The sequence below is a fragment of the Virgibacillus xinjiangensis genome (assembly GCF_042643145.1).
Taxonomy (GTDB): Bacteria; Bacillota; Bacilli; order Bacillales; family Amphibacillaceae; genus Virgibacillus_O; species Virgibacillus_O xinjiangensis.
In genome coordinates this window covers 170,865-228,324 of record NZ_JBHRSA010000041.1, presented here as the reverse complement: position 1 = coordinate 228,324, position 57,460 = coordinate 170,865, and the positions used below count along the sequence as shown (strand labels likewise).

General features: G+C 46.7%; 56 protein-coding genes (2 of these 56 only partly in view). 37 read left to right on the top strand and 19 right to left on the bottom strand.

All coding sequences use genetic code 11. The features are described from left to right. Nucleotides 1-135, top strand: the end of a protein-coding gene (locus ACFOGI_RS10525) for an ABC transporter permease (protein ID WP_390272139.1). 720 nt of this gene lie to the left of the window's left edge; 135 of the gene's 855 nt are visible here — the last part of the coding sequence; its start codon lies beyond the left edge, outside the window; the stop codon is at nucleotides 133-135. Between the two features lie 76 nt (nucleotides 136-211). Then, a complete protein-coding gene (locus ACFOGI_RS10520) occupies nucleotides 212-1,114 on the top strand; it encodes a glycine betaine ABC transporter substrate-binding protein (protein WP_390272138.1) in 903 nt (300 codons plus the stop codon). Nucleotides 1,115-1,307: 193 nt separating this feature from the next. Here the strand turns inward: ACFOGI_RS10520 and ACFOGI_RS10515 are convergent, their stop codons facing one another. The 3 genes from ACFOGI_RS10515 to ACFOGI_RS10505 form a co-directional block, all read right to left on the bottom strand. Then, nucleotides 1,308-1,679: a YtxH domain-containing protein gene (locus tag ACFOGI_RS10515; RefSeq protein ID WP_390272136.1), complete on the bottom strand. Its 372-nt coding sequence runs from the start codon at nucleotides 1,677-1,679 to the stop codon at nucleotides 1,308-1,310. A 127-nt stretch (nucleotides 1,680-1,806) separates the two neighbouring features. Next, entirely contained in the window at nucleotides 1,807-2,337 is a 531-nt protein-coding gene (locus ACFOGI_RS10510) for a tryptophan transporter (protein ID WP_390272134.1), read from the bottom strand. A gap of 148 nt (nucleotides 2,338-2,485) precedes the next feature. Continuing rightward, nucleotides 2,486-2,917 (bottom strand): HIT family protein, encoded by a 432-nt coding sequence (locus ACFOGI_RS10505; protein WP_390272132.1) that lies wholly within the window; start codon nucleotides 2,915-2,917, stop codon nucleotides 2,486-2,488. Nucleotides 2,918-3,513: 596 nt separating this feature from the next. Between ACFOGI_RS10505 and ACFOGI_RS10500 the strand changes: the two genes are divergently transcribed. Together ACFOGI_RS10500 and ACFOGI_RS10495 are read left to right on the top strand one after the other, a co-directional pair. Next, complete coding sequence (locus tag ACFOGI_RS10500; RefSeq protein WP_390272131.1) at nucleotides 3,514-4,257, top strand: ABC transporter ATP-binding protein; 744 nt, start codon at nucleotides 3,514-3,516, stop codon at nucleotides 4,255-4,257. After that, a complete protein-coding gene (locus ACFOGI_RS10495; protein ID WP_390272129.1) occupies nucleotides 4,250-5,464 on the top strand; it encodes an ABC transporter permease in 1,215 nt (404 codons plus the stop codon). Before ACFOGI_RS10500 ends, ACFOGI_RS10495 begins: the two co-directional genes overlap by 8 nt. Nucleotides 5,465-6,078: 614 nt before the next feature. Here ACFOGI_RS10495 and ACFOGI_RS10490 read toward each other — a convergent pair. Then, the gene (locus ACFOGI_RS10490) at nucleotides 6,079-7,248 is read right to left on the bottom strand and encodes a M20 metallopeptidase family protein (RefSeq protein WP_390272127.1); all 1,170 of its coding nucleotides are present in this window, start codon (nucleotides 7,246-7,248) and stop codon (nucleotides 6,079-6,081) included. 163 nt (nucleotides 7,249-7,411) lie between these two features. Beyond that, nucleotides 7,412-7,846: a ferritin-like domain-containing protein gene (locus tag ACFOGI_RS10485; RefSeq protein WP_390272124.1), complete on the bottom strand. Its 435-nt coding sequence runs from the start codon at nucleotides 7,844-7,846 to the stop codon at nucleotides 7,412-7,414. Nucleotides 7,847-7,959: 113 nt separating this feature from the next. Between ACFOGI_RS10485 and ACFOGI_RS10480 the strand changes: the two genes are divergently transcribed. From ACFOGI_RS10480 to ACFOGI_RS10470, 3 genes are all read left to right on the top strand, one after another. Then, nucleotides 7,960-8,604: a phosphatase PAP2 family protein gene (locus tag ACFOGI_RS10480; RefSeq protein WP_390272122.1), complete on the top strand. Its 645-nt coding sequence runs from the start codon at nucleotides 7,960-7,962 to the stop codon at nucleotides 8,602-8,604. An 80-nt stretch (nucleotides 8,605-8,684) separates the two neighbouring features. Then, the gene (locus ACFOGI_RS10475; protein ID WP_390272120.1) at nucleotides 8,685-9,119 is read left to right on the top strand and encodes a disulfide oxidoreductase; all 435 of its coding nucleotides are present in this window, start codon (nucleotides 8,685-8,687) and stop codon (nucleotides 9,117-9,119) included. Between the two features lie 3 nt (nucleotides 9,120-9,122). Beyond that, nucleotides 9,123-9,605: a thioredoxin family protein gene (locus tag ACFOGI_RS10470; protein ID WP_390272118.1), complete on the top strand. Its 483-nt coding sequence runs from the start codon at nucleotides 9,123-9,125 to the stop codon at nucleotides 9,603-9,605. Between the two features lie 41 nt (nucleotides 9,606-9,646). On the opposite strand, the gene ACFOGI_RS10465 is transcribed toward ACFOGI_RS10470, so the two are convergent. Further along, the gene (locus ACFOGI_RS10465) at nucleotides 9,647-10,165 is read right to left on the bottom strand and encodes an antibiotic biosynthesis monooxygenase family protein (protein WP_390272116.1); all 519 of its coding nucleotides are present in this window, start codon (nucleotides 10,163-10,165) and stop codon (nucleotides 9,647-9,649) included. A gap of 167 nt (nucleotides 10,166-10,332) precedes the next feature. Between ACFOGI_RS10465 and ACFOGI_RS10460 the strand changes: the two genes are divergently transcribed. From ACFOGI_RS10460 to hemY, 4 genes are all read left to right on the top strand, one after another. Then, a complete protein-coding gene (locus tag ACFOGI_RS10460; protein ID WP_390272114.1) occupies nucleotides 10,333-12,507 on the top strand; it encodes a transglycosylase domain-containing protein in 2,175 nt (724 codons plus the stop codon). Nucleotides 12,508-12,607: 100 nt separating this feature from the next. Further along, nucleotides 12,608-13,642 (top strand): uroporphyrinogen decarboxylase, encoded by a 1,035-nt coding sequence (gene hemE, locus ACFOGI_RS10455; protein ID WP_390272112.1) that lies wholly within the window; start codon nucleotides 12,608-12,610, stop codon nucleotides 13,640-13,642. Between the two features lie 34 nt (nucleotides 13,643-13,676). Continuing rightward, the gene (gene hemH / locus ACFOGI_RS10450) at nucleotides 13,677-14,609 is read left to right on the top strand and encodes a ferrochelatase (RefSeq protein ID WP_390272110.1); all 933 of its coding nucleotides are present in this window, start codon (nucleotides 13,677-13,679) and stop codon (nucleotides 14,607-14,609) included. Then, entirely contained in the window at nucleotides 14,609-16,009 is a 1,401-nt protein-coding gene (gene hemY, locus ACFOGI_RS10445) for a protoporphyrinogen oxidase (RefSeq protein ID WP_390272108.1), read from the top strand. Before hemH ends, hemY begins: the two co-directional genes overlap by 1 nt. A 157-nt stretch (nucleotides 16,010-16,166) precedes the next feature. Here hemY and pepF read toward each other — a convergent pair whose 3' ends face one another. Together pepF and yhfH are read right to left on the bottom strand one after the other, a co-directional pair. Next, on the bottom strand, nucleotides 16,167-17,978 hold the full coding sequence (pepF, locus tag ACFOGI_RS10440; protein WP_390272106.1) for an oligoendopeptidase F: 1,812 nt from the start codon (nucleotides 17,976-17,978) through the stop codon (nucleotides 16,167-16,169). A 213-nt stretch (nucleotides 17,979-18,191) separates the two neighbouring features. Then, nucleotides 18,192-18,320 (bottom strand): protein YhfH, encoded by a 129-nt coding sequence (yhfH, locus tag ACFOGI_RS10435; RefSeq protein WP_390272103.1) that lies wholly within the window; start codon nucleotides 18,318-18,320, stop codon nucleotides 18,192-18,194. A 101-nt stretch (nucleotides 18,321-18,421) separates the two neighbouring features. Here yhfH and ACFOGI_RS10430 point away from each other — a divergent pair, with 101 nt between their 5' ends. From ACFOGI_RS10430 to ACFOGI_RS10415, 4 genes are all read left to right on the top strand, one after another. Further along, nucleotides 18,422-19,153 carry an MBL fold metallo-hydrolase gene (locus tag ACFOGI_RS10430; RefSeq protein ID WP_390272101.1) on the top strand — a complete coding sequence of 244 codons (732 nt, stop codon included), beginning with the start codon at nucleotides 18,422-18,424 and terminating at the stop codon, nucleotides 19,151-19,153. A 74-nt stretch (nucleotides 19,154-19,227) separates the two neighbouring features. After that, entirely contained in the window at nucleotides 19,228-20,223 is a 996-nt protein-coding gene (locus tag ACFOGI_RS10425; protein ID WP_390272100.1) for a lipoate--protein ligase, read from the top strand. Between the two features lie 288 nt (nucleotides 20,224-20,511). Beyond that, nucleotides 20,512-22,050, top strand: a complete 1,539-nt coding sequence (locus ACFOGI_RS10420; RefSeq protein WP_390272098.1) for a fatty acid--CoA ligase family protein — start codon at nucleotides 20,512-20,514, stop codon at nucleotides 22,048-22,050. Between the two features lie 176 nt (nucleotides 22,051-22,226). Further along, nucleotides 22,227-22,748 (top strand): competence protein ComK, encoded by a 522-nt coding sequence (locus tag ACFOGI_RS10415; RefSeq protein WP_390272096.1) that lies wholly within the window; start codon nucleotides 22,227-22,229, stop codon nucleotides 22,746-22,748. Here ACFOGI_RS10415 and ACFOGI_RS10410 read toward each other — a convergent pair. Further along, nucleotides 22,696-23,085, bottom strand: coding sequence for a hypothetical protein (locus tag ACFOGI_RS10410; protein ID WP_390272094.1), 390 nt, complete (start codon nucleotides 23,083-23,085; stop codon nucleotides 22,696-22,698). The genes ACFOGI_RS10415 and ACFOGI_RS10410 overlap by 53 nt on opposite strands. A 212-nt stretch (nucleotides 23,086-23,297) precedes the next feature. Here ACFOGI_RS10410 and ACFOGI_RS10405 point away from each other — a divergent pair, with 212 nt between their 5' ends. The 9 genes from ACFOGI_RS10405 (at nucleotide 23,298) to ACFOGI_RS10365 (ending at nucleotide 36,058) form a co-directional block, all read left to right on the top strand. Next, nucleotides 23,298-23,954, top strand: coding sequence for a TVP38/TMEM64 family protein (locus tag ACFOGI_RS10405; protein ID WP_390272092.1), 657 nt, complete (start codon nucleotides 23,298-23,300; stop codon nucleotides 23,952-23,954). Nucleotides 23,955-24,012: 58 nt separating this feature from the next. Continuing rightward, a complete protein-coding gene (gene lepB / locus ACFOGI_RS10400) occupies nucleotides 24,013-24,564 on the top strand; it encodes a signal peptidase I (RefSeq protein WP_390272090.1) in 552 nt (183 codons plus the stop codon). Nucleotides 24,565-24,681: 117 nt separating this feature from the next. Beyond that, on the top strand, nucleotides 24,682-28,182 hold the full coding sequence (addB, locus tag ACFOGI_RS10395; RefSeq protein ID WP_390272088.1) for a helicase-exonuclease AddAB subunit AddB: 3,501 nt from the start codon (nucleotides 24,682-24,684) through the stop codon (nucleotides 28,180-28,182). Further along, nucleotides 28,175-31,894, top strand: coding sequence for a helicase-exonuclease AddAB subunit AddA (addA, locus tag ACFOGI_RS10390; protein ID WP_390272086.1), 3,720 nt, complete (start codon nucleotides 28,175-28,177; stop codon nucleotides 31,892-31,894). Before addB ends, addA begins: the two co-directional genes overlap by 8 nt. Nucleotides 31,895-32,462: 568 nt before the next feature. After that, complete coding sequence (locus ACFOGI_RS10385) at nucleotides 32,463-32,618, top strand: hypothetical protein (RefSeq protein WP_390272084.1); 156 nt, start codon at nucleotides 32,463-32,465, stop codon at nucleotides 32,616-32,618. 13 nt (nucleotides 32,619-32,631) lie between these two features. Continuing rightward, nucleotides 32,632-33,099: a cytochrome c oxidase subunit II gene (locus ACFOGI_RS10380; protein WP_390272082.1), complete on the top strand. Its 468-nt coding sequence runs from the start codon at nucleotides 32,632-32,634 to the stop codon at nucleotides 33,097-33,099. A gap of 16 nt (nucleotides 33,100-33,115) precedes the next feature. Further along, the gene (locus ACFOGI_RS10375) at nucleotides 33,116-34,795 is read left to right on the top strand and encodes a cbb3-type cytochrome c oxidase subunit I (protein WP_390272080.1); all 1,680 of its coding nucleotides are present in this window, start codon (nucleotides 33,116-33,118) and stop codon (nucleotides 34,793-34,795) included. A gap of 76 nt (nucleotides 34,796-34,871) precedes the next feature. Further along, entirely contained in the window at nucleotides 34,872-35,504 is a 633-nt protein-coding gene (locus ACFOGI_RS10370; RefSeq protein ID WP_390272078.1) for an SCO family protein, read from the top strand. Next, entirely contained in the window at nucleotides 35,501-36,058 is a 558-nt protein-coding gene (locus tag ACFOGI_RS10365) for a hypothetical protein (protein ID WP_390272076.1), read from the top strand. The genes ACFOGI_RS10370 and ACFOGI_RS10365 overlap by 4 nt, the downstream gene beginning before the upstream one ends. A 140-nt stretch (nucleotides 36,059-36,198) precedes the next feature. Here the strand turns inward: ACFOGI_RS10365 and cyoE are convergent, their stop codons facing one another. Beyond that, nucleotides 36,199-37,134: a heme o synthase gene (gene cyoE, locus ACFOGI_RS10360; RefSeq protein ID WP_390272074.1), complete on the bottom strand. Its 936-nt coding sequence runs from the start codon at nucleotides 37,132-37,134 to the stop codon at nucleotides 36,199-36,201. A 136-nt stretch (nucleotides 37,135-37,270) separates the two neighbouring features. Between cyoE and ACFOGI_RS10355 the strand changes: the two genes are divergently transcribed. Beyond that, nucleotides 37,271-38,455 (top strand): DUF418 domain-containing protein, encoded by a 1,185-nt coding sequence (locus ACFOGI_RS10355; protein WP_390272072.1) that lies wholly within the window; start codon nucleotides 37,271-37,273, stop codon nucleotides 38,453-38,455. 45 nt (nucleotides 38,456-38,500) lie between these two features. Here ACFOGI_RS10355 and ACFOGI_RS10350 read toward each other — a convergent pair whose 3' ends face one another. Beyond that, nucleotides 38,501-39,697, bottom strand: coding sequence for an ornithine--oxo-acid transaminase (locus tag ACFOGI_RS10350; RefSeq protein ID WP_390272070.1), 1,197 nt, complete (start codon nucleotides 39,695-39,697; stop codon nucleotides 38,501-38,503). A 154-nt stretch (nucleotides 39,698-39,851) separates the two neighbouring features. Here ACFOGI_RS10350 and ACFOGI_RS10345 point away from each other — a divergent pair, with 154 nt between their 5' ends. The 4 genes from ACFOGI_RS10345 (at nucleotide 39,852) to ACFOGI_RS10330 (ending at nucleotide 43,932) form a co-directional block, all read left to right on the top strand. Continuing rightward, nucleotides 39,852-40,223 (top strand): YisL family protein, encoded by a 372-nt coding sequence (locus ACFOGI_RS10345; protein ID WP_390272068.1) that lies wholly within the window; start codon nucleotides 39,852-39,854, stop codon nucleotides 40,221-40,223. A 323-nt stretch (nucleotides 40,224-40,546) separates the two neighbouring features. After that, nucleotides 40,547-40,966 carry an IS110 family transposase gene (locus tag ACFOGI_RS10340; RefSeq protein WP_390272066.1) on the top strand — a complete coding sequence of 140 codons (420 nt, stop codon included), beginning with the start codon at nucleotides 40,547-40,549 and terminating at the stop codon, nucleotides 40,964-40,966. Then, nucleotides 40,881-41,411: a hypothetical protein gene (locus tag ACFOGI_RS10335; RefSeq protein WP_390272064.1), complete on the top strand. Its 531-nt coding sequence runs from the start codon at nucleotides 40,881-40,883 to the stop codon at nucleotides 41,409-41,411. Before ACFOGI_RS10340 ends, ACFOGI_RS10335 begins: the two co-directional genes overlap by 86 nt. Nucleotides 41,412-42,453: 1,042 nt before the next feature. Further along, nucleotides 42,454-43,932, top strand: a complete 1,479-nt coding sequence (locus tag ACFOGI_RS10330; protein ID WP_390272062.1) for an alpha-amylase family glycosyl hydrolase — start codon at nucleotides 42,454-42,456, stop codon at nucleotides 43,930-43,932. Between the two features lie 56 nt (nucleotides 43,933-43,988). Here the strand turns inward: ACFOGI_RS10330 and ACFOGI_RS10325 are convergent, their stop codons facing one another. From ACFOGI_RS10325 to ACFOGI_RS10315, 3 genes are all read right to left on the bottom strand, one after another. After that, nucleotides 43,989-44,855, bottom strand: coding sequence for an SDR family oxidoreductase (locus ACFOGI_RS10325; RefSeq protein ID WP_390272184.1), 867 nt, complete (start codon nucleotides 44,853-44,855; stop codon nucleotides 43,989-43,991). Nucleotides 44,856-44,993: 138 nt separating this feature from the next. Further along, nucleotides 44,994-45,191 carry a YppF family protein gene (gene yppF, locus ACFOGI_RS10320; protein WP_390272061.1) on the bottom strand — a complete coding sequence of 66 codons (198 nt, stop codon included), beginning with the start codon at nucleotides 45,189-45,191 and terminating at the stop codon, nucleotides 44,994-44,996. A gap of 355 nt (nucleotides 45,192-45,546) precedes the next feature. Next, nucleotides 45,547-46,407 (bottom strand): DegV family protein, encoded by an 861-nt coding sequence (locus ACFOGI_RS10315; protein ID WP_390272059.1) that lies wholly within the window; start codon nucleotides 46,405-46,407, stop codon nucleotides 45,547-45,549. Between the two features lie 108 nt (nucleotides 46,408-46,515). Here ACFOGI_RS10315 and ACFOGI_RS10310 point away from each other — a divergent pair, with 108 nt between their 5' ends. Both ACFOGI_RS10310 and ACFOGI_RS10305 read left to right on the top strand, forming a co-directional pair. Continuing rightward, a complete protein-coding gene (locus ACFOGI_RS10310; protein ID WP_390272057.1) occupies nucleotides 46,516-47,358 on the top strand; it encodes a YitT family protein in 843 nt (280 codons plus the stop codon). Nucleotides 47,359-47,404: 46 nt separating this feature from the next. Beyond that, on the top strand, nucleotides 47,405-47,830 hold the full coding sequence (locus tag ACFOGI_RS10305; RefSeq protein WP_390272055.1) for a hypothetical protein: 426 nt from the start codon (nucleotides 47,405-47,407) through the stop codon (nucleotides 47,828-47,830). Nucleotides 47,831-47,873: 43 nt separating this feature from the next. On the opposite strand, the gene ACFOGI_RS10300 is transcribed toward ACFOGI_RS10305, so the two are convergent. The 3 genes from ACFOGI_RS10300 to ACFOGI_RS10290 form a co-directional block, all read right to left on the bottom strand. After that, nucleotides 47,874-48,137: a NifU N-terminal domain-containing protein gene (locus ACFOGI_RS10300; RefSeq protein WP_390272053.1), complete on the bottom strand. Its 264-nt coding sequence runs from the start codon at nucleotides 48,135-48,137 to the stop codon at nucleotides 47,874-47,876. A gap of 179 nt (nucleotides 48,138-48,316) precedes the next feature. After that, complete coding sequence (locus ACFOGI_RS10295) at nucleotides 48,317-48,526, bottom strand: DUF3813 family protein (protein WP_390272051.1); 210 nt, start codon at nucleotides 48,524-48,526, stop codon at nucleotides 48,317-48,319. Between the two features lie 271 nt (nucleotides 48,527-48,797). Next, a complete protein-coding gene (locus ACFOGI_RS10290) occupies nucleotides 48,798-49,631 on the bottom strand; it encodes a Cof-type HAD-IIB family hydrolase (protein WP_390272049.1) in 834 nt (277 codons plus the stop codon). Nucleotides 49,632-49,770: 139 nt separating this feature from the next. Between ACFOGI_RS10290 and yjfP the strand changes: the two genes are divergently transcribed. Together yjfP and ACFOGI_RS10280 are read left to right on the top strand one after the other, a co-directional pair. Beyond that, complete coding sequence (yjfP, locus tag ACFOGI_RS10285; RefSeq protein WP_390272182.1) at nucleotides 49,771-50,532, top strand: esterase; 762 nt, start codon at nucleotides 49,771-49,773, stop codon at nucleotides 50,530-50,532. 87 nt (nucleotides 50,533-50,619) lie between these two features. After that, on the top strand, nucleotides 50,620-50,931 hold the full coding sequence (locus tag ACFOGI_RS10280; RefSeq protein WP_390272047.1) for a metal-sulfur cluster assembly factor: 312 nt from the start codon (nucleotides 50,620-50,622) through the stop codon (nucleotides 50,929-50,931). Nucleotides 50,932-50,977: 46 nt separating this feature from the next. On the opposite strand, the gene ACFOGI_RS10275 is transcribed toward ACFOGI_RS10280, so the two are convergent. Further along, nucleotides 50,978-52,273 carry a S8 family peptidase gene (locus tag ACFOGI_RS10275; RefSeq protein ID WP_390272045.1) on the bottom strand — a complete coding sequence of 432 codons (1,296 nt, stop codon included), beginning with the start codon at nucleotides 52,271-52,273 and terminating at the stop codon, nucleotides 50,978-50,980. A gap of 110 nt (nucleotides 52,274-52,383) precedes the next feature. Then, a complete protein-coding gene (locus ACFOGI_RS10270; RefSeq protein WP_390272043.1) occupies nucleotides 52,384-53,721 on the bottom strand; it encodes an N-acetylmuramoyl-L-alanine amidase in 1,338 nt (445 codons plus the stop codon). A gap of 434 nt (nucleotides 53,722-54,155) precedes the next feature. On the opposite strand from ACFOGI_RS10270, the gene ACFOGI_RS10265 reads away from it, so the two are divergent. The 4 genes in view from ACFOGI_RS10265 to ACFOGI_RS10250 are tightly spaced (at most 40 nt apart) and all read left to right on the top strand, a layout consistent with a single transcriptional unit that may run on beyond the window. Next, nucleotides 54,156-54,572, top strand: a complete 417-nt coding sequence (locus ACFOGI_RS10265) for a hemerythrin domain-containing protein (RefSeq protein ID WP_390272041.1) — start codon at nucleotides 54,156-54,158, stop codon at nucleotides 54,570-54,572. A gap of 40 nt (nucleotides 54,573-54,612) precedes the next feature. Then, nucleotides 54,613-54,927, top strand: a complete 315-nt coding sequence (locus tag ACFOGI_RS10260) for a hypothetical protein (RefSeq protein WP_390272039.1) — start codon at nucleotides 54,613-54,615, stop codon at nucleotides 54,925-54,927. Nucleotides 54,928-54,951: 24 nt separating this feature from the next. After that, nucleotides 54,952-55,242, top strand: a complete 291-nt coding sequence (locus tag ACFOGI_RS10255; protein ID WP_390272038.1) for a hypothetical protein — start codon at nucleotides 54,952-54,954, stop codon at nucleotides 55,240-55,242. Next, on the top strand, nucleotides 55,226-57,460 hold the 5' portion of the coding sequence (locus ACFOGI_RS10250) for a nitrate reductase subunit alpha (RefSeq protein ID WP_390272036.1). The gene runs 1,446 nt beyond the window's last position; the window shows 2,235 of its 3,681 coding nt (coding positions 1-2,235); the start codon lies at nucleotides 55,226-55,228; its stop codon lies beyond the right edge, outside the window. The genes ACFOGI_RS10255 and ACFOGI_RS10250 overlap by 17 nt, the downstream gene beginning before the upstream one ends.

Here is a 57,460-nt window from a genome sequence, read left to right as displayed (position 1 = left end):
GGCCTTGGAAGAGAAGTGCTATCTGCCCTGCAACGGGCGCAAGTCGGGACAGGTTTCGTCGCTGGTATCGGCATCGTGATCCTTGCGATCATCATCGATCGTATGACCCAGAACCTGAACCGCAATAAAGCATAGAATCAATCAGAAAGCTGGTATCTTTTCGAAAAGAAAAGTCTCCATATAATATTAAACGAAAAAGGGGAGTTTTAGGATGTTGGAATTTAACTGGAAACGTCTTGGATTAGCTGCAGGTTTGTCACTATCATTGGTAGCTGCCGGTTGTGGCGCTGACGATTCTTCGGATAATGGATCAGAAGAATCTACGGAAGGATCATCTGTGGAAGGTCAGGAAATTGAACTGGCATATGTGGAGTGGGACACAGAGGTAGCTTCCACTCATGTGGTTGCAAAAGTACTGGAAGATATTGGTTATGACGTTACGACTACACCGCTGGACAATACGGTCATGTGGGAATCAGTTGCAACTGGAGAATCTGATGGTATGGTTGCAGCATGGCTGCCTGCTACCCATGGAAGCCAGTATGAGCAGTACTCAGACCAAGTAGTAGAATTGGGACCTAACCTGGAAGGTGCAAAAATCGGCATGGTTGTTCCTGAATACATGGATGTTAACTCTATTGCAGATCTGGAAGACCAAGCAGGTCAAACCATTACAGGTATCGAGCCTGGTGCTGGTGTTGTGGCTGCTTCCGAACAGGCTTTGGAAGACTATAATCTTGAAGACTGGGAAGTACAACCTTCTTCCAGTGGTGCCATGGCAACTGCATTGGGTGAAGCTGTAGAAAACGAAGAAGAGATTGTAGTTACTGGCTGGTCTCCGCATTGGAAGTTCGCTGCCTATGATCTGAAGTACTTGGAAGATCCTGAAGAATCATTCGGTGGGGCGGAAACAATCGAAACAATGGTACGCCAAGGACTTGAGGAAGATGCTCCAGAAGCTTACCAAGTATTGGACAACTTCTCCTGGGAGTCTTCAGATATCGAAGAAGTAATGCTTGAAATCCATGAAGGTGCTGATCCTGAAGAAGCAGCAGCAACATGGGTAGAAGAGAACCAGGACAAAGTTTCTGAGTGGACAGAAGGAATTGAATAATTGATAGAAAAAGCTGCTGCCTTTGAAGTAGCAGCTTTTTTTATGATGTTGCAAAGTGATGACTAAAGAGGGGATGGCGTGGGTAAGAAAACCCTGTGAAAGAGGGGGAATCGCCATGGTGTCACTTCTTGTCGTTTTTTTCACAACCGGAGCATGAAAAAAGGGTGCCGACTGTGCGTGCACCCTTTACATCTTAAGCTTTCACTTGTTGATCCTTCACCTTATCCTCCAGATCTTTCAAGCTTGTTTCAATCTGTTCCAAATATTGCTGAATATTTTCTTGATGGGGTTCTACCGTGTTCCTCCATTCCGTAATGGAATGCTTCATTTCTTCGGTAAGCTCCCTGATCATCACTGCCCCTTCTTTGGAGGTCTGGGCTAGCTGATCTTTCAGGCGCCGTCCATCTTGACTGAGGCTGTACAGGAAGTCTCTCACTCCATACCCTTGTTCTTTCACCCGGCTGCGCATTTCCCTGCCGGATGAAGGAGTGCTCAACAGCGTTACAGCAGCACTGACGCCACCTCCGATCACGAGTCCCAGGAGTACTGATTTTCCACTTGTCATAAGCCTACGCTCCTTTCCATGCCTTGTTATGTATTTTCCTCTATCTACCATGCAGCAAAACATCATAATGACTCCATGGATGTTTCAAAAAAATCCTCTGACAGACGATATGCCAGAGGATTTTCTTTTAAATATTCTGTGTGGCTGTAATTGGCTGGGACCTCTTGAAAATTCCCTGTACAATCGGATAGAGAATGACCATGAGGATCGTGTTCACAGCGGCGGCCGGCAATACTACTGCCAAGAACAAGGCTAAAAATCCGCCTTCCATCATCCCAAGGATGAACAGAGCGACACTCAGGAAAATAGATCCGCTGATCATCGTCCCCACAGCCGTCAACACAGGTGCACTGACCGTGTTGGGAAAGTGCTTCTGGACAAGAAGGAACATTCCCAGAAAAACCATAGCAGTGATCGGCTTATCAATGATATTCGCAATCTGTCCCCCAGGGGCGGAAGTGGTCAAAGCGGAAATGATTCCTGTCGCAATAGATAATATCAGTACATATTTCGGCTTAGGGAACAGAATGATTCCCAAAAACATCATGGACAGCAACATATCCGGTTTTACACCGAATAACACCGGTGGAACAACTGCATGCAGAACTGTGCCAATACCAACCAACAGTGACAAAATAACTAAAATCCTTGTATTCATCTGTAACTCTCCTCTTCTCAGCTTTTCTCAGCTAAATATAGTAGAAATCCCTCAGCTGTACACTCCTGTCAACTGCAGAAACTTCTCCTTCATTATAGCAAATTAACTTATAAATAAAAAGTACTAAATTTTTAGACAAAAGGGGCAGTTATTGCTCCACCTGCTGACTGATTTCTTTAGCTATTTCTTGAAGATCCTCGGAAGTATATTCATCTGTATGTACAGTCCAGTTGGAGGAATACCCGTCACCATCTCCATACCGTGGAATCAAGTGAATATGCAGATGGAAGACAGACTGGTCAGCTGGCTTTTCATTGTTGTTCAAAAGGTTCATGCCAATCGGCTGATAGGTCTCTTTGATTGCATTGGCAATCTTGGGAACTCTGGCAAAAAGCTCACTGGCAATTTCAGGAGATGTCTCATAAATGTTTTTGGTATGTGTTTTCGGTATGATCAGTGTGTGGCCTTTTGTCACCTGGCTGATATCCAGGAAAGCATACACATGCTCATCTTCATATACTTTGGCTGAAGGAATTTCCCCATCTAAGATTTTACAGAAAATACAATCCTCATGACTCATTGGCTAGACCCACTCCTTAGGTTTATTTATTATGACTATTGTATATAGGAATCGGGTGGAATGTAAAGCACCACTGCCAACGCTAGTGAAGGAGAGGATTGTAAAAAAGTTACAGGCATGATCCGCTTTGCGGACCATGCCTGCTTTAAGAAGGACAAGGGAAGCCGTCTGACGATCCAACCAGTTACACAGTAAGCAAATCCGTTATAGGGACGGCGGCTTAAAACCTTTTTGTCAGCATCCCATTTCCCTGGGATGGATTCTGGCAAAAGGGTTTAGCTTCATTGGAAGATCGGTCGGAATTACCACATTGCCGAATTACCACATTGCGCTTTGCGTACAGCTAAATTAGTGTATCGATCGCTGACACCTCATTTGTGTGTGTACTTTCGTACCTCGTTCGATTACTAAATAGCTTTATTCAGCGGTTGCACGGTGGGTCATCCCCCGTCCTTCATTAGCTATTTTGTGCGGACATGGATGTTTTATGTACATGAATGTAAAATTTTTTGTCGTCATATGGAGCACAGTTTGCTTTGGTTTCCGAATCATTAAATGGTAAAATTCCAGTAAGTGATGATTTAGGAGGAAACAATGTGCAACCTTTACTGCATATAGATAATCTGCACGGGGGATATACCCATAAAAATGTACTGCACGGCATTTCATTCGATATATATCCTAAGGAAATTGTCGGTCTGATCGGTTTGAACGGCGCGGGTAAAAGTACGACCATTAAACATATCATCGGGTTGATGCATGCAAAAAAAGGTTCGGTCTCTGTTAATGGACAGACTTTCCAGGAGAACCCATCATCCTATCGGAACCAGATGGCCTATATTCCGGAGATGCCGATTCTTTATGATGAACTGACCCTCTATGAACACCTCCGATTGACGGCAATGGCTTATGATATACCGGAGAAGGTGTTTGAACAGCGACTGGACCCTCTTCTTAAGGAATTCCGTATGGAAAAGAGGCTCAATTGGTTCCCCGTCCATTTTTCCAAAGGGATGCGGCAGAAAGTGATGATCATGTGCGCCTTTCTCATTGAGCCGCCACTTTATATTGTTGATGAGCCCTTTGTAGGCCTCGACCCGCTCGGCATTCAGTCTTATTTGCAGCTCATGGATAATATGAAGGAAAATGGCTCAGGGGTGTTGATGTCGACCCATATTCTCGCAACAGCCGAGAAGTATTGTGACCGCTTTGTGATCCTTCATGAAGGAGAAATCAGGGCAATGGGCGCATTGGAGGAACTGCAGGAAGAATTCAACATGCCTGAGGCCACCCTGGATGATCTATACGTCCAGTTGACAAAGGAAGATAATCATGTTTAATGCGCGCGAGCTGTTCAGGGAACGGTTGAGCGAGTATGTGAAAGAGACGAGCCGTTATTTGCGCTACATATTCAATGGCCACCTCATGATCACCATGTTCTTTTTCATTTCCGTTCTGGCTTATTATTATCAAGGATGGCTCACCCAGCTTCCGAATGATTTCCCGGCGGCGCTGGTCATCGGTCTTGGGTTCGGGTTGATTGCGAGTTACAGTCCTGTCCGTACACTGCTTCAGGAGCCTGATCTGGTCTTTCTGATTCCTGCCGAACATAAAATGGGTCCGTATTTCAGGAATTCATTGATCTACAGTTTCATGATCCAGTTGTACCTGGTCTTTCTCGTAGCGGCTGCTCTTGGGCCGCTTTATTTTGCCGCCTATCCGGAGCGCACAGGGAAAATGTATCTGTTGACCGTGCTGGTCCTGCTGATATTCAAGCTTTGGAATCTGTTTGCCAATTGGTGGATGCAGAAGGTGAGAGAACCAGGGATGAGAAAGGCTGACGCAGCGGCACGTACATTCCTGGGAATAGCCGTTTTCTATTTTGCCGTAAATGGGGACATGCTGTGGGCAGGCATTACGACGGTCGTGTATATAATTGTCTTTTTATATGATTACATGGTAGCAAGGCAGCAGCCTGGCATTCATTGGGAATTATTAGTGGAAAAAGACAGAAATCGGATGCAGGCCTTTTACCGCATTGCCAATATGTTCGCCGATGTTCCCCATTTGAAAAATCGGGTGAAAAAGCGCCAATGGCTGGTAAATCTGGTAAGCAACGTGCCTTTTGCCAGAAGACATACCTTTGACTATCTGTATCGGATTACCTTTGTCAGAAGTGGAGACTACCTTGGAATGTATGTCCGACTGGTGATTATCGGCGGGTTGTTCATCTATTTGATCCCAAATCTCTGGCTGCAAGTACTGTTCGCGCTCCTGTTTTTGTATTTGAGCTGCTTCCAGATGATGGCACTGTATCAGCATCACCGGACCATGATGTGGCTGGATATCTATCCAGTGGAAGTGGAGCTGCGCCGTCAAGCAGTGGTCAAACTTCTTTATCAACTGACACTTGGACAAGTGATTTTATTTTCCCTGCTATTTCTAGCTCAGCAGGAATACACCGGGTTTGTCCTGACGTTAGTTGGGGGAGGGCTGTTTACGTATTTGTTCATGAATGGATACGTGAAAAAGAAGATAACTGCATGAGGCTGGAAAATGAATATGCAAACTGCTTTGTAATTCGTAAGAGTGCTTCACACACCACTGCGGAAATTCCACTACGCTTTCCGGGGGTGACCCGTGAGCCTCCTCGAACGGTCGTTCTCCGGGGTCTCACTCCGGTCACGGTTCCCGCAGGAGTCTCCGTGGATTTCCTCCGCTGGTTGGGTGCTTGCAACCTTTTTATTTAGCAATGTGTCTTTGTACTAGCAAGAGACTATATGGTGAATCGCCTCACAATAATGAGTAAATATAATCAAGCAGAGGCAGAATGCGTAGACTCCTGTGGGAACAGCACGAGTCTGAAGGCCCCACAGGAAGCGTTTTTTGCTTCCGAGGAGACTGAAGCCGTGCCCACGGAAAGCGAAGCGTTCTGCCGAAGCGGTGGCAGTTCATAATCATTATGGGAAATGTAGCAGGAGAGAGTATAAATCATACACTCCTCTGTGGAAACAATCCCATACCCGTGGAGGAATGCGTAGACTCCTTTGGGAACAGCGCGGGACTCATACACTAACTAAAAACCTGAAAATAACACCCAACTTAGGTAGATGGCGCAGGGGTAACAAAAAAGGAGCTCTTGTCGAGAGCTCCTTCTGTTATTATTTTTCCTGATAGGCAAAGTAGGCAGAAATCAACGTTTTAGCGGCAATCGGCAGGGACCGTTCGTCCAGGTCGAACATCGGATGATGGTGAGGGTAAACATTCCCTTCCTTGGCCGCACCTGTAAAGAAGAAAGCACCTGGTTTTTCCATCGTATAATAAGCGAAATCCTCGCCAGCCATCACAGGAGCTACTTCTTCCGTTTTTGTGACACCTTCCACTTTTTCTCCTGCTTCCAGCACTAGGCGTGCTTCCGATTCATTGTTGATCAGCGGAGGGTATCCTTTCACATAATCAAAGTCATAGGAAGCATCATTGCTGATGCAGACTCCTTTTATAATTTTTTCCATTTCCTCGATGACTGTTTCCTGTACCTCCTCGCTGAAGTGCCGCACCGTTCCAACCAATTTGGCTTGGTCGGCGATCACATTGAAGGCCGTTCCAGCTTCGAAGACACCGACTGTTACAACTGCTGTATCCAACGGGTCAAGTCGTCTGCTGGTAATCTGCTGCAGCTGGGAGATAACATCCGAACCGATGACAATAGCATCCTTCGTCTCATGCGGATATCCTCCATGGCCGCCTTTTCCCTGAATGGTGATTGTGAACCGATCGGTACCAGCCATGAAGGCATCCATGGTTGTCTGCAGGACACCGACTGGAGTGGTGGCCCATAGATGAGTGCCGAATACGGCTTCCACGTGGTCGATCGCTCCTGACTCAATAATCGGTTTCGCCCCACCAGGTGCATATTCTTCTGCATGCTGATGAAGGAACTCAATCGTACCGGGAAGCTCCTCCTGGTATTGTTTCATCACCTTGGCAAGGGAAAGGAGTACAGAAGTATGTCCATCATGCCCGCATGCATGCATCACACCAGGAACTTTGGATTTGTATGGAACATCTTTTTCGTCCTCGATGGGAAGACCATCAAAATCCGCTCGCAATGCAATAGTTTTGCCCGGCTTACCGCCTTTTAATGTAGCAATTACTCCATTTCCGCCAACCTTTGTTTTATAGGGAATACCCAATTCCTCATAAAAATCTGCAATATATTGTGCTGTTTTTGTTTCTTCGAAAGATAACTCTGGATACTGATGGAGATGGCGGCGGATTTCCACCATGTCCTCATATGCCAGATCCAATGCTTTATGTATATCATTCAACACCTAGAAGACCTCCTTACTCGTTATTCAACAATTATAACATTTACGTCAAATTCCTAGGGACGTCTAATGACCGGTAGATCGAGGTAGACAGTAATCTTTGTGCTCTGCTCCGATTAGAATAGTAAAATATAAAAAAGCACCCTGTCTGGGTGCTTTTGCATGCTTAGGATAATCTTGGATCAGATAACAGGCGCTCTACTTCTTCTTTATGATGTGTTTCATCAGCTATCAAGTCTTCCAACTTTACGACGAGTTCAGTGTAACCAAGCTTTTCTGCTTGCTGTTTACGTGTCTCGTAACGTTCAATGGTATCTTTCTCTGCTTCCAATGTAGCCTGCAGCAGTTCTTTTACTTCAGTAGGCTGCGGTACTTCCGCTGATCTGGTTGTCGGCGTTCCACCAAGTGATTTGATCTTCTCAGACAGATACAATGCATGTCCTAGTTCATCGTTGATTTCTGATTCAAAAAACGGTTTCAGTGAAGAACGGTACAATCCGGATACTACAGAAGCGCTATACGTATACTGGATAGCAGCTCCATATTCATGTGCGAGGTCTTCGTTAAGTCCGTCAATCAATTGTTTGAGTTCTTGTTCCATTATTGGATCCCTGCCTTTTATATTTTTTAGTAATTCTACTTATTCATTTCCCGGCTAGGTTTTTTTGAAACATCCTATAGGGTATGTATGTAAGGAAAAGGAGAGTTGTGATAATGTATAAAAGAAACTATATATTCCTGTTACTATTGTCCGTGCTTTTGATCTTTACAGGGATTTGGATTGTCAAGATAATGACGGGGACTTTACCCTATGTCGATCAATGGACCAGAGGTTTTGTTGGTGTGGTGGATGATACAGCAGCCTATACTTTTTTTCGCTGGATGACAGAGCTTGGTTCTGGGACCTTTCTGACACCGCTCACCATTATAATGGGGATTGTTATTTGGCGATGGTACAGGCATTGGGTGCCTGCAGTCATTTTTGCGGGGGGTACATTCACTTCGCATCTACTGAATCTGCTGATCAAGAACGTGGTGGATAGACAAAGGCCGAGTCTCCTCCCATCAGCAGAGGCGGTTGGGCATAGCTTCCCGTCCGGCCATGCGATGATCCCGATGGTATGCTACGGTCTGCTCGCCTATTATCTGGGCAAAAAAATTGATTCATCCAGGGTGGTTTTCGTCATGCAGTTAACTTTCGCCCTATTGGTATTCTTGATCGGTATCAGCCGCTACTTCCTCAATGTCCACTATTTGACAGATGTGGTGGCAGGATTTTTCGTCGGGTTTCTCTGGCTCATGGGGTGTGCTTCTCTTGACCGGTGGATGTTCCGTCGTTCGCAGGGGGCGGAGGAATAGATTCGCAAGCCAATGTTTTTATTTTCCTCGGGAAGGTCTGTATAATGTTAATGTAATGGAAAAAGAAAGGATTTTCTGCCATGGGTGAGTCTAAGGATAAGGTAACAGAAAACCTGTTGTTCTTTATATGGGGAATATCGGTTGTGGCAACAGCAGGAAGTTTGTTCTACTCAGAGGTGATGGGCTATACGCCATGCATGCTGTGCTGGGTACAACGGATCTTCATGTACCCACTGATTCTCATATATGGAACAGCCATTTGGAAGAGGGATACCATGATTGCCCTTCCCGGACTCATGCTGAGCGGAATCGGGATGCTGGTATCCATCTATCATTATCTGGTACAGAATCTTCCCGCACTGCAGGAGGCGGGTGAAGGCTGCGGTCCTGTCGCATGCAATTTGAAATACGTGAATTATTTCGGTTTTGTAACCATTCCTTTTTTGGCAGGAACAGCATTTATCTTGATATTTTTTGCGCATGTAATGATTTTAAAACAGCAGAAGGAGAAGTAAGCCATGCGAAATAAAATGCTCCTATTCGCCGGGGTGATCGTCCTATTATTTATCGCCCTTTATTTTGTGACGAATTATCAGAACAACCAGGCCGTGGATCAAAGCGGCAATCCTTATGGAAAGGAAGATTTGGATCAGGCTACCATTGATCAGCTAGATGATCCCCTCTACCAAAACCAGATCCGTCCCGAGGAATTGAGCGAACGGATTGAGAGTGGAGAGCCGACAACGGTTTATTTCTACAGCCCGACCTGTGTCTACTGCCAGCAGACCACTCCTGTTCTAGTACCGCTCACTGAGGATATGGATGTAGAGATGGTCAAGCTGAATCTGCTCGAATTCGAAGACCAGTGGGGGACCTATGGAATTGAAGCGACACCTACCTTGGTTCACTTTGAAGATGGGGAAGAGGTCAATCGCATCACCGGTGCCCATCCTGAGGAAAATTTCCGTGCCTTTCTGGATGAAGTCGTTCTGAAGGAATAGCAAAAAGCTAACCAGTCCCGCTGGTTAGCTTTTTTACTGGCTTATTGGTCATCGTTTCCTTCTTCATCGTCCTCTTTTTTCATATGGTAGGAGGTGATGAAGGGACGGTCGGCAAAATAGGCAGGTGGCTTGGAATCCTGGTTCTTATGGGCGTTCTTGAATTGCTCGGAGTTCTTCCAATTCTCGAAATCCTCTTTGGACCTCCATTGGGTCATCACTACGTAGGTTTTATCCTTCAGCGGTCTGAGGAATCGGAAAGCCTGGAAGCCAGGCATACTGTCGACTCCATGCTGGCGCTGTTTGAAGCGCTGTTCAAAGGAATCCCGGCTATCCTCTAGAACAGGGATATTATTCATCACTACATAACCCTCATCCTGTATTTCCCCGTTTTGACTGATCACTTCGTATTCCTTTCCTGAGGCAAATACATTTTTACGTTGATTTTCATAATATGCGAGTGTCCCTGTACCCTGTCCCATTAAATACAGGCCTAAGTCTGGATGCTTATCCACTAGTTTTTCGAGAAAATCCCTGGTACCGAGCGTCATATATGCTTTCATGGCCAAACTCTCCTTTCTTATCTTCTATTGCCATATTACCCTATTCTCTTAACAGCAAGTCAAGTGCAACCAAATTAAAATGATTATTAACTGATAGGAAATATTATCACTTTCCGGTTGCGGAAAATTGTCGTATAATGGAAGAGTAAATGTGTAGAGGTGAACAAATGTTTAAAAAAGATAAGAAAGAAGATGCCCGGCCGCGCTCCATTGTCTGGAAGGTGAAATGGTCTCTGATTGCCCTCGTACTTCTGATCGTTGTGGGACTTCTCGGTTATGGCGGTGTTTTGCTGGGTGGGAAAATGGTTGTAGGTGATGCTGACTTGGTGCTCGATGCAGCAACCACGATAGAAACGGCTGACGGGAAGGTGATACAGGAAATTTACCAGGAAAACAGGGATCCTGTTACCTTGAATGAAATACCTTCCCATGTCCAACAAGCATTCCTTGCTGTGGAGGACAGGCGTTTTTATGAGCATGCAGGAATTGATCTGAAATCGCTCATCCGTGCAGTGTACAAGAATATCCTGGCCATGGGGAAGGTGGAGGGTGGCAGTACCATCACCCAGCAGCTGGCAAAGAATCTTTTTCTCTATAATGACAAAACATGGTCAAGGAAAGCAAAAGAAGCAATGGCGGCGATTTACTTGGAACAGCAGTTGGCCAAGGATGAAATTCTCGAACTGTATATGAATGAGATCTATTTTGGGGAAGGCATCTATGGAATCGAAAAAGCTGCAGCCTTCTATTTCTCCAAATCAGCTGAAGAGTTGACCATCACGGAGGGGGCGCTGCTTGCCGGAATGGCTAAGGCACCGAACGGCTACTCCCCGATTACGTATCCGGAGAAAGCGTTGAACCGTAGAAATACCGTGCTCCTGACCATGGAGGATGCCGGCATTATCTCCGAGGAGCAACTGGCCGAAGAACAGGAAAAAGATCTGGGAATGGATGTTTCGGAACGACAAGCCTCTCCATGGGTGGACAGTTATGTTGATCTGGTGATGAGAGAGGCAGCAGGACGGTATGAGTTGCCCATTAATGAATTGAAACGTGGCGGTTACCGATTGGTCGTCAATCTGGATGAAGAAGCCCAGAGAATTGCTTATGAAAATTTTCAAGAAGGAGCCTATTTCCCGGGGAACACGGAAGGGGAAGAAGGAGCTTTCATCATGATGGAACAGGAAACAGGGAGGGTGACAGCTGCAATTGGCGGCAGAGATTATCAACTGGGTGATCTGAACCGCACGGCGGTGACCAGACAGCCGGGATCTGTGATGAAGCCAACAGCCGTGTACGGGCCTGCCCTTATGCAGAAGGAGAAATACACTCCCTATACCCTTGTACTTGACCAGCCAATGGAAGGTTATACCGTATCCAATGTGGATGATCAATACAGCGGGGCCGTCTCCATATTTGAGGCAATAAAACAGTCCAAGAACACTTCTGCTGTCTGGCTTCTCGATCAGATCGGCATTGATTACGCAAAAGGCTATTTGGAAAAGATGGATATAAGACTGGAGGATGACAATGGCCTTGCCATAGCGTTAGGTGGTCTCAGTGAAGGGTTGACACCGCAGACGGTCATGGAAAGCTACGCCGTTTTTGCGCGAGGTGGTGAGTTCATCGACTCCTATACTATTGAGGAAATTTATGACCGTCATGGAGAGCTCGTTCATGAGGCAGCACCTGAAACAGCGGAAGTATTCAGCACCCAGGTGGCTTGGAATATGACTGAAATGTTGATAGAAACCGTTGAAAGCGGGACAGCTTCTGCAGGAGAGTATACGAAAGAACTTGCGGGAAAGACCGGTTCCACCCAACACCCATTTGTACCAGGAGAAACCAATGATGCTTGGTTTGCAGGATATACGCCGGACTACACGGTTGCTCTCTGGATGGGCTATGATAAGGTGGATGAAGAACATTATTTGACGGAAGGGAGCTCTTATCCAACGAAATTGGCAAAGAAAATCTTAACGGAGATCGACCAACAGAAGCCGTTTGCCGAGTCGTTTGAAAAGCCTGTGTCTGCTGAGCCTCTTCCTGAACCAATAAAGCTTCCACAAATCACCGGTCTTCAAGGAAGTGTTTCTTTTGGGGGCTATTCCCTGATGGAGGGGAAGCTGACCTGGACAGGGTCGGCGGATGAACGGGTCCACTACCGGGTCTACCGCGAGAAAGAAGGGATCGATGAACGGGTCGGTGAAGTGGAAGGAAAGACAGAATTCTACGTTGACGGGATGGATGTCCTGCGTGCTTACCGTTACTATGTAGTCCCATACAATCCGTTGACGAAGCTGGAAGGAGAAAGGTCGGAAACCATCAGTTTCCGCAATTAATTTTAGACAAAATGATGACAATCGACCCATTGTCCTATACAGGATGTAGGCAAATGTATATAGTTAACAATGGTAAGAAGTCGGAAAAAGGGTGAAAAACATGGCAAAACAGATAAATGATACAATACTGCGTGCATTCAGAGGAGAATCGGTGGACTATACGCCTGCCTGGTTCATGCGTCAGGCGGGCAGGTCCCAACCGGAGTACAGGGAACTGAAAGAAAAATATTCACTGTTTGAAATAACCCATCAGCCTGAGTTGTGTGCCTATGTGACACGTCTGCCGGTGGAGAATTATGGAGTGGATGCAGCTATCCTCTATAAGGATATCATGTCTCCCCTGCCTTCTCTTGGGGTGGATGTAGAGATTAAATCGGGTGTGGGTCCGGTGATACATAACCCGATCAGAAACTTCCATGATGTAGAAAAACTTGGCACCATACATCCAGAGTCTGACGTGCCATATGTACTTGACACGATCCGCCTGCTGACCGAGGAACAGCTGGAGGTTCCGTTGATCGGCTTCAGTGGCGCGCCATTTACCTTGGCAAGCTATATGATTGAGGGGGGCCCTTCGAAAAACTATAGTAAAACCAAGGCATTCATGTACCGGGAGCCGGAGGCATGGTTTGCATTGATGGACAAGCTTGCCGATATGACCATCACGTATGTCGAAGCACAAATCAAGGCAGGGGCAAGAGCAATTCAAATATTCGATTCCTGGGTGGGAGCATTGAATGCAGCCGATTACCGTTTGTATATCAAGCCAGCCATGACCCGTATATTCTCTGAACTCAAGCAGCAAGAGGTTCCACTGATCATCTTCGGAGTAGGAGCAGGACATCTGCTGAACGAATGGAACGACCTCCCTGTTGATGTCATTGGACTCGATTGGCGTACGTCGATTCCTGAGGCAAGAGCCATGGGGGTTACGAAGGTGCTTCAGGGAAATCTGGATCCAGCCATCCTGGTTACTGACTGGGAGACAATAGAAAAGCGTACGAAAGACATTCTGGATGCTGGAATGATTGATGGGAGGCATGTGTTCAATCTCGGGCACGGCGTTACCCCAGACATCCAGCCGGCGACATTGAAAAAGCTTACGGAACTGATTCATACCTACACCAATAGATAAGTAGACTAGAATTTATACAGAAGAGGTGCTGAAAATGGCAAAGAAACAAATGGGATTACTCGTTATGGCTTACGGAACTCCATACAAGGAAGAGGATATTGAACGTTATTACACACATATCCGTCATGGAAGAAAGCCATCAGAGGAAGCATTGCAGGATTTGAAAGACCGATACAAGGCAATCGGCGGCATTTCTCCTTTGGCAAAAATAACGGAGCAGCAGGCCCATGCATTGGAAGCTAATCTGAATGAAGCGCAGGATGAATATGAATATAAAGCATATATCGGTCTCAAACATATTGAGCCTTTCATAGAAGATGCGGTAGAGGAGATGGCCAAAGACGGCATTACGGAGGCAGTATCCCTTGTGCTGGCCCCTCATTATTCCACTTTCAGCGTGAAATCCTATAATTCCAGGGCCAATGAGGAAGCTGCCAAGCATGGCATCACCATCCGCTCAGTGGAAAGCTGGTATGCTGCAGACGGATTCATTAAATTCTGGGCGGATGGCATCAAGAAAATCTATGCTGATATGCCGCAGGAAGAGCGTGATAAAGCAGTGTTGATCGTGTCTGCACACAGTCTACCTGAAAAGATTCTTCAAAACGGTGACCCATACCCGGATCAGTTGAAAGAAACAGCCGATCTGATTGCAAAGGAAGCAGGCATCAAAAACTATGAACTGGGCTGGCAAAGTGAAGGGAACACCCCGGACCCATGGCTTGGACCTGATGTACAGGATCTTACCCGTGATTTGTATGAACAGAAAGGCTACCGCTCCTTTGTATATTCTCCTGTAGGCTTCATTGCCGATCATCTGGAAGTTCTTTATGACAATGATTATGAATGCAAAGTCGTTTGTGATGAGCTGGGAGCCAAATATCATCGTCCAGAGATGCCGAACGTCCATCCGCAGTTCATCGATACATTGGCCAAGGTCGTTCTGGACAAAACGGGGGAAGTGTAATGGAGCGAAAGAGAATCGCTATAGTCGGCGGAGGAATTACCGGTCTTTCTGCGGCCTATTACCTCCAAAAGGAAATCAACGATAAAAAACTTCCATATGAAATAAAGCTGATCGAGTCTGGCAACCGTCTCGGTGGGAAAATAAAGACGCTCAAGCAGAACGGGTTCACGATCGAACAGGGGCCGGATTCACTGCTTGCCAGGAAGCAGCCTGCCTTGAAGTTGACGAAGGAGCTTGGTTTAGAGGAGCGGGTCATTCATAATGGCACAGGGCAGTCTTTCATGCTCATGAAGCGTAAGCTTTACCAAATGCCTAAAGAGGCCTTTATGGGCATTCCGAAAACAGCCAAATCCATCCGTTCAACCAAATTGATTTCAACTACAGGGAAATTGCGGGCGATGATGGAACCATTTATTCCAAAAGGGAAGAAAGATGGCGATCAGTCCCTTGGTGAATTTTTCCGCCGTCGTTTCGGGGATGAACTGCTGGTGAATCAGGTAGATTCATTGCTCTCCGGCATCCACTCCGGCGATATCGATCGGATGAGCCTGAAAGCTACATATCCGATGTTCCATAAGCTGGAACAGGAATATGGCAGTGTGATGAAAGGACTTCGTAAGACGATGCCATCTCCGAAGAAAAATGCCAGCAGCAAACCAGCAAGTGTCTTTTTCTCCTATGAAGGCGGCTTGGGAACACTTGTAGAGCGCTTAGAGGAAGAGCTGGAAGAAGACAATGTGCAGTTGAACACCTCTGTGGACCACATCGAGAAGAAGGAAAATGGTTATCATTTGCTGTTAAGCGACGGAACCGTCTATAAAGCGGATGCTGTCATCTCCACGACTCCGCATTCAGCCGTACCCCGGATGTTCAGCCAGTATGATTTCTTCAAGGTGTTCAATCATGTACCTTCCGTATCTACGGCAAATGTCGTTCTGGCATTTGACCAGTCGGCGTTGAAGAAAGATATCGATGGAACCGGCTTTCTCGTATCGAGAAACAGTGATTATCGGATTACTGCCTGTACATGGACACATAAAAAATGGCCGAACACCGCACCGGAAGGGAAAGCCCTTTTGCGCTGCTATGTCGGCCGTCCCGGGGATGAAGAGATCGTGGACCTTTCCGACGATGAAATTACAGATATTGTGTTGAAAGATTTAAGGAAAGTGATGAAGATCAAAGGGAAACCGGAATTCACGGTGATCACGAGGTGGAAAAATGGTCGGCCACAATACCATGTCGGCCATGTGGAACGTCTTGCCGAAGTACGTGCGAATATGGAGAGCCATCTTCCAGGAGTTTACCTTGCAGGCGCTTCCTATGAAGGCGGCGGCATTCCTGATTGCATCGAGCAAGGGGAACAAGCTGTAACAAATGTACTGGAGTTCCTGAAATAATTGTTGTTATGTAAATATTAAATTCAACAAAAACAAAGCATACCAATCAACATGGATTGGTATGCTTTGTTGTGTCTATACCATAGCCCCATCTGTGCATTCCTGTGGGACCTGCACGTGACGGCAGCACGGGCAGGAAATCAGCCGGAGCTCAGTTTTATCGATAGCTTTCCTCCAGCTGATCTACAAGGGAGCCGACATAGGCAACGGCTTCTTTAATGGCATCGGTGTTGGACATGTCAACGCCTGCTTGTCTTGCCAGGTCGAGCGGTTTCTTGGTCCCGCCCGCTTTCAGGACATCCAACCAGCGGTCGACGGCGGGCTTTCCTTCTTCCCTGACCTTCTTGGTCATCGCTGTAGAGATAGTCAATCCGGCAGAATAGGTGTAAGGATACAATCCCATATAATAATGCGGCTGGCGCATCCATGTCAGGCCTGCTCCTTCATCCAAGGTTACTGCATCGCCCCAGAAGTTTTCCAAGGCTTCTTGTTTTTGCTGTGATAATACAGCTGCAGTCAATGGTGTTCCTTTTTCCGCCAGGTCATATACCCTTCGTTGGAATTCACCCTCAAGCAGATGGGTGACAAAGTTGTGGTAGTAGGTTCCCAATAATTGAGTGATTACCCAGCGTTTCATCCGCCGATCATTCGTCTTGGTGAGGAGGTGGTCGGCAAGCAGCAGTTCGTTCATCGTGGATGGAGCTTCGATAAAGTAGGTGGAAGCCCTTGTGTTGAGCAAGGTCTGATTCTGGCCGGCAAGATAAAAGTGTCCGGCATGTCCAAGCTCATGTGCCAGTACGAATGCTCCGCGCATGGTGTCTGTCCAAGTAATCAATATATATGGATGTACTCCATAGGGACTGGAACAGAAAGCTCCGGTTGCTTTCCCTATATTGTCGGAGCGGTCTACCCAGCGCTCATTGATTCCTCGTTTCATGATATCGAGATATTCCGGTCCCATAACCTCCAATGCCTCTGTAATCGTGGCGGCAGCTTCCTCATACGTAGTCTTCGGATTGAATTCAGGATCCAGCGGTGCTTTCAGGTCTGGAATCCGCATCTCATCCAATCCCAATTTCTCCTGCTTCAACTTTGCAAAACGCCGCATGTGCGGTGCTAATTCCTTCTGGATGACGTCCAGCTGATTATGGTACATCTCCTTTGTTACTTGCTGGGGATGAAGCAGCATGTCCGTGACAGAATCATAGCCGCGCAGCCGGGCCATTGTCACTTCTTTTGACACCTCTGTTGCATAGGTAGCGGCGAAGGTATGCTTATATTGATTCAGTGTCTTAATGAAAGAGTCATAGGCATTCCGGCGCTCCGTCGTGTCTGGAGTGAACTCATAGCGGTCCTCATAGAGGGCTGCCGACATCGGCTGTTCGTTTCCATTTTCGTCGGTGATCGAATCGAAGACCATGTCCGATGATTTGCTGCGTTGGTAGATTGTATACGGAGCGTTATGTACTTCACTCAAGGCTGCTAAAGTTTCTTCAATGGCTGGTGCAAGTGAGTAGGGTCTTTCTTCCGCAATATCCTCGAGCACTTTTCGGTAGGTTTCTAATTTTGGCTGCTTGGTAAGATACTCTTCCATCGTTTCCTTTGAAAGTTCGAGAAGTTCAGAGCGAATGAAGGAAAGCTTGGAACCGATTTCCGCCATAGCTGCACCGACTAAGGCAGAGTCCCGCTGGTTGTCGGGGTCTGAACCATCCGCATTGGCACGAAGGTTGGCATGGGTCGCCACGCGGATGACGCGTTGTTCGAATTTCTCTTGTGCCTGCAGAGCCTCAAGAAGCGTGTTTGCATCAGCTGTCAGCTTTCCTTTATATGTCGTCACATGGGTAACGTCTTCCTGGATCGCCTGCAATTCCTTTTCCCATTCCTCCTGATTGGAAAAGAGATCAGTCAAATCCCACGTCTCTTCCTTTGGTATCTCATTGCGCGTCTTTCTCCCAGTAGTAGATGACATGCAAAAACCCCTTTCTACGTCATTTCGATACGCTAATTATTATAATATAAAAGAAAATAGAACGGTAATATTTTCTGAATAGCCAGGATTCCCATAGACAACAGTCTGTAATGAGTCCATAAAAATACGGCAGCCAATGGAGCTGCCGGTAGAATTTTGGTATTTGTTATAGTACAGTGTAGTTATTGCATGAATTTATTGCTCAATTTTCTATTATCTGGCTGGATGGTCACATTCGTCACATAAGTTTCCGTAGCAATCAGCTTTCTCAATGATATCATTACCGCATTCTTTACATTTCTTTTTAGGCAACGTTCTGAAAAATTCGATTACGTTTTGCATGTGCATCCTCTCCTTTAAGTGGTTGTTCTCATTGTAATATAACAGTATTCACTGTGTCAACACTGTGTTACAACAAATTTTAAAAAATGGAGTGATTTTTCATGAAATTGACGGTTATCGGTTATTGGGGAGGTTATCCAGCACCGGATGGAGCGACATCTTCCTACTTGTTGGAAAAAGACGGATACTCCCTGTTGATGGATGCAGGCAGCGGTTCTTTATCCAAACTGCAGAAGTACAAGCAACTGGATCAGCTGGATGCAGTCATCCTTTCCCATTATCACCAGGACCATATTGCAGATATCGGTGTCCTGCAATATTCACGCCTTGTCCAGTCGTTTGTGACAGGTGCGCAGGATGTCCTGCCGATATATGGCCATATGGAAGATAAAGAAGGGTTCGATTCATTGACCCATGAGTATACGGAAGGTGTCCCTTATGAGCCTTCGGGGATCCTAGAGGCAGGTCCGTTCCGTATCAGTTTCCAAAAATCCGTACATCCTGTTCCATGCTATGGCATGAGAATCAGTGATGGGGAGAGTGTCCTGGTATATACCGCAGACACAAGCTATCAGCAGGAATGGGTAGATTTTGCACGAAATGCAGATCTTCTGATCACGGATTGCAATTTTTACGCAGGCCAGGATGGGACGAAAGCAGGACATATGACAAGTAGAGAGGGAGGACAGATTGCAGAAGCAGCCGGTGTCCGGGAACTGATGCTGAGCCACCTTCCGCAATACGGTGACAATGAACAGCTGGTACGGGAAGCAGAGGAGGTTTTCAATGGTGGCACAGGCTTGGCGTACGAAGGCCGCGTGTGGGAAAACTGAGGGATTATCTTTGATTATGCAGGACTTTTAACTTACACTGAAAATGGAGCATGATTGAAGAGGAGGAAGGAAACTTGAAGTTTATCGACAACCAGGGAATTACAGATCCAATGATCAATTTGGCTATTGAAGAATATATTTTGGAAAACTTCGGCGAAAAGGATACATACCTGCTGTTCTATGTGAACAAGCCATCCATCATTATCGGCAGGAACCAGAACTCCGTGGAGGAAATCAACACCGACTATGTGGAGAAAAACGGAATCAAGGTTGTCCGGAGACTCTCTGGCGGTGGAGCCGTCTATCATGATGAACAGAACTTGAATTTCAGCTTCATCACGAAAGATGATGGTGAAAGCTTCCAAAACTTCCAGAAGTTCACCCAGCCAATCGTAGATGCCTTAAATAAACTCGGAGTTCCTGCAGAGATGCAGGGCCGCAACGACCTTGCTGTAGAAGGACGCAAGATTTCCGGGAATGCGATGTTCTCTACTCGTGGACGGATGTTCAGCCACGGCACACTGATGTTGGATTCGGAAATAGAAAATGTAGTGGAAGCCTTGAACGTCAGAAAGGAAAAGATCGAGTCGAAGGGAATCAAGTCCATCCGCAGCCGTGTAGCGAATATTTCCGAATACCTGGATGAGAAAATCACCATGAATGAGTTCAAGGAACTGATTCTGCGTCATGTGTTCGATGTAGATGATGTGAAGGATGTGCCGCAATATGAACTGACCGACGAAGACTGGAAGAATATCCATAAGATCTCAGAAGAGAGATACCAGAAGTGGGAATGGAATTATGGCAAATCCCCGGCATATAATGTGCGCGAGACGCATAAATTCCCTGCAGGTTTCGTTGATGTCCGTTTGGATGTCAAAAAAGGCATCATAGAGAATTGCAAGATTTATGGAGACTTCTTCGGCATGGGCAGCATTTCCGAATTGGAAGATGCGGTGACTGGTACACGCCACGAGCGCAAGGCACTTGAAGAAGCACTAGCTGATGTGGATGTATCCCATTATCTCGGAAAAATCACCAAAGAGGATTTTCTCAGTCTGATTTATTAAGAGAGAGAAGGCAGGGACCCGGAAATCCACCTTGGTACAATAATGATTACATTTTTATGCTACCGACAAAACCGTCAGGAAGACCATCAATTCCTGGCGGTTGTGCTGCTTATACAAAAAATGTTAGCGCTTACTATTGCAATATGCCGGGCTTTCTTTTATAATCCAATTGTAAGAAAATAATAAACATTCAAATCGGCGTTTTATATGGAAGGTTTGCTTCGATAGGACCGAGGCAGACTTTTACATAGAAATGAATGACTATTCATTCATATAAGGAGGGTGTTCATGAATATCACGGAACAGTTAGCGGTAACCGCACAAAGCCAGCCGGAAAAAACAGCTTATGTTTTTGAGGACAAGCAGACGTCGTATATGGAATTGGAAAGATCCGTACAGAAATTTGCCTCGAGCCTGACAGGTATGGGCTTGAAGAAAGGGGACCATATTGCACTGGTAGTCGGCAACAGTCCTTACTATGTCATCGGATTGTACGGAGCTTTGAGACTCGGTGCTGTGGTCATTCCGATCAACCCGTTGTATATGGCCAATGAAATGAACTATATTCTCAACGATGGAGACGTCAAAGCCGTCATTACGATGGATGTGCTGCTGGAGAAATTTGCTGCCATCCATGAACAGCTCCCCGGAGTCAGGAATTATATCTCTTGTGACAGCGGGGCAGGATCATCATCTCTGGAGGATCATATCCTAGGTCCCAAGCTTCATTCTTTCACGGATCTTGTTCAGGCAGGCAGCCCTGGTTGGAATCCAGCAGAATGGAAGGATGATGAAACGGCAATCATCTTGTACACCTCCGGAACAACTGGGAAACCAAAAGGAGCCATGCTGACCCATCGAAATATTTACTCCAATGCCAAAGACGTTGCTGATTACCTGGCGATCAATGGCGAAGACCGCGTGATTGCCGCCCTCCCGATGTTCCATGTATTCTGCTTGACTGTAGCATTGAATGCTCCTCTGATGAATGGTGGTACGGTTTTAATTCTGCCGAAATTCTCCCCCAGTGAGGTTTTCCGTATAGCAAAGGATCATCAGGCAACTGTATTTGCAGGCGTTCCGACGATGTACAACTATTTGCTGCAGAGTGGGGAATCTCAGGGAGAGTTTGCCAACATCCGGCTGTGCATCTCAGGAGGTGCCGCCATGCCTGTATCCCTGCTCGAGGCATTTGAAGAGACATTTGATGTCCAAATTTCAGAAGGATACGGATTGTCTGAAGCATCTCCTGTCACGTGTTTCAACCCACTGGATCGACCGAGGAAGGCAGGGTCTATCGGCCAGAGTATCCTGAATGTGGAAAATAAAGTGGTGGACGAATTTGGAGAAGAGCTTCCTATTGGAGAGGTGGGTGAGCTTGCGGTAACAGGTCCGAACGTCATGAAAGGTTATTATAATTTGCCGGATGAAACGGCATCCGCCTTGAAGGATGGCTGGCTTTATACAGGAGATATGGCCCGGATGGATGAGGAGGGCTATTTCTATATTGTCGATCGCAAGAAGGAATTGATTCTTGTCGGCGGCTATAATGTCTATCCAAGGGAAGTGGAAGAGGTTCTCTATGCCCATCCCAACGTATCGGAAGCTGCTGTCATCGGTGTTCCACACCCGGAAGCAGGCGAGGCGGTAATGGCTTTCGTGGTCTCTGATGACTCCTCGGTAACAGCGGATGAATTGGCTGGGTATTGCCGGCAGCACCTGATCGGATATAAAGTGCCTTCGGAAATAGAGTTTCTGGATGAGCTGCCGAAAAATACAACAGGGAAAATCCTCCGCAAAAACTTGCGGGACCAAGTGAAACAGTAGGCCAAAAAGGGGAGTATCCATACATATGGATGCTTCCACTTTTATATGGATTTGATTTTCATGAAACGGGAGAATAAAAAGATGAAATTTTGCTCGTTTCACTATCTTTTTATCTGAAAATTTGATAGGTTAGTGGTAGCCGCTTCCTTTTCCCTACATGGAAAGGAATGATCCTATTGTATAAAGACTTCTATACCCCATCCTATGAAATCTCCCCATTGACCATGGCAGTCATAGCAAACCCGATAAAAAAAGGAGAGACTTATTCCTATGTGCTTGAAGAAGAAATGGAGTATGCTATCGATAACTCGCCAAGCAGGTTAATGAACGACGCCTGCAAGTACCTTGGCTCCAGTCTGAAAGGCAGACAGGACGGTACTCGGGAAATCTGCGGTATTACCCATAAGGCCCCCATTTCCGTCGACCCTTCCTGCGGGATGTATTTTTTCCCGACAACTTCACCAGCTAATCCAAAGTGTTCATGGATTGCCCACACCCATATCGACCAGATCAACAGGATACCGGATAACAGTACTGAGATCATCTTTCATAATGGCAAGAAAATTACGCTGAAGGTTTCCTACGGATCGATGCTCAATCAAGTGCAGCGGACGGCCCAGTTCCGTTATCTGTTGGACCAGCGAATCAAGTATTTGCAGAAGCATGCGGCTGATCTGGTTGCAGAGCCGCAGCCATGAGTTCTTGTACAATCGCCTCGACCTTCATCCGGATGGCAGGATTGAAATAATTGCGTTTTTCCTCATGCCCCCGACAGATGAAGAGGAAAGTGGAAAAGGAATCGTTTTTGTTGAGGCGGACAATCCGAAGTCCTTTCTCGCGCATTTCCTTCCGCAGTCGGTGTCGTTCTTTTAAGGCAGCCGTTTCCATATTCTGCAATAAGTCGAGATAGGGGCCTTTTATCTTGAACGGCCCTTGCTGAATGTGAGCCGTATCCTGACGAATGACCAGAATAGCCATGGAAAGAAACAGGAAGCGCCCGGCCAGCTGCAATTCCTCATCCGTAAGATATCGCATGAATAACCCTCCCACACAGAACATTTGTTCCAGTGCTTTATATTATATGCCAAATGCAGAGGAAAATACAACAAAGTTTCATCAACTTTTAGTAAAATGGAAGGGAAGCGGCAGATTTTCCTGCTATTTTATACAAACCATATTTTAGAATAACTGTGTAAAGGGAATAATTTGTGTACAGTTGATTGATACATATGAGGAGCTTGGACTACATGCATTTACTGGGTACCGTACTATCAGACTGGCAAACCGAAATCGAAGAGGAAGGTTTTGAAGCTTTTATTCTGCAGCTGTTGAGCGAATATGAAAGTCTGGGGCCCCTCCCCGGGTTCTTCCTGCCATTCATTGAAGCTTTCCTGCCATTTCTTCCCCTAGTGGTTTTCGTATTTGCGAACGCCGCTGCGTATGGCCTGCTGGAAGGTTTTCTGCTTTCTTGGCTTGGAGCCTGCAGTGGGGCTGTCATCATTTTTCTAGTCGTCCGCAGACTCAGCGACAGAAGGTGGGTGAGAAAGTTCCGGGAAAATCATCAGGTGAGAAAGGTAACGACCTGGGTAGAGCGCCACGGCTTCGGCCCGCTGTTCCTCCTGCTCTGTTTCCCTTTCTCTCCTTCAGCGGTCATCAATGTGGTCGCCGGTTTATCCAAAGTAAGCATCTATCAGTTCATACTTGCCGTTATGATGGGGAAGGCAGTCATGATTTTCTCCATTGCCTATGTCGGGTCCAATATTATGGAATTTGCCAAGAACCCGGTGAAGACCATTGTGGTGATCGTTTGTATTGGACTGTTCTGGATCATTGGGAAATATGCGGAAAAGAAACTGCATGACAAAGCCAAACTGAAAGAGAATCCGAATTTCACTCGGGATTAAAATATTTCCTATAGGGTATTAACATGGTGAACACATCATGACCCTGGAGGAAATAATCATGAAAAAACTCAACTATCGCAAGCTGGTTCCGGTGGTGATTTTTGCCGTGGGGGTGGCCTTGATCTTTCGGTCTGCCCTGTTTGCCAGTTATGTGGTGGACGGAGAGTCCATGGAGCCGACACTGTATGATGGAAACCTGCTCATGGTCAATAAGGTGATCTATGATATTACCGATGTGGACCGGTTTGATGTCATTGTTTTTCATGCCAATCCGGAAGAAGATTATGTGAAACGGGTAATCGGACTTCCGGGTGACGAAATAGAATATAAGGATGATAAGCTCTATGTAAATGGGGAATACAAAGAAGAGAAATTCTTGGAACCATATGCCGCGCAAAGTGAAGCCGAACCATTCACGGAAGATTTCACCCTGGAAGAAGTGACCGGAGAGAAGAAGGTTCCGGAGGGGGAAATCTTCGTGATGGGGGATAATCGACAGGACAGCTTGGACAGCCGTTCCTTCGGTTTTGTGTCTGAGAGTACATTGGTTGGTAAAGTCGGAGTAAAATACTGGCCACTTTCTCAAGCGGATTTGACACTCGGCAAATAGCTGTTCGACCACTCCTGCCTTTGGTAAAATGAAAGGCAGGAGTTTTTTTATGGGATGTAAAAGACGAATATATATAGATAGCATGACATGACAGTTTAACAGAAGAGGAGGAGAAGGATGGGACTCAGATTTTTACTCGGAAGAGCAGGCACGGGCAAAAGCGGCCGGACCATGGATGAAATAAGGGAAAAACTGAAGGAAGACCCGAAAGGCCCGCCGATTTTTTATTTGGTGCCGGATCAGATGACCTTCCAGCAGGAATATACCTTGTTCAGTGATGATGCGATTGAAGGCAGTATCCGTGCCCAGGTGGTCAGCTTTTCTCGTCTGGCCTGGCGGGTACTCCAGGAGACTGGGGGGAGTATCAGGCAGTTCATCAGTTCGGTAGGCATGCAGATGATGCTTCGGAAAATCATTGAAGAAAAGCAGGGGGATTGGCAGGTTTTCCAGAAGGCATTGGAAAAACAAGGATTTCTCGGACAGCTGGAAGGGATGATCACGGAGTTCAAACGGTATGATATTACACCGGAAGCACTGCGCATGCAAATTGATGGCATACGCGGCTATGTACATAGGGAGCCGGGGGAAGAAGCCCTGGCTAGGAAGTTGGAGGATCTCTTGTATATCTATGATCGGCTGACAGGAGCTCTGAAGGACCAGTATATTGATAGCGAAGATCAGCTGCGGCTTCTTGCGGATAAAATCAAGGAGTCTTCCTTGCTCGATGGGGCCGAGGTTTATATCGATGGCTTTCACAGCTTCACACCAAATGAATTGCTGGTAGTGGCGGAACTCTTGGAAAAATGTAAGTGCGTCACCATTACATTGACCATGGATCCAGAGAAAGAAGAGGAGGTAAACGAGCTGGATCTGTTCTATCAGACCACAGAAACATACCATGCACTGAGAGGTATGGCAGAGGAAAGAGGCATCTCCCTGGATGGAGAGGAAATACTGAAACCTGAGCGGGGCCGGTTTTCCGACCGGCCGTTCTTTGCCCATTTGGAACGCAATTTTGATGAGCGGCCTGCACCTGTTTTTGAGGGCAGTGTGCCCGTTCATATTGCGGAAGCGGTTCATCCGCGTGCAGAAGTGGAAGGGGCCGCCCAGGAGATTTTGCGTCTTGTTAGGGAAGAGGGTTATCGGTTTCAGGATATGGCTGTCTTTATCCGCCAGACAGAGACGTATCATGATTTGATCGATACCGTGTTCAGAGACCATGATATTCCTGTGTTTTTGGATGAGAAGCGAACCATGCTCAATCATTCGCTGATTGAATTCATCCGTTCCATCCTGGATATTGTGGAAGGGAACTGGCGGTATGATGCTGTGTTCCGGGTATTGAAGACAGGCTTTATTCCGGCAGATGATCAAGAGTATCCACTGACAGATGATGCCATCGATGAATTGGAAAACTATGTACTGGAATACGGCATCCGTTCACGGGATCGTTGGTTCAGTGAAGATGAATGGGTGTTCCAGCGTTTCCGCGGCTTTGACCAAGCGGGTCAGACAGATGCTGAAAGGGAGACCCAGCAGCGGATCAATCGATATCGCCGACAGGTCACCAATGCCCTCAAGCCTTTTGACGAACAGATCCGCAAAGCAGCGACAGTCAGGGAATTATGTGAGGTTACCTACCTTCTACTGGAAGAACTTTCAATACCTGCCCAGTTAGAGCGGACAAGGGAACAGTATGATGATAAAGGAGAAATAGAAAAAGGGAGGGAGCAGGATCAGGTATGGGATGCTGTCATCCAACTGTTCGATGAGATTGTCGAGATGGCCGGGGAAGAACAGATGACCCTACCCACTTTCCGAAAAGCAATGGAGGCAGGCTTTGAAACGTTGAAATTTGCCCACGTACCGCCAACCATGGATCATGTCATTGTCGGTACCATTGACCGTTCCCGTATCAGTGGCATCAAATGCTCTTTCCTGCTTGGCGTAAATGACGGTGTATGGCCGATGAAGCCCGCTGCAGACGGAATGATCAATGAACAGGAACGGGAGCTTCTGGAGGAACACGGCCTGAAGCTTGCTGATACGAGCAGACGCCAGCTTCTTGATGATTGGTTTTATATGTATACGGCGTTCACCTCGGCCAAAGACAGGCTGTGGATCAGCTTTCCGCTCAGTGATGAGGAAGGTAAATCCAAGATGCCTTCCCAGCTCATCAAGCGGGTGGAAGATCTGTTTCCGATTTGCTGTGAGCATATCCTGCTGCAAGACCCGGATGAACTAGTGGAAGCGGACCGATTCATTACCACACCTGTCAAAACACGGTCTGCCCTTACGGCCCAGCTGGCAAGAAGTCTGAAAGGATATCCGGTAAAACCAGTATGGAAGCAGGTGTTGAATTGGTATATCAGCAACCATGAGAAATACGGAACGACCTATACCATTCTGCAGAGTCTTCACTATGAAAACAAACCGGTGAACCTATCCTCAGACACGGCCGAAAAGCTCTACCCGAAAAGGATGAAAGCTAGTGTATCCCGGCTGGAATCCTATTATAGCTGTTCCTATCAGCACTTTGCCAAATACAGCCTTGGACTGGATGAACGGAAAACCTATAAATTGGATGCACCTGACATCGGTCAGCTATTCCATGAGGCCTTGAAAACAATCACGGAATGGATCCAACAGGAGGGCAGAGATTTTGCCCAATTGACGAAGAACGATACCAATTCCTATGCACGGAAAGCGGTTGGAAATCTGGCCCCGATCCTGCAGAACCAGATTCTCCGCAGTTCCAACCGCTACAAGTATATCCAGCAGAAACTGGAGCAGGTGATTGCAAGGGCGGCATTCATCTTGAGTGAACAGGCGAGACAAAGCAACTTCTCCCCTGTCGGGCTGGAACTTGGGTTCGGAATCAATGAACAGCTGCCCCCGCTTACCATCCCTCTGAAAAACGGTTATGAACTGATGTTGAGAGGACGAATCGACCGGGTGGACAGAGCGTTGACAGCCAATGACCTGCTACTTCGCATTATCGACTACAAGTCCAGCTCTAAGGGGTTGAGCCTGTTGGAAGTCTACTATGGGCTGGCATTGCAGATGCTGACCTACCTTGATGTGGTGCTCACGCATTCAGAGAGTTGGCTAGAACAGAAGGCCACACCTGCCGGGGTGCTGTATTTCCATGTCCATAACCCGATGATCTCAAGCGAAGGCAAATTGAACGATGAGGCCATTGAGGAGAAGATTTTCAAGAACTACAAAATGGACGGCCTCCTTTTATCCGATGAAGGCACGGTCCAGGAAATGGATACTTCCCTGGTTCCTGGTAAGAAGAGCGACATTATACCGGCAGGGATCAAGAAAAGTGGGGGATTCCACAGTACCTCACATATCGCCGATGAACAGACATTTCACCGCCTCAACCAGCATATGCACCGACTGATGCAGAATGCCGGTCTCGATATAACAGAAGGCGGTGTCCATCTGAATCCCTATCAGCATAAGCAGAATGTGGCCTGTACGTTCTGTCCATTCCATGCAGTCTGCCAGTTTGATCCGATTCTGGAAACCAATGATTACCGAAAGCTGAAAGATATGAAAGATAAAGAGATACTGGAAACGTTGAAAAGGGAGGAGGGACAGAATGGTTAATTGGACAAGAGAACAGGAACAAGCTATTTATACAGATGGAAAAGACGTACTTGTGGCAGCGGCAGCTGGCTCTGGGAAAACGGCAGTTCTGGTTGAGCGTATCATCCAGAAATTGCTGCGGAGCGAAAATCCGGTAGAAATCGATTCACTTCTGGTTGTGACCTTCACCAATGCCGCAGCACAGGAAATGCGCAACAGGGTTGGCGAGGCATTGGAAGCAGCCCTGGCGGATAACCCTTCTTCCATGCATCTGAAGAAGCAGCTGTCCATGCTGCAGACCGCCTCGATTTCCACCCTGCACTCGTTTTGTCTGGACGTCATTCGACAGTATGCCTATCTATTGGATATTGATCCAGCCTTCCGGATTGCCGATGACATGGAAGCCGATCTGATTAAGCAGGAGGTGCTGGATGACCTGTTTGAGAGATGGTATGGAAGTGAGGCAGAACAGCAGGAGAAATTTTTCCAAGTAGTCGACCGTTTTTCAAGCGACCGCAGTGATGTCCAGGTAGAGGATCTGATCCTGAAACTCTATGAGTTTGCCATGCAGAATCCAGACCCGGAAGGCTGGCTCGAATCACTGGCTGATACCTATACCATTCCAGAAGATTGGAAGGAAGAGAACCTCGGCTGGTTGACGATTATGAAGCATGAAGTGCGGAATACGTTTGAAGCGATCAGGGAAGAGATGGCGGTCGCCATGGAAATGACAAAGGAAAATGATGGACCGTATCAATACGCAGAAGCTATTGAGTCAGACATGGAGTTGCTGCAGGGAGTATGGAGCAGAATGGATGATTGGGATCTCTTGGGAGAATACATCAGTCAGGCTTCCTTCAAGGCTCTATCCCGAAAGAAAACAGAGTGTAATGAGGAGAAGAAGGAACGGACGAAAAAACTGCGTAACAGTTATAAAAAACGCTGGACTGACATGAAGGAAAGTTGGTTTACACGTAACCTGAATAGTCATGTGGAGGACATGCGCGAGTTGGCACCGGTCATCCGTCAGCTGACCGAGCTGGTGAAAGAGTTCCGAGCAGAATTCACGGCACAGAAGCGGGAGCGCGCGTTGGTTGATTTCTCGGACTTGGAACATTTGTGTCTGGAGCTGCTGATGGATGAAGAAGCATCCAGTCGGCAAGAGCCAGTTCCTTCTACAGTTGCCAAAGAATACCAGCGCCGGTTCAGCGAGGTGCTTGTCGATGAATACCAGGATACCAACTTGGTTCAGGAAACCATTCTCACACTGATCAGTGACCGGACAGGGCCGGGCAACATGTTCATGGTTGGAGATGTGAAGCAGAGCATTTACCGTTTCCGTCATGCTGAACCTTCGCTGTTCATTGATAAATATAAACGGTTTGCCGGCCAGGATCACCCAGGCGCCCGTATTGATTTGGCAAGCAATTTCCGGAGCAGGGAGCATGTGCTCAGTGGGACGAATTTCATTTTCCGCCAAATCTTGGATGAAGAGGTTGGTGAAATCAGATATGACGCAGACGCAGAATTGATTTACGGGAATAAGTCCTATGATGAATTGCCTTTTTCTTCTCCGAGCCCAGAGCTGTTGATCATCGACCGGGAAGCTGAAGAAGAGGCTGACAGTGACGGTGGGGAAGATTTTCAGGATTTGGAGAAGGCCCAGCTGGAGGCTAGGGCCTATGCAGAAAAGATAAAACAGTGGATCGGCCAAAAAGAGGGAGGACCCCTTCAGGTCTTTGACAAGGAGACCGGAGCGCAAAGGGATTTCCAGTATCGTGATGCAGTAATCCTGCTCCGCTCGATGACATGGGCGCCAACCATAGCTGATGAGTTGAAAAGGCAGGGAATCCCTGTCTATGCAGAACTTTCCACAGGGTACTTCGAGGCGATTGAAGTGAAAATCATGATCAGCTTGTTGAAGGTGATTGATAATCCTAGACAGGATATTCCGCTTGCCTCTGTATTGAAATCTCCGATCGTAGGGCTGAATGAAGAAGAGTTGGCACGGATCAGGCTCGCAGATAAGCAAAACGCCTTTTATGATGCCTTGCAGCAGTATCGTAGGCAGCATAATAATCAAACGGCTGATACCGTGGAGAAATTCCTCGGCCGTCTGGAAGATTTCCGTCTGGCTGCGCGTCAGGGTGCACTTGCTGAATTGATCTGGGACATATACCGCGTGACCGGCTATTTCGATTTTGTCGGAGGGATGCCTGGGGGGCGGCAACGGCAGGCAAATCTCCGGGCTCTGTATGACCGGGCGCGAGGCTATGAAGCTACTTCCTTCCGCGGCTTGTTCCGTTTCTTGCGCTTCATTGAGAGAATGGAAGAACGAGGAGATGATTTGGGGGCAGCCAGAGCCCTGAGTGAACAGGAAGACGTGGTAAGGATCATGACGATCCATAAGAGCAAGGGGCTGGAGTTTCCAGCGGTCATCGTCGGGGCGATGGGAAAGGAATTCAATATGCAGGATTTGAACAACAAGTATCTCCTGCACAAGGATCTCGGCTTTGCCAGCAAATATATTGATCCTATCAAACGAATCACCTATCCAACCTTGTTCTATCATGCATTGAGAAGCGAGAAAAAGCGCGAGTTGTTGGCCGAGGAAATGCGGGTGCTGTATGTCGCCCTGACACGGGCGAAGGAAAAACTCGTGATGGTTGCCAATGTCCCTTCGTTTGAGAAGAAAAGGGAAAAATGGGAGAAGATGCTGGAGCATACTGACTGGGTACTCCCAGCACATTTCCGCATGTCCTCTAAGACCTATTTGGACTGGGTCGGGCCCGCTCTGATCCGCCACCACCACAATGAGGCTTTACGGAAAGAGAACGTCCGTGATGCTGTACTGGATGACATCCAAGTTGACCCATCAAGCTGGGACGTCTCTGTTATTCATGGCAGTGCATTTGCCAATCTGGAAGACCGTTCGGAAGAAGAGGCTAAAGAATTGAAGGAGCATCTGATCGAATGGAAACCAGTGGACGCTGACGATGAAGAATTGCAGCAGATGGTGGAAGGTAGACTTTCCTACCAGTATCCTTTTCGGGAAGCAGCCAGCTCTAGGGCTAAGCAGACCGTGACCGAGGTGAAAAGGCAACGGGAAATCGCTGACGAATACAGCTCCACCCAGCTGGTCCAGGAATTCCGGCCGCCAATCGTCAAACGTCCGAATTTCATGCAGAAGGAGAAAACACTCACTTCGGCAGAAAAAGGGACAGCGATGCATACCGTCATGCAGCACTTGCCGATGGACCGGGTTTTGACGGCAATGGAGATTCAAGAGTATGCAGAAAGACTGGCCGACAAAGAAATCATGACCAGGGAAGAGGCGGATATCATCCATGCTGAAGCGATTGAAGAATTCTACCATTCCGATATAGCAGCATATATCAGGGATGCATCCGATTTTCAGAGGGAAGTCCCTTTCAGCCTCTCTCTTCCCGCTGAAGAGGTGTACGCAAATTGGCAGTCCGGACAGGGCGAGCAGGTTCTCCTACAGGGGGTAATTGATGGACTGATACCAAAGGAGGACGGCTGGATCATCTTGGACTATAAAACCGATTCCATCCAGGAACCAGTGAACGATCATGTAAAGGAAAAGCTCATCAACCGGTATCGCACACAGATGGATTTGTACCGTTATGCCATTGAACATATCTGGAAACAACCTGTAAAAGAGACATATCTATATTTCTTCGATCAGGCCCTCCTCATACAGGTGCCCTGATCCCTTTGAGCCAGCTTCCAATTTGGGAGCTGGTTTTTTATATGGGAAAGAGCAGTGGATAAGCGTGAGGAGTGCCGGTAAATTGATTGTACTGGTGATATCGCGGCTGATCGGCGGATAAACCCGAATACCTGCTGATAAAGGCATCCTCCTGCTGATATCGCCGCTGACCAGCGGATAAAACTGCTTACCTGGTGATATCACGCATGACCAGCTGATAAAGCGAACAACCTGCCGATATCGCCGAGGAACAGCGGATAAAAATGTTCACCTGGTGATATCCGCTACGTCCTGCTGATACCCCCGAACACCAGCGGATAAAGCCATCCTCCTGCCGATATCACCCCTGAACAGCGGATAAACTGAACGACCCGCTGATATCACTCTGCCGCCACACTGCATGGTTCAAACCTTCCACAGCATGGCTTTTATACTTCTGTTCACCTTTTCGCCACAATATCCCCAAGGTGTGACGAAAATCACTGGTCTCCGGTAATTTATCTCACTTAACCACGCGCAAAATTGAATTACTATAAAGACAAGAAATAAACAAGGGGGTTGATGATCGATGGCAACTGCAAAAGAAATAAAGCCGAAACAAGACCAAGACCTGCATGAGACAGAATCACTGAAGGGTGCATTATTTTCTTCGGTAGTGTTTGTCGGAGGCGGCATCGTCCTGTTCTTCCTGTTACTTTTCATTCTATATATGGTTCGACTATGAAGGGGGTAATCACATGAAATTACATCGCCATGAAGAGATTTGGCTGATCATTGGAGTGAGTATTCTGGTAATCAGCATGGTTGTGACCGGTTACCAGACATTCGCTCTCGGGATGGGTCCACCAAGTGATAAGGATACCATCGATCCACAATTAGTGGATGAAACAGCTCCATTCGATAATCCAGGTGTCTATGAAATCGGGGAAAACAAATACGAAGTCATCATGACATTGCAGGCATTCAGTTTCACCCCGAATGAGATCGAAGTCCCAGCCGGAGCTGAAGTTACCTTCCGGATGACTTCCAAGGATGTCACACACGGCTTCCAAATTGCCGGAACCAACGCGAACGCCATGGTTATGCCGGGGCATATTCAAACGATTACAGAAACATTTGATGAACCTGGTGAATACCTGGTGATCTGCAACGAATATTGCGGTGCAGGACATCAAATGATGGGAACTACAATCACAGTGAAATAAGGAAGGAGGCAATCACATGGAATTGCCAGTAAGAGAACCATTTAGCGAAAAGGCAAATAAGGCTCTGGGCATCAACCAGAAAGATTCCCGACTTACATTGACGTATTTCTCTGTCGCATTCATTGCATTATTGATCGGCGGGTTTCTGGGGCTGTTTCAGGGATTGAACCGTGCGGGACTGATGCAATTGCCGCCATGGTTCGACTATTATCAAGCACTTACAGGACACGGGGTGTTGATGGTCCTGGTATTCACAGCACTATTTACAGTAGGATACTTTTATGCAGTATTATCACATACGCTGGGAGGTCTGCTGCCAGCAGTCCGTAAAATGGGCTGGACAGCATTCGGGCTCATGGCAGTCGGCACAGTCATGTCAGGATCAATGATTGTGTCAGGCGATGCTTCCGTCCTGTATACCTTCTATCCGCCCATGCAGGCTTCACCTTGGTTTTATATCGGCCTCGTCTTTCTGGTCGTCGGGATCTGGGTTGCAGCATTCGGCTGTTTTATCAACGTAGCAAAATGGAGAAAGCAGAACCGTGGCCAGCATATTCCACTTCTTTCCTTCTTTGCGGTCGGCGTATTCGTCATGTTGTTCTTCGGAAGTATCGGAGTGGCGATCGAAGTATTCACTTTGATTCCATGGGCATTCGGCTGGAAAGAGACTGTCAATGTACTGCTTGCCCGCACATTGTTCTGGAGCTTTGGACATACGCTTGTGAACATTTGGTATCTGACAGCTATCTCTGCATGGTATGTAGCGGTACCAAGGATCATAGGAGGAAGGTTGTTCAGTGATTCATTGACCCGTTTGGTCATCATCATGCTTGTTATTCTTAATATTCCTGGCGGTTTCCACCACCAGATCATTGACCCAGGATTTTCCCAAGGTCTGAAGTTCATGCATGTATTCATGAGTCTATCCATTGCTTTCCCATCTCTAATGACTGCATTCGCCATGTTCGCAGTCTTTGAAAGAACCGGAAGGAAAAAAGGCGCAAAAGGCCTTCTCGGCTGGGTGAAAACACTCCCATGGGGAGATGTCCGCTTCCTTGCACCAATGATAGCTATGATTGCATTCATTCCGGGCGGAGCAGGCGGTATTGCGCAGACTAATAACCAATTGAACCAAGTAGTGCATAATTCCCTATGGGTAACCGGCCACTTCCACCTTACAGTGGGAACGACTGTCATGCTTACATTCTTCGGGATTGCCTACTGGTTGATTCCATATCTATCAAAACGTGAGCTGACACCAAAAATGAATAAGCTCGGCGTCATCCAAACACTGATCTGGACAGCAGGAATGCTGTTCATGGCTGGAGCCATGCACTGGGTCGGACTGCTCGGTTCTCCGAGAAGAACATCCTATTCAACGTATGGAGATAACGCGACAGCATTGAGTTGGGATCCATACCTCATGTTCCTCGCTGTCGGTGGTACGCTGTTGATCATAGGTGTGGTAATGATGGTCTATATTGTTTTCCACCTCATGTTCCGGGCTCCGAAAGGGCAAACGGAATTCCCGATTGCAGAACCGGAACCGAACGCCGGACCAACACCTAAGTGGACGGAACGTTGGGGACTATGGATTGTGCTGATGATTGCAGTTGTTTCCATGGGATACGTTATCCCAGTAGTGGATCTGATTGTCAATGCACCTCCAGGTTCGCCTCCATTCCGTACATGGTAGAACAGGCAAAGAGACAGCCGGTGCCAGCCGGACTGTCTCTTGCTTGATTCATAACACTAGTTAGGAAGTGATTCCTGTGCAGAATAATAAACAACATAAGATCTCAATTGCCATGGTCCTCCTATTTGGATTCATCCTAATTTTTACAGCAACTGATGGTTTCCAGGCATATACGTTAGAGACAGCCAGAACCAATGCATTGCGCGCTGAGCAGCCTGCCTTTCCGGAAGTAACGTTGGAAGACAGTAAAGAGCGGATCTATTCTTTCGATGAGTTCGCTGGCAAGTATGTATTCATCACCTTCATCTACACAGCATGTATGGATGTATGTCCGGAGCTGGAGATGAATCAAGCCCAGGTATACAACTCCATCCCGGCAGAGTATATCGGCGAAGATATTGTCTTTCTCAGTATCAGCTTCGATCCAGAACAAGATGATCCGGCAGCGTTGGAAAAATACCGGATGATGTTTAACAGTGACGGTGAGACGTGGAGGATGGCGCGCATTTCGGATCAACAGGAGTTGAACCGGCTGTTGGATGAATTTGGTGTGGTGGTCATTCCGGATCAGAATGGTAATTTCACTCATAATTCTGCATTTTACCTGGTAGACCCAGAAGGGAATCTGGCAGATGTGATGGATTATACAGATATCGAAGGGGCTGCTGCAAAAGTAAACAATACCTTGGATAAGGGGAGAGAAAGATGAAACAGGCTGGTTATAGTTTAGCACTCTATATATTTCTAATGCTCCCCCCGGTAGTAACTTTGGCGGAATCTATCATGGCCATTCATATGCATATGCAGATGCCGTTGTTTGTCATCGCTGGTATGTTGATGGCTCCATTCTTCCAGAAAAAGTTCCCTGGATTGTTTTCTAAGTGGAATCAGGATGGAGTGCCGGGAATATTGTTGTTTATGATCATCATGCTGTACTGGCTGCTTCCTCGTACGATGGATGAAGCACTTACCATTCCAGCTGTAGAAATCTTCAAGTTCATCAGTCTACCATTTCTTGCTGGTGTACCGCTGCGGGACAGTTGGAGCAAACTTACTGGCATGTGGAAGAATGGTGTGTACATTACTTCTGCTGCTGCGTGCGGAATTATGGCCTGGCTTTATATTGCTTCGCCAACTCAGTTGTGCAACAGCTATCTGATTGTTGAACAGAAAACACTTGGCTGGGCATTCTTGTTTCTTGCTATCAGTATTCTTATATATTTCATCCAATTATTGTTCATCGACCGATCAGAATATGAGTAAACCGGCACTGAAAGCATTTGCTGTCAGTGCCGGTTTTTTGGGTTTGAAAAGGAGGAATTGCTTGCTGCTTAAACTATCTCATAAGATCCTGCAGGAGCCCACCATAAAAATGCCCTCCGTCTTCGTTTTCCTGCCGATAATCAGTCGAAGATCGGCAGGGTGACGAGGATGGAGAGCATAAATACAATGGTAAGGTAATTGACCGAGTATAAAAAGTTCCAATAAGCCCATTTCCTGTGTTCATCTGTAAACAAGCCACGGATCGATAAAACCAGCCATGCTGCATTCAATATTGTAACGATCACCATAAATGGCACTCCCAGTGCGGGCAGCAGGAAGGGAAGGGGGAGCAGTGTCGCCACGTATATGGTCATCTGCCGCTTGGTTACATCCATTCCATGCACTACAGGGAGCATTTTGACGCCGGCTGCCTTGTATTCATCATGCTTTCTGATGGCAATGGCAAAGGTATGCGGTATCTGCCAGATGAATAGAAGGAGAAAAAGTGTCAGAGGTACAATATGAATGGCTGAATCGACTGCTGACCAGCCAATCAAGGGAGTTACTGCTCCTGAAATGCTCCCGATTACGGTGTTCAGTGTATACCGGCGTTTGGACCACATCGTGTAGAGGACAACATAAGTGAACCAGCCGATCCATGTATAAAAAACCGTTTCCCAAGTAGTGAATAATAGAAGGATGAAACCGGCAATTGTCGCTCCAATGCCGATCCGGAGCACCGTTTTCAAAGAAAAGCTTCCAGTGACGGTCGGCCGATGTTTCGTTCGGTCCATTACCGTGTCAATATCCGAATCATACCAGTTGTTGAGAATAAGTGCTCCGGCCATCACCAAGGTGCTGCCGGCCATGGTCAACAGGAAGCTACCCCAAAATTCGCCGAACGAGGCGTCAGTGAAATGCAGGGCCAGCCAGAAACCGGCAAACACTGGCAAGGCATTGGCAATGAGGACACCTGACTTGACTAATGCTTTTATATCAGTGATAAGATTGCTTTGTTGTTTGAAAGTTTTCGAAGATTTATGACCCCCGGAAACGTTCATGTATTCATTTCCCATTAAATTCCCACCTTTAAAGGACTACCTATCTATTATATCACGGAGAGAAAGGACACTCTAACTTTAATTGGAGGATTTATTGGATGTTACGCGAATAGTAATTGCAGGGGTTATATAGAGGGGGAGGATTTTGCTTATGGATTTACAGCCTCAGCCGGTGAAAGACGCGAATCGTCTGGAATGGCTGGACGCAGCCAGGGGGTTTGCCATATTTGGAATTTTCATCGTGAATATCGGCACTTTTTCAGCACCATATTTCATCTATGGAGGGCAATGGGAAGCATGGCCGTCTTCCATAGACCAGTGGACACTCCGCATGATTGATATTTTCTTTCAGGCGAGCTTTTATACCATGTTCTCCATTTTGTTCGGGTTTGGATTCCAGCTGATGAACGAAAGGCTTCAGGAAAAAGGAATTAGGGTAAAACCTTTTCTGGCCAGAAGGTTATTGATCCTTATCGGATTTGGATTGGTTCACGCTTTCTTGATTTGGCATGGGGATATTCTTCTCTCTTATGGGAGTATCGGACTGTTGATGCTTTTGTTCCTCAGAGTGAAGGAAAAAACGTTGCTACTTTGGGCTATGGCTTTGCTGCTGGGCAGTGCAGCCCTCTTTACATTGGGTCTGTATGCGGCCCGTGATTATCTCGATCAGACATTTGAATCGGAGATCCAGCAAGCATTTGATAACTATCAAAGTGGAAGCTTGACGGATATTTGGGGTCAGAATCTCAGAGATTGGATGTTTTCCAATGCTGGGTCATTTCTCATCCTGATCTGCATGCTGCTGCCAATGTTTCTGATTGGGATGTATCTAGCGAGGAAACGGATCTTCCATAAACCGGAGGAATCAAAAGCATCCCTGATGAAAATATGGGGAATCATGCTGCTGCTTTTTATGGTGTTGAAGGCAGGACCTTACATATTCGGCAATCCGACTTGGTTCTCTTATATACAAGATAATATTGGAGGGACCGCCTCGGCGTTATTCTATATAGCAACCTTTGCCTTGGCTGCGCAAACAAAGGTGGGACGGCTGGTCATTCGGCCGTTCAGCTTGGTTGGAAGGATGGCACTGTCCAATTATATTTTCCAGTCGGTTGTCAGTGTGGTGATCTTCTATGGCATCGGACTAGGGTTGTATGGATCCGTGTCTCCCTCTTCCACTGTCCTGATTGCTGCAGGAATTTTCATCATACAAATCATGCTCAGTAGATGGTGGATGGCCCAGTTTCGTTTCGGGCCGCTTGAGTGGATCTGGCGTAGTTTGACCTATAATAAGAGGCAGCCATTTCGGCGTAAGAATGGAAAAGAAGCATGAAAAAAGGAGGTGTCCCTACAGTGGGGACACCTCCTTTTTCGATTTTTAGCCTTTCAAAACTTCTTTGATATGGCTGATCGCCCAATCCAGGTCTTCCTTGTCGATGATCAATGGTGGTGCGAAGCGGATGACATTTTCATGGGTTTCTTTACAGAGAAGTCCTCTTTCTTTCAGCTCTTCACAGTAAGGACGGGCTGCTTCTGTGAGTTCAACACCGATGAACAGACCCTTCCCACGTACTTCCTTGATTTTTGGATTGTCAATGGATTGTAGCTCTTCTTTCATATAATTACCGAGTTCCAGGGAACGGTCGGCAAGTTTCTCTTCTTCCAACACTTCTAGAGAAGCGATAGATACAGCACATGCCAGCGGGTTACCGCCGAAAGTGGACCCGTGGGAGCCTGGATTGAAGACGCCAAGGATATCCTTATTGGCTACTACACAGGAGATAGGGAATACTCCGCCGCCCAGTGCCTTGCCGAGGATATGCATGTCCGGTGTGACATTCTCCCAGTCACATGCGAACATCTTACCGGTTCGTGCAAGACCTGCTTGAATTTCATCAGCGATGTAGAGAACATTATTTTCCTTACATACATCATATGCTTCTTTCAAAAAGCCTTCTGGAGGCATGACGATTCCAGCTTCTCCTTGGATCGGCTCGAACAGGAAGCCAGCAGTGTTTTCATTGATGGCCGCTTTCAATGCTTCGATATCACCATAAGGAATGACTTTGATTCCTGGCAGCATTGGACCGAATCCACGCTTATTGTCCTCATCGGAAGTGAGGGAAACGGCTGTCATGGTACGTCCATGGAAGTTTCCTTCACAAGCGATGATCTCTGCTTTGTTCTCTTCCACTCCTTTGACATCATAAGCCCAACGGCGTGCTGCTTTGACAGCTGTTTCGACAGCCTCAGCCCCTGTATTCATTGGCAATGCCAGCTCTTTATTCGTCAGCTTGCAGATCTTTTCATACCATGGTCCCAATTGATCGTTATGGAATGCACGGGAGGTAAGAGTAACTCGATCTGCTTGTTCCTTCAATGCTTCAATGATTTTTGGATGACGATGCCCTTGGTTCACTGCCGAATAGGCACTGAGCATGTCCATATAGCGGTTGCCTTCAGGGTCTTCCACCCAAACACCTTCCGCTTTAGCTACGACAACAGGAAGTGGATGATAATTCTTCGCTCCGAATTCCTGTGTTTGGTCGATAATTTCCTGACTCGTACGTACCATACTATCCCTCCGATAACTTATAAATAAATATACTTTTCTAGTATAACAGTTTTTTAATATTTTTACTTCTCCAGGGAGCTTAAAAATTCTTTAAAATGATTTTTCGGATGGTCCATGATATTATGGCAGTAACATGAAGAAGGAGGACTGGATGATGATACATACGCACATCACCTCATGGGTGCTGCTGATCATCCTGCTTGTTGCCGCAGTAGCGCTGTACAAAGGCGGAAACGGCAAGGCGGGCAAAATCGTCCACATGATTTTACGATTGGACTATTTACTGGTACTTTTTACAGGCATCATGCTGCTCTGGAATTATCTTTCCAATCCAAGCATGCCGATTCTGGCTGAAGCAATCACCAAAGGGTTGGCAGGACTATGGGTCATTGCAGCAGCAGAAATGATTATGGGGAAAACAAAGAAGGAAAAACCGGCAAGAGGTCCATGGATCCAGCTGGTGATCGCCATTCTGCTGGCACTGATTCTCGGGTTCGGCCGTCTGCCATTGGGAATCTCCCCTTAATAGAAGCTGTCTCTCCGGAGACGGCTTTTTTTGTGGGTCCTCGCAATTGAAATCACTAACGACATAGATGTAAATCTATCACATGTCTTGCCGATAAACCCGCGCTTCGACAGATATTGCATCCGCTCCGACAAAAATACTTCGCTTTCCGTGGGCACGGCTTCAGTCTCCTCAGAAGCAAAGAACGCTTCTTCCGGGGTCTTCAGACTCGTGCTGTTCCCACAGGAGCCATTCCTGTTAATGAAGGAATAGCCTATTGCATAAAGAAAGACCCTCCGTTATGATGCAGGTGCCACCAACTCATAACTAAGGAGGATCTTTACATGCATCATAATAGAAATTCGCGTATTGAACAAGTGAATGAACAAATTCTAATTGTTGGAGTGGACATCGCTAAAGCGACTCACTACGCATGCGCTGTCGATGATCGTGGGCGTGAATTGAGTAAAAGCTGGAGGATAAAACAATCCCGCCAGGATTTCGAAGCTTTTTACACAACTCTCATGAAACTTGTAGAGACACACGGCAAAGAGCGGGTCTTGGTCGGCTTTGAACCAACGGGCCACTATTGGATGAACCTTGCAGAATTCCTAACGGACTACGATATTCCTTTTGTATTAGTGAATCCTCATCACGTGAAGAAGTCCAAAGAACTTGATGACAATCTGCCAAGCAAGAATGATAGGAAAGATGCCCGGCTCATCGCCAAAAATGATCACGTATGGTCATTACAGTATTCCTAGGGAACAAGGCACCGTTGAGGCTGAATTACGCAAAGGCACAGCTTTTCGTAGTCGCCTTAGAAAAGATCTATCTTCCATTCAGAATCGTATACGACGTTGGTTAGACCTTTACTTCCCTGAATTTCAATCTGTTTACAAGGGACTAGGCAAGCAAGCTTGCGCGATTCTAAAAGACACTCCATTGCCTGTCGACTTCTTGAATGTTTCACCTGTAGAGATGACTCAAGCCCATCGTGAAGCTGGACATACCTATCTTCCGCAAAAGAAAGTCGAACAGCTGATGCATCACGCTGAGCACTCCATAGGCATACAAGAAGGATCTGAAATGGCCAGAATGGAAATCAGTATGCTTATCAATCAATTGGAAAGTATGGATTATTGCATGCGAATAAAGCTTTTAAAGCTCTCTATGACTATTATATCTCTCGCAGAGAGAATCCTTTGACAGGCAAAGAGTCATTGGTTGTTCTATCGCGAAAGTTGCTTCAAATATGTCATGGCTTGTGTAAGCACGGCCGAAAGTTTGATATAGACCATATGATGCAGGATATGCCTTTCCTCGTTGAGTCTAAAGCAGCTTAGGGTTTTTCATCCCTGAAAAACAATCCAGACACGGAGAAGTCGGCCATACCAAGACTTCAGACAGTCCGCGAGGATTAGTCCATGCAGGAGCAGTTGCCGACCTCTGCGTTAGGGTAAGACCCAACGAAGGAATGTAGGCACTTGATGCCAGGAGATATGGGAGGGTAAGTCCCCTAAGATGCAGAGATCCAATGTGCCTATAAAGTATATGATGGGAGAATATACCAATCTCCCACCGCAACGTGTTAAATGAGTGATGAAACAAACACAATGTACCTTTACAAAAAAAATTTAATTCAAAAAAAAGCGTTTAAAGGCCCAGCAGAATAACTTTTCCTGAGGGAGTCTACGTATTTTGTCTCCGCTTGGTGTAGTTTTCTGGTAATCGGATGAACGTCGGTCATGGAATCAATGTCTAGTGAAGCTTTCTCACTAAAAATCAAATTTATGAGAATGCCTAATACTTCCATTCTACGGGAACAGGCGTCCACTGAAGTATAACCACCAACCAGCGGAGGAAATCCACGAGACTCCTGCGGGAACCGTGACCAGAGTGAGATCCCGGAGAACGCCAGTTCGAGGAAGCTCACGGGTCACCCGCGGAAAGCGAAGTGGAGTTTCCGCAGCGGCATAGGTGGCACCCCCCAAGGCTTGTTGAATAGCGCGAGGAAGGTTCATCCGTTTTCAGTTCGAGGAAGCTCACGGGCCACCGGTGAAAAGCGAAGGGGAATCCCTGTAGCGGTAGGAGAAGCACAATTACGAAATACCAAGCAGCCAATCAGCACAAATAACATATAACAGCCGCTATTTTGAAGGATTTTCAACAATGAGGGAATTCATGTTGACTATTTGCCAAAAAGGTTAATAATGGAACAAGACTGATATTATTTTTTGGAGGACAGATGATGAGACAAACGATATGGCTATTCCTCGGCCTTTCACTTTTTTTGCTGGGCAGTTTGCCTGTACAGGCAGAAGAGCAAAAGGTAAATGAAGAAATTATTTATAAAATCATGGTGGACCGTTATAACAATGGAGACAGCAATAATGACCAACAAGTGGATATCGACGACCCGGATACTTACCATGGAGGCGATCTGCAGGGGATCATCCAGCGGCTCGGGGAGTTGGAGCAAACCGGCGTGACCACAATCTCCCTGTCTCCAATCATGGCCAATGCAGAAAACGGATATCATGGATATTGGATAGAAGACTTTCAGCAGATAGAAGAACAGTATGGTACGATGGAGGATTTACATCAGCTTATTGATGAAGCACATCAGCATGACATAAAGGTGGTCCTTGAATTTGTGACCAATTATGCCGCAGAGGATCACCCGCTTTCTGTAGAGTCGGCAGCATCTGCACTTGCCGGGGAAGATGTGGACCCAACTTGGGCCGAACAGGCTGCCGTACTGGATCAGGAAGATGAACGCGTACGAAACATGCTTCGGGAAGCAGCTGACTTTTGGATGGAAGAAACGGATATCGACGGTTTCTATCTTCATGCTGCCGATCAGGCTTCCATGGACTTCCTGGCTGATTTCACCCAGTATATAAAAGGAAAAGATGAAGAATTTTACTTGTTCGGCAATATACTCGCACAAGAAGACAGCAAGGATATCCTTATGGAAAATACGGAAGTGGACGCTGTCGATAATCTTCATATGCAAGAGGTGTTGCGTGAAACGTTTGCAGAGGTGGATCAACCAATAACGGAGGTTTATGAAGTGTGGGAGGAGAACGGAAGGGAATCCGATATCGTGTTCATGGACACTTTCTATACCGACAGGTTTACTCAGATCTTTGCTGAAAATGGCCGTAACAACTTAACAGCATGGACATTGGCTCTAACCTATCTGTATACTTCACCTGGTGTACCGGCTATTCTTCAGGGGACAGAGCTTCCGATGTATGGGGAGGGAGCTGAAGGCTCGCAGCGACTGGTGCCCCATAATAGTGGAGAACCAGAGGTGAAGGAATTTCATGATCGTATTTCCTCGTTACGGGAAGAATTCGATGTACTGGTCCATGGCGATTTTGAACTGGCCGGCTCCAGTGGTGCAATGAGTGTGTTCAAACGCACCTTTGAAGGTGAAACAATGTATATCGCTATCAACAATGGAAGTGAATCAGGGGTTGTTCCCCTCAGTGAAGTTGGTTCCGGCAAGCAGCTGAGGGGATATCTCGCAGACAATATTGTGAGGGAAGATGAAAACGGCAACCATAAAATTGGTATACCGAGAGAATCGGTAGAGGTATATGCCATCGAGCCAGATGCCGGTCTCAACTGGAGTCTGATCGGCTTTGCTGGTGGGGTTATTCTATTGTTTACCGGTGGCGTGGTTTACTTGAGTCTGAAACAAAGGAAAAGAAAAGCATAGATAAAAAAGTGCGCAGGGCGGTTTCGTTTGATACTGTCCTGCGCACTTTTTGCCTTTTAGCCGTTGACAATGGTTCCGCCATTCACATGAAGCATTTGGCCGGATACATAGCTGGAATCATTGCTGGCGAGATAAACATAAGCCGGAGCAAGTTCGCTTGGCTGGCCGGGACGCTTCATTGGTGTATTTCCACCGAACGCATCCACTTTCTCTTTACTGAAAGAAGCTGGAATGAGTGGTGTCCAGATTGGTCCTGGTGCTACGCCATTCACGCGGATGCCTTGCTCGGCCAACTCTTCGGAAAGAGATCTGGTAAAGGAAGTGATGGCACCTTTGGTGGCGGAGTAGTCGATCAAATCTTTGCTTCCTTTATAAGCAGTAATGGAAGAGGTGTTGATGATCGAACTTCCTTCTTTCAAGTTAGGGAGCACAGCTTTAATCATATGGAACATGCTGAAAATATTGGTTCGGAAAGTACGTTCCATCTGCTCACTCGAAATATCCATAAAGCTTCCCTGCGGATGCTGTTCGCCCGCATTATTGACCAGGATATCTATTCTACCTAATTTATCCAGCACTTCGGTGGCAGCTGCTTCACAGAAGGATTGGTTGCCGACATCTCCATCGATCAGCAGACATTTCCTGCCTTCTTTCTCTACCAGATTCTTTGTTTCTTCTGCGTCTCCGTGTTCGTCCAGATAGACGATTGCCACGTCTGCTCCTTCTTTTGCGTAATGGACACTCACTGCCCGGCCGATACCACTATCGCCGCCTGTAATGATAGCGACCTTTCCCTCCAGTTTTCCGCTGCCTTGGTAATCATCACGGATGTACACTGGTTCTGGATGCATATCATTCTCAAAGCCAGGCTGGCGCTCCTGTTGCTGGGCTGGTGGTGTCTGTTGACCGTTGTTGTATTCCATTTCTGACATGATATATCCTCCTTACATTATCCTTTCTCTCAATGTACCCGAATGGAGGAATTTCAATCCTAACGGCATAGTCCGGAATAGGAAGAGAACCTCAGGGAATATGTTACAATCACAAAAAAAACCCCCGGTTCAGGGGCTGGTTGAGACACGTTCATGGGCGGATACTGCGCCTTCTGCGTTAAGGCGCGAATAGATTCTGCGATACTTGCTGATATCTATTTCTCCAGAGATATATTTCTGCTGGTAGTAATCCAATAAATCATCAAATGTTTCCGGTGCGTGGTTTTTTTCAAGTTCATAAGCGTCGAGCAGTTCAGTAATTCGCATCCGTGTTCCCCTCTCCCATAACATAATTTCTACATTATATGAGGGGGGTGTCCATTTGATGCAATGCTTGGACAAAATGGCCTCAGAGTTTTAAGAACCCGTCTCCAGGAATCTCCCTTGTGAGTGAGCAGAGTCTTGTAGTATTGGTGATGCAACTCCTTAGAGTCAATACGGTGTTTGAAAAATCCCGTCGGAAGGTAATAGATACATGATACTGGATGCTGTCAGTAACCAAAGGATTGCTGGCATGCAAGTCGGGCCGATCTTATCAAGAGGGCCTTCAGCCTAAGGCGGGATAACTGGTTTCCTATAGTAAAATCCGGACCCTGGAGACTCTGGGATCCGGATTTGGCAGTTACTGATTCGTATCGTTCAAGAAGAAGAGGGCGATCGTTCCCGGTCCGGCATGTGCTCCAACGGTGGAACCTACCATCTCGATCACGATATCTTTGACATCGAACTTGGCTCTGATCATGCCGGCCAATTCTTCTGCTCGTTTGAGGTCATCACCATGGCTGATGCCGATCGTCTGATCCTTCAGGTCGCTACCCCGCTCTTCCATTATTTCCAGCATGCGGCTGAACAGTCGCTTGGACCCGCGCACCTTCTCGAGGGGAACGAGTTTTCCGTCATCTACATGAAGAATCGGCTTGATTTTCAGCAGGGAACCGAAGAACACCTGCGACTTGCTGACACGCCCGCCACGGTAAAGATATTCTAAATCGTCAACAGTAAAGATGCTTTCCATATGTTGCGCATGATGGGTACCAGCTTCGATAACCTCCGTCACGGATGCACCTTCTTTCGCCAGTTTGGCTGCATGGAGACATACCAGTCCGTACCCAATGGAAACGCACTTCGTATCAACGATATGGATGGGTGCTTCGGGAAATTCATCTTTCACTTCCTGTTCCATCAATTTGGCGGTCTGGTAGGTGCCGGATAATTCAGATGACAAAGCGAAGTATACTAATGCTTGATTATTCTCTGCATAAGATGTGAAAATGGATTTGAACGTTTGTGGAGAGACTTGGGAAGTTTTTGGACTTTTACCTTCCCGCATGGCGTTGTAGACTTCTACTGGTTCAATTTCCAACCCGTCCTTGTATTCTTTTTCGTCTAGATGGACGGTTAAAGGTACCATTTCCATGTCATATTCGCTATAATGTACTTTTGATAAATCACTTGCAGAGTCGGCAAGAATTTTAACAGTCATTCTTTCACCTTCATTTCTCAAATAGGATGATACTTTCCTTTAGTTTATAGGGATTGTACATGTTAGTCAAAATATAATCCAAGCAGAACAGACGTCAAGGAGGCTGCCATGTTTTTAGTTGAAGCAAAGCGTATATTTATTGTAATCATCGGCGCAATATTAAATGCCATTTCATTGAACTTTTTCCTGATCGGGGCCAACGTATATGCCAGCGGCTTTACCGGGGCAGCACAGCTAGGTGCAAGTGTTTTCCAGGATTTCCTCGGTTTCGGCATCAGTACTGGTATCCTGTTGTTCATCTTGAACATACCTGTAGGAGTGCTCGGTTGGTTTAAAGTAGGCAAGGGATTCACTATCTATAGCGTGATATCCGTATTTGTCACCACCTTAGCACTGGAAGTATTGCCAGTGATCAGTTTCTCTGAAGACTATATCCTGAATGCCGTGTTCGGCGGGGTCATTGGTGGTACAGGTGTCGGGCTGACGTTGCGGCACGGTGCTTCCACTGGCGGAATGGATATCATCGCCATGGTACTCTCCCGTATGAAAGACCGGCCGATCGGTTTTTATTTCCTCAGTCTGAATGCTGTCATCATACTGTTTGCCGGGATCTTATATGAACCGGAGAACGCGTTATATACATTACTGACATTGTATGTAACGACAAGGGTGATTGATGCGTTCCACACCCGTCACGAAAAATTGACGGCTATGATCATCACACACAAAGCAGTGGAAATGCAGCATGAAATCCATAAGGCCATGGTGCGGGGAATCACCATCTTGCCGGCAAAAGGGGCCTACACCAACGCCGATCAAAACATGCTCTACCTGGTCATCACGCGCTATGAGCTCTATGATCTCGAGCGCATCATTAATGAAGTCGATCCAAAGGCATTCACCAATATTGTACAGACAACCCAAGTGTTCGGCGTATTCCGGAAAGATTAACGATGCTAATGTATAATGTGGACGTTTAAGAAAAGGAGATAGAACAATGAAGCACATTCTGATCCTTTTTGCAGCTGTGGCCTTTTTAGTGGGATGCAGCGGCGGGGACGAAACAGAAGGTACGGAAAATCAAGCAGCAGAACAGGAGAGTAGTCCTGCGGTAAGTTTACGAAACATTGATGTCCTCACAACTGGTGGGGAAATCCAGCTGACGGCAGAAGCAAAGACCACAGAAGACGAAATCTATTACAAGATGGAGCAGGGGGAAACACTCCTGGTGGAAGAGACGGGTTTTTCTCCGGAAGAATCAGAACAGGAGTGGGGAGAATTTCAATTGAACATCGAAATGCCAGAAGAACTTGATCCCTCTGATGAAGCTGAAGCGCCCATCATTACCATTTTTGCTAAAGATCAGCAAGGAGAACTGGTCAATCCCAACTATATCCCAGTTGACATGAATATGGATGAATAGAAAAAATCCAGCCTTTTACAAGGCTGGATTTTTTCACTATGTATCAGTAGCCATAGTTCTCGATGACTTCGATCACTTTAGGGGAAAGCTGTTCCCACTCAGCATCGAATTGTTTATTGACTGTAATGAAATTTTGGTAGCCGAATACGTTGTCTACGCCATTCAGCTGCATCAGTTCATTTAAAATTTCGTATTCGCTCGTATCCCCAGGCATAACGGATACACTGCTGTCACCTTGGAAAATCAGCTTGTCCGTCGTAAATTTCAGGGCATTGGGGTTTGGTGTTTCTTCTGCACGGATTCCCATTATTCATCCCTCCTCATCATACTTAATTCTATATTAGCAGAAATCACGCGAAAGAGAAAAGATTTGATAAGTAAGCCCCCGCTATCACGTAACGGAGGCTTACTTCCGCATATGGCAAACCCGTTTCATCACCAGAATGAAGTGGCATTCGCCTGCGTGGTATTCCCGTTCTACCTGTGTTACTGCAATTTATTATGCTGTTTCAGCTGCTGTTCGAGCTGTTGCAATTCTTGCTTTTCCTGTGGGGTAGCTTCATTATATGCGGCTTGGATGGCGTTTTGTGCAGCTTGCTGCTCTGCCTGGCTCGGGTTGCCGTTGTTATTTCCTTGCATCATGTTCATTACGGCATTTCGTGCTTGTTGAAACATGTTGTTGTTATTGTTTTGCACCGAAAACCCCTCCTCAAGTGTGTTTACTGCTTAGCCGCGTTCCCTTATGGTGTCAGAGAGACGGGAACGATATGGAAACTTTTCCGCATGCTTCTTGACGGATTCAGCACCTTGGTGGCTGAATCGTTTAGATTTGCTGCGTTTTCCCACCGGAAACTCCTCCTTGGAGATACAGCGTATTGTGAACGGAAATGAGAAAAGTGAACGCTTTTCAACGTCCACTCCTAGTATGGTTCGTACTCGAACCCATTAGTCTTGGTAAAAATCGGGATTAAAAGGACTTTTTCTTAAGATTTAAATACTCTTCCAGGAACAGGCCGATTCCATCTTCTTCATTGGTTTTGGTTATGTGTTTGGACACGGTTTTAAGCTCGGGTATGGCATTGCCCATCGCCACGCCAACTCCTGCATAATCGATCATTTCCAGGTCGTTGTCTTCATCGCCGAATGCAATGATGCGATTCTGTGGGATATTGAAATAATGGGCGATTTTCTGCAGTCCGACTGCTTTGTTGATGCCTTTTTTTACAATTTCGATTATATTCCATGGAGCACCCCATTTACGGTGTTCAATCAATTCGGCATGGTAGTCATCCAGGTGGTTCCTGAGTGTATAGATGTGGTCTTCCTTCGGATGGATCAGTACGGAAGTTGGATCAGTATCCAGCTGATTTTTCACTTTGCCGATCCGAAAAGGGGTGTCTTGGCCGCCTTCTTGGAAAATATCGATAATCTGCTCATCATATTCATCAAGGTAGACATCATCCCGAACTTCGGCAAGGATATTCTTTACATCGAGATCATAACAGACATCAATGATTTTTTTAGCCGTCGTCAATGGCATCGGATTATGCAGGGCCTCCCACTTATTGTCATTTGGATGGTGCACCAGGGCTCCATTAAAATTGACCATTGGGGTGTTCAACCCCAGGTTATGATAATAATCAATGCTGGCACGGTGAGGTCTCCCGGTGGCAATGACAACAACATGGCCTTCCAACATGGCTTGAAGAACCATTTCCCTTGTATGCCAGCTGATTTCTTTTTTATCAGTTAAAAGCGTTCCATCTAAATCCAAAGCAATCAAATGTTTTTTATTTTCCATATTTTCACCTCGTATTTAATAAGTGTATAGGCGGTGGGTAAAGTTGTAAAGTAATACTCAGCTGCAAAATTTGCAAAAGTCTATTCCCCCCTATTAGAATGAAGAAATAATGAAAAAAATAGAAAAAGGGGACGGACGAATGATCGCTATACATGAAGAGACGATAAAAGGGATTCCCTGCTTGGTTGTGGTGGATGCTGTTCGGAAAGACGATGCTTTGCCGACAGTAACCTATTTCCACGGCTTTACAAGTGCAAAAGAGCACAACCTGCCACTTGCTTATCTGCTGGCTGGAAAAGGATTCCGGGTAGTACTTCCTGACAGTAAGTTTCACGGTGAAAGAGAGGGGGGAGAATCCGACATGAAAAAGCAGGTCTCCTTCTGGGATATCGTCATCCAAAACGTCAAGGAACTGAAAGATATCAAGGATCATCTGGAAACATCCGGCCTGTTGGAAGACGGTCGCATAGGTGTTGCCGGAACAAGCATGGGCGGGATCACTACATCGGCAGCACTCGCCCAGTATCCTTGGATCCGTACTGCCGCCGTGTTAATGGGTTCCCCCAAGATTACCGTGTACGCGAAAACATTGGTGGAAAGTTTCAAAAAGGTAGGGGACCTTCCTATCACGGAAGATATGATCGGCAGTCTGTATAAACAGTTGGAAGACTATGACTTGTCGGAGAATCCGGAAAAGCTTAGCCAACGGCCGTTGTTGTTCTGGCATGGAGAAAGTGATGCCGTGGTGCCGTTCGATCATTCCTTTACATTTTATGAACAAGTAGAAGGGGAATATACGGACAAGGACAAGATCCAGTTCATAAAAGAGGAGAACAGAGGACATAAAGTTAGCCGGCAAGCTGTGTTGGAGACTGCCAAGTGGTTTGAAAAACATCTGTAGAATGGATGCAATGTGTGATTTAAATCATTTATTAAACAGTCGAAATATGTTTAAATAGAAGTACAGATGATACGAGGAGGTAAATCCATGGAAGAGGCAATGAAGGAAAATCTGATGGGCGCATTGGAGAATGTTATTGACCCGGAATTGGGAATCGATATTGTCAATCTTGGCTTGATATATGATGTCGACTTGAATGAAGAGGGTCTTTGTACAGTGACGATGACCTTGACGGCAATGGGCTGTCCGCTGTCTGCCCATATCGAACGTGATGTGAAGATGGCGCTGGATGACATTCCGGAAGTAAAAGAAGTCGAAGTGAACATTGTATGGAATCCGCCTTGGGACAAACATATGATGTCCCGCTACGCCAAGATTGCTCTTGGTATTCCGGATTAATAAAAAAAGAAAAAGCTGGTCCGCTTCTTGAGCGGGTCAGCTTTTTTTAATCCGTCTGCTCTTCTGGGAGCAATTCGGAAGCGTTCAGATAACCATTTCCCTGTACATTGGGAGGTTGTCCTATATCTTCAGACGCCTCTAACAACAGCGTCTTTATATCGTCTGGTGACCGTTCTCTGTCCTGTTCCAGCAATTGGGCGGCGACCCCAGCACAAATCGGTGTAGCCATTGAGGTACCTGACAAGGAAATATAGTCTGAACCCACACGAGCCCCTTTATTGGTTTTATCAATGAAAGAACCTGGTGATCTTAGGGAGACAATATTGACTCCTGGTGCTAGCAAATCCGGTTTAACTTCTTCATCTATGGTCGGTCCGCGACTTGAAAAGTCTGGTACTGTCACATCCGATCGTTGAGCCGTATCATTGTCATCAACCGCGCCGACCGTAATGATCATCGGGCTGATACCCGGGCTTGCAATCGACTGTGGGTCTGGCCCTGAGTTGCCGGCTGCGGCAAATACTGCAATACCACTCTGCCATGCACGATTCACCGCCTGTACGGCAGGATCATCCTCCGCCGATTCTACCGCTTCCGAACCGAGGGAAAGGGATAGAACGCGAATGTTATATGCGGATTGGTTATCAATACACCACTGGATACCTTCGATAACCGTTGAAAGTGAACCAGCTCCCATTTTGTCGAGTACCTTTACACCGACCAAGTTAGCTTCTGGAGCCGGTCCCTGATATTGTCCGGCAGACTGAGCGCCATTACTGGCCGCATCTCCTGCACAATGAGTACCATGCCCATTATCATCATACGTTTCGCTTCTGCCATTGACTAGGTCGGAGAAACCGAGGATGCGGTCTTCCAGGTCTGGATGTGGATGGATGCCAGTGTCTACAACGGCAATGGTTACATCTTTCCCGGTCCATCCAGCTTGCTGAAGTTGGTCTGCATGAATGGAAGGGACAGCGGTATCCAACAGAGCTGTCATCTTTCGGTCATAGTGGATTTTTTTGATATGGCTGCAGTTTGTAAGAAGATATTCAATATTCTCTACAGAGGTTTTAGCGGAACAGCTGGAGATTAGCGGAAGCTCACGAAGCTGGCTGCATTTACCTTGGATTTCACTCATCCCAGCCGTAAAAGAATTTGATTCAAACTCGATAAGGATCGGCATTTTTTTCACTTTTTTCCTGAATATTTCAATGGGACGATGCAAAAAACAGGGGATAGAGCGGAATGGACGGTAAAAACCGATCAATTCTTGCCGGACGGTCTTATCGACTTTATTACCATTTTTCCGCAGCAGTTGAATCATGGAGAAGTTCAGCAAAAAATCACCTCCTCTCTCAGAAAAGTACGTGCACTAGCATCGTACGTATCTGGATGAAAGGAGGAATGGGGAAGGTTTCCTATAGATGGAGGAAATAGGCAGAAAAAGGGTTATTCTCCCACGTTTTCTCCCATTTGCTGCAATTTGCGGATGGATTCATCGAGCATTCTGCCATAGAGATCAAGAATCGATTCGCCATAGTTATCTCCTGGCACTGCCCATTTTCCGTTCAGCTTTACCCAAGAGGGAGCTGAACCTCGATCTACCAAATCAAATCGGGGATCCGTCAATGGAAACCTGTCAGGAAGAGGTTCATTGGAAGCATACGCATAAAGGTGTTGAATGTGGGCAAGGACACCCTCTCTTGGAGAATCAAAGCTTGCGCCGGGATTATTGTTTCCTGTCGCCCCGATTCCAGCGAAGTTGTTCTGTTCGGGCTGTACGGTACCCGTAAACTGGAAGAAGTCTGTCTCATGCATCGCCTGAGCGAAGGCGATGTCTCCCCTGATTCCATAATATTCACCGATTTCAAGGTAATGGCCCCCCAGTTCTGGAGCAGCCGGATTGATTTCTAATGCATATTGGTCCATCAATTCTGGGGATAGATAGGTTGCCCCGAAAATCGAATACCCTTCTGGTTCTTCTTCTGTACCAGTGCCCATGGAGTATAGGAATGCATCTTCCACACCAGCATTTTTAACTTGTTCCAGTCTGATTTCGGCATTTCTCCTGGAAGAAAAAGCACCTGCCTGTACGCGGTACCATTGGGCGCCAGAAGTTGTAAATGGAACAATGAATGACTCGATTCCCTGCAACTGAAGATCAGCTGTACGCTGTTCGGCATTTTCCCTTGATTGAAAGGAGCCGGCGATCACCTTATAAAGAGTGCTGGTATCTTGCTTTTTTTGCAGGTCAAAAGCTCTTGCAAGCCCATTGACATGTGCCTGTGCAATACGTTGCCGCCATGCTGGGTCACTGATCAATCTGGCATCTTGCTCATTGTCGAGGAAGCCGTTCTCTGTGAGAAGAGCGGACATCGAGCTTTCCCGTAACACGTGGAAGTTTGCCTTTTTCCTGCCACGGTCCTTTAACTGATTCACTTCTGTGATTTCTTCATGCATGATATCCCGGTACCGGGCAGTAGAAGAGGATTCTGATAAACCGCTATAAATGTAATCCTCATACCCCTTCGCTGATCCGTTGAAAGCATTACAATGAATACTCAAATAGTAATCAGCCCCCCAGGCGTTCGCCTCTGTGGTACGCTGATCCAGGCTTTTGCTGACGTCCGTGGTACGGCTCATACGAACTTCCACCTCTTCATAATTGTCCGTGAGAATGCTCCGAATTTGCCGGGCGATATCCAAGACAATGTCTTTTTCCAACATCCCATTGCCCTGTGCACCCGGATCAGTCCCTCCATGGCCGGGGTCGAGATATAGTTTCATAGAAATCCTTCCTTTCCGAAAATAATGGAATCCAGTTATATACTATGGTAATAAAGTACTAGAAAATTGGGCGGCATCTAATTTTCTTTGTGAAAAAGGGGTTTCTTAGTTTTACAGGGTGAATGACAGGCGGAAATTTCTTTGATTCTCAGCTCATACCCTCGATATGCATGCCTACTTGTCGTAGAATTCCGCTTCTCCTGCCGAAAGTAATCTGCACCTGTCGACATTCCACCAGATGATGGAGGTTATCCCACAGCCACACGATATGCCAGGCAATTACCTCTCCGCAAATTCCATAGGCAAAAAATACCACGAAAAACTGAATGTGTGATAATTATCACATCAATTACTATCTATTAAATTTATTATGAATAAATAAACTAATTCATCATTCGACAAAAACTGCGTAAATACGCATAGGAGGAAGTTAGATGTCAGGACCTGGCTTAAAGCATGTGGACAGCCACTCCGCCATTCACGAGGCAGCCCTTACAGAGGCCATGGAATTAAACGAACTTCTTGAGCGGTTGCTGTTAGATGACCGGAAGGAGCAAGCATTGGAAGTAGCATATGTTGGGGTTGAACACTGGGAAACACGGACATTGAGACATGCCAAGGAAGAGGAAGAGGGACTTTACCGGGAACTACTTGAAGAATATCCGGAAATGAAGGACCAGATTACAGCCTTGACCAGGGACCATGAACTTTTGGGACTCCTCATTGAGGAGATCAAAGAATTGCTTGATACAGAAGGAGCGAGTGCTGAGGTGCTGACTCGTTTTCAATCCTTGGTACATGTTGATTTGCTGCACAATCAGGCAGAGGAACGCATTTTGCCGGAGCGCTAGTAAACCATATGGTCTTCTGTCGACATAGGAGGTACAGACAATGGAAGAAATAACAGAAAAGAAAGCAAAGTTTCTTCGGGTCCTTTCTCCGAAGCTCTATCGATTTCTCACAAGTCAGCTGGAAGAACAGTTCCACATCCACTCGTATGATATACAGCTGGAAGGCATACAGGAGGAAAATGGCATACTTGTCATCCTGCAGTATGGAGAAGGTTTTACCCATGTAGAGGAAGAGGTGTTCTCCATGGACGAGATTGAGCAGGAAGGGGAAGACTTGCAGGATTTTGTGCAAAGGACAGGGGAAGCCTGCCGGGAAGTCATGATTGCCGACTACTATAAAATGGTGAAACCTTAACATATAGAAGAAGGAGGATGCTGCTTGTTTTTCTTTGAAGAGGATGCAGGATTTGTAGAAGACCGGGAAGATTTGATTTCCATTTTGAAAATGCGTTTTGGGAAGGTTCCTCCCAAAGTTGTCGAATCCATTTATGAGATGAATGATTTGGATACTCTGGAGCGGCTGATCCTGGTGGCAGCAAATGCCCCAAGCCTCAAGGTTTTTCTGGAGGAATTGGAAGAGGGGGAAGGAAGCTTCCGTATTACCGGAGAGCGGTTCAACCCGCTTGCCAGCATGCTTGAAGAGGAGGATATGAATGGAGCGAAAAACTAATAAATTGTTCCAGTCATTAAGATATCTCCGTGAAGGAAAACGGATTAATGATGGGTGGACGGAAGAGAGCCCGCGGCCCAGAGACTCCGAGGATATCTACCGTAGAAGATGGCAGTATGACAAAGCCGTCCGTTCTACCCATGGGGTGAACTGTACGGGTTCCTGCAGTTGGAAAATCTATGTCAAGGATGGCATCATCACCTCGGAGACACAGCAGACGGATTACCCTACCACCGGCGATGACTTTCCAGAGTATGAGCCGCGTGGATGTCCAAGGGGAGCAAGCTTTTCATGGTACACATATAGCCCGATCCGTGTGAAATATCCCTATATCCGCGGGGACCTTTATGAATTGTGGAAAGCCGAGAAAGCGGAAGGCTATGGCCCTGTAGCTGCCTGGGAAAACATTGTCAACCATCCGGAAAAACGGGAGAAATATGTGAAAGCGCGAGGAAAAGGCGGCTTTGTCCGGGCGGATTGGAGGGAAATGTGCGAAATCATTGCAGCATCGACCATCCATACCATCAAGCAGTACGGGCCTGACCGTGTAACAGGGTTCAGCCCGATACCAGCCATGTCCATGGCCAGTTACTCAGCGGGAACCCGCTTCCTGTCGTTGATTGGCGGTACCATCCTCAGCTTCTATGACTGGTATGCCGATCTTCCGCCCGCTTCGCCTCAAGTGTGGGGGGAACAAACAGATGTGCCGGAAAGTGCCGACTGGTATAACTCCAAATACTTCATCATTTGGGGAACGAACCTGCCACAAACACGGACACCTGATGCACATTTCATGGTGGAATCCCGCTACAACGGCACAAAGGTTGTTGGCGTGAGTCCGGACTATGCGGAGTACGATAAATTTGCCGACCTATGGCTTCCTGCTAAGGCCGGAACCGACGGGGCAATGGCAATGGCAATGACGCATGTCATCCTGAAAGAATTTTACGTAAACAAACAGACTCCGTACTTTATCGATTATGTAAAGAAATTCACGGACCTTCCGTACTTGGTACTTTTAGATGAGGATGAAAAAGGAATCCGTTCCGACCGCTTCCTGCGTACGGCAGATCTTGGCAGCGAAGAAGAGCTTGGGGAATGGAAAACACTGGTTTGGGATGCCTCCACGAAACAGCCTGAAGCACCGAATGGCAGTCAAGGACACCGGTGGGACGGCAGCAGCAATTGGAACTTGGAATTGGAAAAAGAAGATGGATCCTTCATTGATCCCCAGCTGAGCTTCATCAATGAATCCGATGAAACAGCTATGGTCCGCTTCCCTAATTTTTCGGGAGAAAGCGGAGGATCGGTCGAACGCGGTGTACCGGTGAAACATATTACAGATAAAGACGGCAACGTGCGAAAAGCTGTCACCGTCTATGATTTGATGATGGCCCACACGGGGGTGAACAGAGGCCTGCCGGGTGATTATCCAAAAGATTATAACGATCCGAAGGCATACACACCTGCATGGCAGGAGGGGATCACCAGTGTGAACCGCAACCATGTAATCAAAGTGGCCAAGGAGTTCGCCGACACGGCTGCACGCACCAATGGAAAATCAATGATTGCGATGGGCGGTGGAACGAACCATTGGTATCACAGTGACCAAATCTATCGTTCCATTCTCAATCTAGTACTGCTTACCGGTTCCCAAGGTGTGAATGGCGGGGGCTGGGCCCACTATGTCGGACAGGAAAAAGTACGACCGCTTGAGGGGTGGCAGCAAATTGCCTTTGCAGGCGACTGGCAAAAGCCTCCGCGTCATCAGAATGGTACGTCTTTTTTCTACTTTGCCACCGACCAATTCCGTTACGAAACTAATATTGATAACGGAGACGCCGAGTGGGGCGGCAAATATAATAATATGCATCCTGCTGATTTGAATGCAATGGCTGTACGGATGGGATGGCTGCCATCTTTTCCGCAATTCACCCAGAATTCCATTGACCTGGTAAAGGAAAGCAAGGAACGCGGGGCAGAGACGAATGAAGATGTGGTCCAGGATGTCGTCCGTCAAATCAAGGATGGAAAGATAGATTGGTCCATTGAAAACCCGGATGATCCGAGAAACTTTCCTAAGGTGTTTTTCAACTGGCGTTCCAACCTGCTGGGTGACAGTGGGAAAGGACATGAATATTTCGCCAGGCATCTGATCGGTGGGGAAGACCAGGTGCTGACCGATACGGAAAATTCCTGGCAGCCGGAGACGATCAAT

Bases quoted from the DNA above. Each gene is read 5' to 3' on its own strand.
- ACFOGI_RS10520 (WP_390272138.1), top strand. From the start codon at position 212: ATGTTGGAATTTAACTGGAAACGTCTTGGATTAGCTGCAGGTTTGTCA.
- ACFOGI_RS10515 (WP_390272136.1), bottom strand. From the start codon at position 1,679: ATGACAAGTGGAAAATCAGTACTCCTGGGACTCGTGATCGGAGGTGGC.
- ACFOGI_RS10510 (WP_390272134.1), bottom strand. From the start codon at position 2,337: ATGAATACAAGGATTTTAGTTATTTTGTCACTGTTGGTTGGTATTGGC.
- ACFOGI_RS10505 (WP_390272132.1), bottom strand. From the start codon at position 2,917: ATGAGTCATGAGGATTGTATTTTCTGTAAAATCTTAGATGGGGAAATT.
- ACFOGI_RS10495 (WP_390272129.1), top strand. From the start codon at position 4,250: ATGTTTAATGCGCGCGAGCTGTTCAGGGAACGGTTGAGCGAGTATGTG.
- ACFOGI_RS10485 (WP_390272124.1), bottom strand. From the start codon at position 7,846: ATGGAACAAGAACTCAAACAATTGATTGACGGACTTAACGAAGACCTC.
- ACFOGI_RS10480 (WP_390272122.1), top strand. From the start codon at position 7,960: ATGTATAAAAGAAACTATATATTCCTGTTACTATTGTCCGTGCTTTTG.
- ACFOGI_RS10475 (WP_390272120.1), top strand. From the start codon at position 8,685: ATGGGTGAGTCTAAGGATAAGGTAACAGAAAACCTGTTGTTCTTTATA.
- ACFOGI_RS10470 (WP_390272118.1), top strand. From the start codon at position 9,123: ATGCGAAATAAAATGCTCCTATTCGCCGGGGTGATCGTCCTATTATTT.
- ACFOGI_RS10465 (WP_390272116.1), bottom strand. From the start codon at position 10,165: ATGAAAGCATATATGACGCTCGGTACCAGGGATTTTCTCGAAAAACTA.
- ACFOGI_RS10460 (WP_390272114.1), top strand. From the start codon at position 10,333: ATGTTTAAAAAAGATAAGAAAGAAGATGCCCGGCCGCGCTCCATTGTC.
- hemE (WP_390272112.1), top strand. From the start codon at position 12,608: ATGGCAAAACAGATAAATGATACAATACTGCGTGCATTCAGAGGAGAA.
- hemH (WP_390272110.1), top strand. From the start codon at position 13,677: ATGGCAAAGAAACAAATGGGATTACTCGTTATGGCTTACGGAACTCCA.
- hemY (WP_390272108.1), top strand. From the start codon at position 14,609: ATGGAGCGAAAGAGAATCGCTATAGTCGGCGGAGGAATTACCGGTCTT.
- pepF (WP_390272106.1), bottom strand. From the start codon at position 17,978: ATGTCATCTACTACTGGGAGAAAGACGCGCAATGAGATACCAAAGGAA.
- yhfH (WP_390272103.1), bottom strand. From the start codon at position 18,320: ATGCAAAACGTAATCGAATTTTTCAGAACGTTGCCTAAAAAGAAATGT.
- ACFOGI_RS10430 (WP_390272101.1), top strand. From the start codon at position 18,422: ATGAAATTGACGGTTATCGGTTATTGGGGAGGTTATCCAGCACCGGAT.
- ACFOGI_RS10420 (WP_390272098.1), top strand. From the start codon at position 20,512: ATGAATATCACGGAACAGTTAGCGGTAACCGCACAAAGCCAGCCGGAA.
- ACFOGI_RS10410 (WP_390272094.1), bottom strand. From the start codon at position 23,085: ATGCGATATCTTACGGATGAGGAATTGCAGCTGGCCGGGCGCTTCCTG.
- ACFOGI_RS10405 (WP_390272092.1), top strand. From the start codon at position 23,298: ATGCATTTACTGGGTACCGTACTATCAGACTGGCAAACCGAAATCGAA.
- lepB (WP_390272090.1), top strand. From the start codon at position 24,013: ATGAAAAAACTCAACTATCGCAAGCTGGTTCCGGTGGTGATTTTTGCC.
- addB (WP_390272088.1), top strand. From the start codon at position 24,682: ATGGGACTCAGATTTTTACTCGGAAGAGCAGGCACGGGCAAAAGCGGC.
- addA (WP_390272086.1), top strand. From the start codon at position 28,175: ATGGTTAATTGGACAAGAGAACAGGAACAAGCTATTTATACAGATGGA.
- ACFOGI_RS10385 (WP_390272084.1), top strand. From the start codon at position 32,463: ATGGCAACTGCAAAAGAAATAAAGCCGAAACAAGACCAAGACCTGCAT.
- ACFOGI_RS10380 (WP_390272082.1), top strand. From the start codon at position 32,632: ATGAAATTACATCGCCATGAAGAGATTTGGCTGATCATTGGAGTGAGT.
- ACFOGI_RS10375 (WP_390272080.1), top strand. From the start codon at position 33,116: ATGGAATTGCCAGTAAGAGAACCATTTAGCGAAAAGGCAAATAAGGCT.
- ACFOGI_RS10365 (WP_390272076.1), top strand. From the start codon at position 35,501: ATGAAACAGGCTGGTTATAGTTTAGCACTCTATATATTTCTAATGCTC.
- cyoE (WP_390272074.1), bottom strand. From the start codon at position 37,134: ATGGGAAATGAATACATGAACGTTTCCGGGGGTCATAAATCTTCGAAA.
- ACFOGI_RS10355 (WP_390272072.1), top strand. From the start codon at position 37,271: ATGGATTTACAGCCTCAGCCGGTGAAAGACGCGAATCGTCTGGAATGG.
- ACFOGI_RS10350 (WP_390272070.1), bottom strand. From the start codon at position 39,697: ATGGTACGTACGAGTCAGGAAATTATCGACCAAACACAGGAATTCGGA.
- ACFOGI_RS10345 (WP_390272068.1), top strand. From the start codon at position 39,852: ATGATACATACGCACATCACCTCATGGGTGCTGCTGATCATCCTGCTT.
- ACFOGI_RS10340 (WP_390272066.1), top strand. From the start codon at position 40,547: ATGCATCATAATAGAAATTCGCGTATTGAACAAGTGAATGAACAAATT.
- ACFOGI_RS10335 (WP_390272064.1), top strand. From the start codon at position 40,881: ATGACAATCTGCCAAGCAAGAATGATAGGAAAGATGCCCGGCTCATCG.
- ACFOGI_RS10330 (WP_390272062.1), top strand. From the start codon at position 42,454: ATGAGACAAACGATATGGCTATTCCTCGGCCTTTCACTTTTTTTGCTG.
- ACFOGI_RS10325 (WP_390272184.1), bottom strand. From the start codon at position 44,855: ATGGAATACAACAACGGTCAACAGACACCACCAGCCCAGCAACAGGAG.
- yppF (WP_390272061.1), bottom strand. From the start codon at position 45,191: ATGCGAATTACTGAACTGCTCGACGCTTATGAACTTGAAAAAAACCAC.
- ACFOGI_RS10315 (WP_390272059.1), bottom strand. From the start codon at position 46,407: ATGACTGTTAAAATTCTTGCCGACTCTGCAAGTGATTTATCAAAAGTA.
- ACFOGI_RS10310 (WP_390272057.1), top strand. From the start codon at position 46,516: ATGTTTTTAGTTGAAGCAAAGCGTATATTTATTGTAATCATCGGCGCA.
- ACFOGI_RS10305 (WP_390272055.1), top strand. From the start codon at position 47,405: ATGAAGCACATTCTGATCCTTTTTGCAGCTGTGGCCTTTTTAGTGGGA.
- ACFOGI_RS10300 (WP_390272053.1), bottom strand. From the start codon at position 48,137: ATGGGAATCCGTGCAGAAGAAACACCAAACCCCAATGCCCTGAAATTT.
- ACFOGI_RS10290 (WP_390272049.1), bottom strand. From the start codon at position 49,631: ATGGAAAATAAAAAACATTTGATTGCTTTGGATTTAGATGGAACGCTT.
- yjfP (WP_390272182.1), top strand. From the start codon at position 49,771: ATGATCGCTATACATGAAGAGACGATAAAAGGGATTCCCTGCTTGGTT.
- ACFOGI_RS10280 (WP_390272047.1), top strand. From the start codon at position 50,620: ATGGAAGAGGCAATGAAGGAAAATCTGATGGGCGCATTGGAGAATGTT.
- ACFOGI_RS10270 (WP_390272043.1), bottom strand. From the start codon at position 53,721: ATGAAACTATATCTCGACCCCGGCCATGGAGGGACTGATCCGGGTGCA.
- ACFOGI_RS10265 (WP_390272041.1), top strand. From the start codon at position 54,156: ATGTCAGGACCTGGCTTAAAGCATGTGGACAGCCACTCCGCCATTCAC.
- ACFOGI_RS10260 (WP_390272039.1), top strand. From the start codon at position 54,613: ATGGAAGAAATAACAGAAAAGAAAGCAAAGTTTCTTCGGGTCCTTTCT.